This is a genomic window from Streptomyces sp. NPDC002886, from assembly GCF_042888445.1.
GTDB lineage: Bacteria > Actinomycetota > Actinomycetes > Streptomycetales > Streptomycetaceae > Streptomyces.
Genome location: NZ_JBIAPV010000013.1, coordinates 229780 through 277416 on the forward strand (window position 1 = coordinate 229780; position 47637 = coordinate 277416).

Genomic DNA, 47637 nt, shown 5'->3' on the forward strand with positions numbered 1-47637 from the left:
CACCGCCGCGGGTACACCGACCTGCACGCCGTCGAGAATCCGCTGACCTCCCTCGCCGACGACGCCGAGCGGACCCGCAAGATGGTCCGGCAGATCGACGGGCCGGTGCTCCTCGTCGGCCACTCGTACGGCGGAGCGGTCATCACCGAGGCGGGTGACCTGCCCAACGTCACCGGACTGGTCTACGTCGCCGCGTTCGCCCCCGACGCCGGCGAGAGCCCCGGCGGGATCAGCCAGGAGAAGCCGCCCGCGGCCTTCGAGAACATCCTCCCCGACTCCGACGGCTATCTGTGGGTCAAGCAGGACACCTTCCACGAGAGCTTCGCCCAGGACCTCACCCCCGAGGAAGCCCTGGTCATGGCCGTGACCCAGAAGGCCCCCCTCGCCTCCACCTTCGGCGACGCCGTCACCGCGCCCGCCTGGCGCGCGAAGCCGTCCTGGTACCAGGTCTCCACCGCCGACCGCATGATCCACCCCGACAACGAGCGCCGCATGGCCGCCCGCATGGACCCCCGCAAGACCGTCGAGCTCGACGCGAGCCATGCCTCCCTCGCCTCGCAGCCCGGCCCGGTCTGCGACCTCATCGAGGCGGCCGCCTCCGCCTGAGCGCGCCCCGCAGCCACGGCCTGCGCGCCCGGCCCAGCGCCCGGGCGCGCGGGGCCCACACCACGGCCCCCGGCCCCGGTTCCCCGGCCAGCCACACCAGCCGCTCCAGCACCCGCCACCCCAGCGGCCCCGGGGCCAGCACGCGCTCCCCCTGACCGGAGCCACCAGAGCCACCGGAGCCACCGCCCAGAACGAGCAGCGGCGGCAGCCCGCGCCCACGCACCACCTCCACCTCGTACGGAACCCAGCGCAGCTCCGGGTCCCGCAGGCGGCCCCGCACGCGCTGGGCCACGTACAGCTCCCGGAGCGCGACGAGCACCGGCAGGCACAGCACCACCAGGAGCACCACCTTCAGCGGTGCCGGGCGGGTGACCAGCGCCCCGATCAGCGCGGGCCAGCACAGCACCGGCAGCAATCCGATCAGGGCGGCGTCCTGTCGCCAGTCCGCGAGCGCGTCCCGGACGGCCGCCTCCCCGGGCGGCCCGGGCACCGGCGCCGAGCCCTGCAAGACGGCCGGACCCGGCGAAAGGGCCAGGCCCTGCGAAACGGCCGGACCCGGCGAGACGGCCGGGCCCCGCGAGGCGGCCGGATCTCCGCCGTCCCCGGTCACCACGCCAAGCACCGGCCCACCCCGATCCACCGCGGAACGTCCGCCATCCCTGCCACCGATCCTCCCCCGGGTCAGCGCGAGCGTCAGCGCTGCAGCGGCAGTGTCAGCCCCCAGGCGCCCGGGTGCAAGGTCCACGTACGACGCCGGACCGGGCCGGTGATGCCGACGTCCGACCGGTAGCGGAAGTCCTCCCCGGACACCGTCACGGCCGAAGCCCGCACCCGCACCACCCGTCCGGCTCCGGGCCCCGGGACGAAGCCCGCGCCCGGGCCCGAGCCCGGCCCGGGCCCCGGCGCAGCCGCCACCGCCCTCATCCGGACCAGCACGTCCGCGAGCCCGTCGCCCTCCCGGGCCGACACGGCCACGTCCTCCACCATCCCGTCCACGTCCGCCAGGACCACCCCGTCGGCCTCCACCCGAAGCCGGTGGCCGCCTCGGGTTCCGGTTCCGGACGGACCTCCCGCCGTCGGGCGGCCGAACGTACGGACCAGCGAGCGGTACGCGTTCCACACGGACGGCCCGGCCGGCCGCGGCACGCCCCCGGACCGGGAGCCGGCTCCCGCTCCCGGTCCGGGTCCGGGGGGCGGCGGGATGCCGATCCCGCCCAGCACCACCCCGTCGCTGTCGTCGACCAGCAGGTCCCGCATGCCGACGGCCCCGTCCAGCACCGCCCGCGCGGCGGCCACGGCCGACAGCGGCACGCCGAGCTGCAGCGCCAGGACCAGCGACCCCGCCGGCCCCACCGGAATCAGCGAAACGGCCCCCTCGGACAGCGCCCGCTCACGGTGCAGCAGCCCGACGGCCCGTACGAGTGCGCGGTCGTCGCCCACGATCACCGGCTGCCGATGACCCCGGCGGGCGAGGGCCCGCGCAAACTCCTCCCGTGAGTCCGGGAGGCAAATTTTCGCCGCCGCTCCCGCTGACAACACATCTTTCGCGATTCGCACCGACTCGCCGTCAAGACGGCGGGCGACCGGGTCGACGAGCACGAGCAGGCCGCCTACCGGCGCGCCCGCATGGCTCATGGTGGGCTCTGGAGCCGACACCTCGGTCCTTCCTCGGGTAGCATCTTTGTGCAAGAGGCCCTTGCGCTATTGCGCCAGGGCCTTCGTCTATTCCGGGGTACCGGTCCGACGGCTCAGCCTGCGGTGTACATCGTCGTACGCCCCCTGACCTTGGACATGCCCCATCCGGAAGAGGTGTACGCCTGTGCCCGCTCTTGTGCTGCTCGGAGCTCAGTGGGGTGACGAGGGCAAGGGAAAGGCCACCGACCTGCTCGGTGGATCCGTTGACTATGTAGTGCGTTACCAGGGTGGCAACAACGCCGGCCACACGGTCGTCGTGGGCGATCAGAAGTACGCACTGCACCTTCTCCCTTCCGGCATCCTCTCCCCCGGATGCACCCCGGTCATCGGCAACGGTGTCGTCATCGACCCGGCCGTCCTGCTCTCCGAGCTGCGCGGTCTGAACGAGCGCGGCATCGACACCTCGAAGCTGCTGGTCAGCGGCAACGCGCACGTGATCACGCCGTACAACGTCACCCTCGACAAGGTCGGCGAGCGCTTCCTCGGCAAGCGCAAGATCGGTACGACCGGCCGCGGCATCGGACCGACCTACGCGGACAAGATCAACCGCGTCGGCATCCGGATCCAGGACCTCTACGACGAGTCGATCCTCACCCAGAAGGTCGAAGCGGCGCTGGAGGGCAAGAACCAGCTCCTCACGAAGCTGTACAACCGCCGCGCGATCGAGTCGGCGCAGATCGTCGAAGAGCTGCTCGGCTACGCGGAGCAGATCAAGCAGTACGTCGCCGACACCACCCTGATCATCAACAAGGCGCTCGACCAGGACAAGGTCGTGCTCTTCGAGGGCGGCCAGGGCACCCTGCTCGACGTCGACCACGGCACGTACCCCTTCGTCACCTCCTCGAACCCGACCGCCGGTGGCGCCTGCACCGGTGCGGGCGTCGGCCCGACGAAGATCAGCCGCGTCATCGGCATCCTGAAGGCGTACACGACCCGCGTCGGCGCCGGCCCGTTCCCGACCGAGCTGTTCGACGCGGACGGCGAGGCCCTGCGCCGCATCGGCGGCGAGCGCGGCGTGACCACCGGCCGTGACCGCCGCTGCGGCTGGTTCGACGCCCCGATCGCGCGCTACGCGACCCGCGTCAACGGCCTGACGGACTTCTTCCTCACCAAGCTGGACGTGCTGACCGGCTGGGAAGAGATCCCGGTCTGCGTCGCGTACGAGATCGACGGCAAGCGCGTCGAGGAGCTCCCGTACTCGCAGACGGACTTCCACCACGCGAAGCCGATCTACGAAAACTTCCCCGGCTGGTCCGAGGACATCACCAAGGCCAAGACCTTCGCGGACCTCCCGAAGAACGCCCAGGCGTACGTCAAGGCCCTCGAGGAGATGTCGGGCGCCCCGATCTCCGCGATCGGCGTCGGCCCCGGCCGCACCGAGACGATCGAGATCAACTCGTTCCTCTAGGAACGGCTGAGCACGACGGACACGACGGAAGGGGCGGTGCGCACCGTACGGTGCGCACCGCCCCTTCCGCGTGGGGCCACCGGCTCGGACCCGCCTCGTCCGCGACCCGTACGGTCCCCCCGCCCGCGCGGACCAACAGGCGTGAATCCAGGAGCAGTTGACCGCGCCGTCATCGGGGACCGGATGCGGCGGGCCAGGGAGCCTGCTGCGAGCGGGCACTGGGGATCTGCGAGAAGGGCGGCGAGTCCGTCAAGGTCACCGAGCTGCGGGAGCGCATGGGGGCCCTCCGCGAACCGGCCTGATCCCGGGCGGGCGGTCGGGCGGGCGGGCGCGCCGTCGGGGCTACCACCCCAGCTGCGCGATCTCCTCCGACACCACCGCGCACGCGTCCGCCGCCGGGTCGATGAGGGGGAAGTGGCCGACCCCGTCCAGCAGGGTCAGACCCACCATCTCCCCCGCCAGCGCCGCCGCCGCGACGTACGCCTCCGACACCGCCTCCGGGACCACGATGTCGCTCCGGCCCTGAACCACCGCCGTCGCGATGCCGGTCGGGAGCAGCGCCGCCGGATCGGCGTACGGGCGCCGCGCGGCGAAGGCTCCGGCACCGCCCAGGAGTTGCGCCGAGGCGCCCCCGCACACCCCGAGCTCCTCCGCCACCGCGAAGTCCGCGATCGGAGCCAGCGCCACCACACCGCGCAGCAGCGGCGGCGAGGGCAGCCGCCAGCCGGCCGGGGCGTCGGGCGGGAGCACGTGCCGGGCCGCGGCCCACAGCGCGAGGTGGCCTCCGGCCGAGTGGCCGGTCAGCACCATGCGGCGGGGGTCGGCCTCCGGCAGGGCGCCGGCGGCCAGCTCCGGGAGGGCGTCCAGTGCGGCGGCCACGTCGTCGAAGGTCTCGGGCCAGCGGCCGGCGACCGGGCCCTGGGCGTCCTGGTGGGGCAGGGGCAGCGATGCCCGGGACTGGCCGCGCCGGTACTCGACGTTGGCGACGGCGAAACCCTGCCGGGCCAGGAAGTCCGCGAAGGGGCTGATGTGCTGCCGGTCGTACGGGGCGCGCCACGCCCCTCCGTGCAGGACGACGACCAGCGGCGCGGAGCGCGCGACACCCGGCTGCGCGCGCTCTCCGCGCGGTGCGTGGAAGTCGACGATCTGGTCGGGGTGTTCACCGTAGGCGGCCGTGGCGTCGGGGACCACGGGCGGGTGGGAGAAGGCCGAGGCGGCCTCGGCGGCGTCCCGTTCGGCTGCGTCCCGTTCGGCTGCGGGGTCCGTCATCGGCTCAACCTCCGGTAACGCGTGGGACGAGGGGGACTGGTGTTCCGGTGTCCCGGCAGAGCGGGACCGTATCAGGCCGGAACGGCCCCCTCCGTGGCGGGCCGGGGAGATACCGGCGCGGGCGGGGCCGTAGCCCCGCCCGCGCGGTGATGTGACGTTTCGCTACCGGTTCACCCGAAAATGTGACCCAGTGCGCGCGCCGCACGCTCCGCGTCCGCGAAGCCGACGTACAGCGGAGTGAATCCGAAGCGCAGGACGTCGGGGGCGCGGAAGTCCCCGATCACCCCGCGGGAGATCAGCTCGCGCATGATCCCGTCGGCGTTCTCCGTGCGCAGCGACACCTGGCTGGCGCGCTGGTCGTGCCCGGTCGGGGTGACCAGCTCGACCTTGCCCGCCGGGACGTACGCCGCCACGCAGTCGAGGAAGAAGTCGGTCAGCGCGAGGGACTTCGCGCGGACCTCCTCGACCGCGACCCCGTCCCAGGCGTCCAGGGCGGCCTCCAGCGCGAGCATGGACAGGATGTCCGGGGTCCCGACCCGGGCCCGCGCCACGCCCTGCGCCGCCTCGTAGGAGGGGGTCATCGCGAACGGGTCCGCGTGGCCGTTCCAGCCCGGCAGCGGGGAGTCGAAATCGCCCTGGTGGCGGGCCGCGACGTACAGGTACGCGGGGGCGCCGGGGCCGCCGTTGAGGTACTTGTACGTACAGCCGACCGCGAGGTCCACCCCGTGCGCGTCGAGGCCCACGGGCAGCGCCCCGGCCGTGTGGCACAGGTCCCAGACGACGAGCGCCCCGGCGGCGTGCGCGGCCTCGGTGAGGCCGGGCAGGTCGTGCAGGCGGCCGGTGCGGTAGTCGGCGTGGTTGAGGAGCACCACGGCGGTGTCCGGGCCCATCGCCCCCGCGGCGTCGGCCGGGTCGACCGGGACGACGCGCAGGCCCGTCATCCGGGCCGCCGATTCGGCGATGTAGCCGTCGGTGGGGAAGGTCGCGGCGTCCACGAGCAGCTCGGTCCGGCCGGGCGCGGCCAGCCGGGCGGCGCCGACCAGCGCCTTGAACAGGTTGACGCTGGTGGAGTCGCCGACGACCACCTGGCCGGCCGCGGCGCCGACCAGCGGGGCTATCCGGTCGCCGATGCGCTCGGGGGCGTTCCACCAATTGGCCTCGCCCTCGGTCCAGGATCGGATCAGGCGGGTGCCCCACTGCTCCGTGACGACCTCGGCGAGCCGGGCGGCCACCCCCGAGGGGAGCGCGCCGAGGCTGTTGCCGTCGAGGTAGACCACGCCCTCGGGGAGGGAGAAGCGGTCGCGGAGCTTGCCGAGGGGATCGGCCGCGTCCAGGGCTTCGGCGCGGGCCGCCAGGTCGGGGGTCACGTATACGTCCACGATCGGCTCATACATGGCTGCGCGCCGTCCAGAGCTCCGGGAACACGTTCTTCTGGGCCCGCTTCTCCAGCCAGGTCACGCCGGCCGAACCGCCCGTGCCCGTCTTCGCGCCCATCGCGCGCCGGGTGGCGACCAGGTGGTCGTTGCGCCAGCGCCAGACCAGCTCGGCCACGTCGGTGAGGACCTCGCCGAGGCGGTGCAGGTCCAGGTGGGCGTCCGGGGTCGCGTACAGGGCCGTCCAGACGGCTTCGACCTCGGGCGAGGGCTCGTAGCGCTGCGAGAGGTCGCGGTCGAGGACCGCCTGCGGGACCGGGAGGCCGCGGCGGGCGAGGAGGCTCAGCACCTCGTCGTAGAGGCTGGGCTCCTGGAGTGCCTTCTCCAGCTCCGCGTGGACGCGCGGGGCGCCGCGGTGCGGGACCAGCATGGAGGCGGCCTTGTCGCCGAGCAGGAACTCCATCCGGCGGTACATCGCCGACTGGAAGCCGGAGCCCTCTCCGAGGGCGGCGCGGTACGCGTTGAACTGGCCCGGGGTCAGCTGGGCGAGGGGGCGCCAAGAGGCGTTGAGGGCCTCCAGCTCGCGGAGGGATCGTTTCAGCGCATCCATCGCGACGGGCAGCTGGTCCTCGCGGAGCGCCTGCGCGGCGGTCTCCCACTCGTGGACGATGACCGTGAACCACAGCTCCATGACCTGGGTGGTGACCAGGAAGACCATCTCGCCCGGGTCGTCCGAGCGCAGGTGCTGGAGGTGGGTGAGGACGTCCGCCTGGACGTAGTCCTCGTAGGGAGTCGTGCCGGCGAAGTCGAGGTTCGGGGTGTCCGAACCGCCGTCTCCGGAGGCATCAAGGGCGTGCGACATCGCTGTCTCCTCGATACGTGCTTCCGGGTAGCGGTCCGCTCCTTCCGGTGAGGTGAGTGGAGCTCCGGTCCCCTGTCCGCATCATAAGACCGTCGTGCCGCAGGGCTTCAATAGTCAGTGGCGCACGTCACCCACCGCGACCGGAGATGGGCCGGTCGGTCAGGGGGCGCCGGGGTACTCGTACTCCGCCGACCCGGCGACGACCGAGCGCCGCCACGGCCCCCTCGTCGTCCGGCTCGTCTCCTGATCCACAGCTATTCCCGGCCGATGCTCTTGCCGGCCGACCGGCCGCTCGGGCCCCGGTACCGGCATGACCCACGCCGCGAACGCGACCTGGGTGGCCAGCATGCCCACCAACAGAGCTCCAGTGCCGAACATCGTGAACGGGATGACCGGAATCAGCAGCAGCATGCCCGCGATGAAACGAAACTCCAGGATTTCACGATGCCTGAGCCGTGCGATGAGCAGCAGCAGGAAGAGCGTCGCTCCACCGTTTGTCGCCAGAAATCCCACGCCGTGGTCCGGCCCTTGCTCTCCCCCCACCGGAACGGACCGGCAGAACTTCAGCGGCCCTCACGGACACCTGATCGCGGGTGACAGACTGACGGCATGACGATGCACAAGAACCTGCTCGGCGGCCCCGAGCCGACCCACCTGCCGGAGAACGAAGAGGCGTACCGCCTCCTCAGCGAGGAGTCCCTGCCGCCGGCCGAGGTCGCGGCCCAGTACCCCACGTTCTCGCTCGCCTGGGCGATCCTCGCCGAGGACGCCTACGAAGGCGGGCGCGTGATCGAGTCGTACGCGTACGCGCGTACCGGCTACCACCGCGGGCTCGACGCGCTGCGCCGGGCCGGCTGGAAGGGACACGGCCCCGTCCCGTGGAGCCACCAGGCCAACCGCGGGTTCCTGCGCTGCCTGGCGGCCCTGGGCCGCGCCGCCGGCGAGATCAACGAGAAGGACGAGACCGAGCGCTGCTGGCAGTTCCTCAAGGACAGCAGCGAAGAGGCGTACGCCGAGCTGAAGCGGTAACCACGCCAGAAGGGCCCGGCCCCTCCGTCCGTGGACGGTGGAGCCGGGCCCTCCCGGGAAAGCCGCTGCCGCGTGAGGCGCCGCTTACTTGAGCTTGGTGCCCGTGGAACGCAGGTTCGCGCAGGCCTCGGTGACGCGCGCGGCCATGCCGGCCTCGGCGGCCTTGCCCCACGTGCGGGGGTCGTACTTCGACTTGGTGCCGACCTCGCCGTCGACCTTCAGGACCGCGTCGTAGTTGCGGAACATGTGGTCCACGACCGGACGGGTGAAGGCGTACTGGGTGTCGGTGTCGAGGTTCATCTTCACGACGCCGTTCTCCAGCGCGGTGGCGATCTCCTCGGCCGTGGAGCCCGAGCCGCCGTGGAAGACGAAGTCGAACGGGGAGGACTTGCCGTACTTCTCGCCGACGCCGGCCTGGAGGTCCTTGAGGAGCTCGGGGCGCAGGACGACGTTGCCCGGCTTGTAGACGCCGTGCACGTTGCCGAAGGAGGCGGCCAGCAGGTAGCGGCCCTTCTCGCCCAGGCCCAGGGCCTCGGCGGTGCGCAGCGCGTCGTCGACGGTGGTGTACAGCTCGTCGTTGATCTCGTGGCTGACGCCGTCTTCCTCGCCACCGGTCGGGGTGATCTCGACCTCGAGGATGATCTTCGCGGCGGCGGCCTTGGCGAGCAGCTCCTGGCCGATGGCCAGGTTGTCGGCCAGGGTCTCGGCGGAACCGTCCCACATGTGCGACTGGAAGAGCGGGTTGAGGCCACGGGCCACGCGCTCGGCCGAGATCTCGATCAGCGGGCGGACGTAGGTGTCCAGCTTGTCCTTGGGGCAGTGGTCCGTGTGCAGCGCGACGGTGATGTCGTACTTGGCGGCCACGATGTGCGCGAACTCGGCCAGGGCGGCGGCACCGGTGACCATGTCCTTGTTGTACTGGCCACCCAGGAACTCCGCACCACCGGTGGAGATCTGGATGATGCCGTCGCTCTCGGCCTCCGCGAAGCCGCGCAGTGCAGCGTGCAGGGTCTGGGTCGAGGTCACGTTGATCGCCGGGTAGGCAAACTTGCCTGCCTTCGCCCGGTCGAGCATCTCGTTGTAGACCTCGGGGGTTGCGATGGGCATCTGTCCGCTCCTTGGATGTGCGGGGAGTGTGCTTATTGCGGGCCCTGACCTGGGGGCGACGTTGCCGTCTCCCCCATCTTTCCAGACTCGCGCCCCCACTCCACCTCCGTGACGGCGCCGCGCGGCCCGATCCGGGTGGAGTGTTTCACGTGAAACACTCCACCCGACCGAAAAACCGCAGGTCAGGGCCTAGTTCCGGACTTCCGGGGACCTAAGTCACCAGTTGTGCGGAAGCACGACCCGGTGTCCGAGGGTTAGGACAAACCGAGGTCGTCCAGCTGGTAGCCCGTGAGGTACGGCAGTCCGGCGGCCGCGATGGCGTCGGCCGCGCCGCGGTCGACGATCGTCGCGACGGCGACGACCTCGCCCCCGGCCTCGCGGACCGCCTCGACGGCGGTCAGCGGGGAACCGCCGGTGGTCGAGGTGTCCTCGACCACCAGGCAGCGCTTGCCCTTCACGTCGGTGCCCTCGATGCGGCGCTGCATGCCGTGCGCCTTCTGCGCCTTGCGGACGACGAAGGCGTCCAGGCGCGCGCCGCGCGCGGCGGAGGCGTGCAGCATCGAGGTGGCGACCGGGTCGGCACCCAGCGTCAGGCCGCCGACGCAGTCGAACTCCAGGTCGGCGGTGAGGTCGAGCATGACCTGGCCGACCAGCGGGGCGGCCTCGCCGTCCAGGGTGATCCGGCGGAGGTCGATGTAATAGTCGGCCTCCCGGCCGGAGGAGAGGATCACCTTGCCGTGCACGACGGCCTTGTCCTTGATCTGCTGCAGAAGCGCATCGCGTACGTCACTCATGGCACCGAGCTTAATTGGGCACTACCCGAGCCGCCGCCACGTCCACGTGGTGGAGATCTCCAGCGGGTCCACGGGGGTGACCAGCTGGGGGAGGCTGTTCAGGCCGTTGGGCGGGCCCGACTGCGGTTCCACGCAGACCGCCTCGGACTCCTCGTCGTACACGACCACCCATTCGGAGCGGCTGGTGACCTTCAGCTCCAGGGCGTCGGGCCAGGTCAGGGTGACGTCGACCCCGTACGGCATGCCGAAGCAGTCGTCCCAGGGGCCCGGCTTCGGGTCGATGCGGTTGCCGGTGGGCAGGTGGTCGGCGCCGCGCTCCTCCTGCCAGGCGGCCTCGAAGTCGATGCGCACGTCCTCGCCGCCGTTGCCGAGGTTGCGGTGGAACCAGGGGTGCCAGCCGGCCTGCGCCGGGAAGGAGTCCTGGTAGGTCTCGATGCCCAGGGTCAGGGTCAGCGCGTTCTCGCCGAGCTCGAAGATCTGGGTGACCAGGCCCTCGTAGGGCCACGGGTCGGCGAGCGGGTACGTGAACGCGGCCTCGGTGTCGGTGGTCCGGGCGCGGCGCCAGGCGGCGTCCCGGCCGAAGCCGTGGATGGCGTGCGGCGGGTGGTTGAGCGGCAGCTGGTGCAGGGTCGCGCCGTCCTGGAACTGCCCGTCCCTGGTCCGGCCGCACCACGGGACCATGGGGAAGGACCCGTAGTGGTCCCCCTGCCGCAGCAGTTCCGTCCCGTCGATGCGCAGACTGCTGATCCGGCAGCCGTTCTCCTGGTCGATGGTCACCTCGGCGCCGCCGGCGCGCAGTTGCGTACTCATGCCATGACCTTAGTCAGCCCGGCGGGTGATCAGGTCCGCACGCGGGAGCGGGCGCGTTCCCCGGGTCCGGCGGGCGCGTTCCCCGGGTCAGCGGCGGCGGCGCAGGGCGCGGCCCAGGAGGACCGCCGAGGCCACGGCCACGGCGGCGGCCGGGGCGATCCAGCGGAGGTTGGCGTTCGCGGAGGCGGACGTCGGGGCCGGGACCGGGGCGTAGCGGCCGCGCGGGGGCGCGTGGTCGACCTCCTCGGCGCTGCGGCCGATCATCGTGCGACGGGCGTGCGCGGCCTCGGCCGGCGGACGCGGGGGTCCGCCCAGGTCCCCGAGGTCGGCCATGCCTTCGAAGGTGCCCTCCAGGAACGGGTCCAGGGACGGGGGCGGGACCTCGGTGTCGAACACGGACGCGGTGACCTCGGTGAACCCCGGGCCGGGGTCCTGGTCCGCGCCTTGGTCCGCGCCGTGGTCCGCGTCCTGGTCGACGCCCAAGTCCACGTCGCCGCTCAAGTCCACGTCGCCGCTCAAGCCCGCGTCGGCGTCCACAGCCTCGTCGTCCGGCCCGATCGCCCCGTCGACCGCGACGGCCGCGAGGTGCCCGGCGGCCCGGTCCAGGAGGCGGTGTGCGGCCGTGGCGGCAGCGTCGGGGTCGAAGGCGGCGGCGCGCCCGTCGGCGGCGGACTCGGCGGTGAACTCCAGCCGGGTGCCGCCGTCCGCCTCGGCGAGGCGCAGCGCGAGGGTGAGCTTCACGACCCCGCTCCCCCGCACCTCGGTTCCTTCGCCCGCGAGGGTGAAGCGGTCCGGGTCCTGCTCGGTGACGGAGAGAGCGCCGCGGTAGGTGACGGTGTGCCCGCCGACCCGCACCTTCAGCCGGCCGGACAGCGGCCCGGCCTCGGTGTCGGCGTCCTGCTGGAGCCCCGGCACGCACCGTGCCAGCCGGGCGGGGTCGCGCAGCACGGCGCGAACGTCGGCGGAGGGGACCGGTACGAACACCTGATGCTCCATGCGGACGAGCCTACCGACGCGGCCGCCCCGCCACGAGTACCCCGGCTACGCGTACCCCGCCTACGAGTACCTCGGGTGCGGCAGCGTCGACGGCGGGAGGCCCCCCACCCGGGTGCGCTCCGTGTCCCGGGCCGCGTCGGCCAGCGACTGCGTGGACAGGGAGCGCAGGGCGGGCGTCTCCCGGTCCACCCGCAGCCGGGGCACGCCGTCGGGGGCCGCCAGGACGAAGCCCCAGTCCTGCGGGAGCTTCGCCGCGGGGGCGGAGGCGCCGAGCGCCCGGTCGGGGCCGGCGGCGAAGCCCGAGAGGCGGCCGCCCGCGCTGTAGGGGGCGGTGCGCAGGCCGGCCGCGCGCAGGGTGGCCTCGACGGTCCAGTAGGTACGGGGCCTGGTGCCGGGCGGCCCCGCGTGGACGGCGAGCCGCCCGCCGGGGCGCAGGGCCCGCGCGGCCAGCCCGTAGAACTCCTGCGAGTACAGCTTCGTGCTGGGCGTGATCCCGGGGTCGGGCAGGTCGGAGACGATGACGTCGAAGCGGGCCCGGGCGGCGGGTGCGCGCAGCCAGCGGAAGGCGTCCGCGGTGACGACGCCGAGCCGCGGGTCCTCGTACGCCCGCCCGTTCAGCGCGGAGAGCATCGGGTCGGTCCGGGCGAGCCGCACGACTCCGGGGTCGAGCTCGACGACGGTGACGGAGGCGACGTCGCGGTAGCGCAGCACCTCGCGGGCGGCGAGTCCGTCGCCGCCGCCGAGGACCAGGACCCGGCTGTGGGGGCCGGTCATCGCGGGGTGCACGAGGGCCTCGTGGTAGCGGTACTCGTCGTAGCCGCTGACCCGCAGGCGGCCGTCGAGGAAGAGGTCGAGGGAGCGCGGTGAGCCGTTCGGGGGACCGGTGAGGACGAGTTCCTGCACGCCGGTCTGCACGGCGACGCGCACCTCGCCGCCGTAGACGGCGCGGCGGGCGACGCGTTCGAAGTCGTCGGCGAGGACGGTGGCGCAGCCCAGGGCGGCGAGGACGGTGATGTTGACGGCGACGAGCAGCCAGCGGGCGCGGCGGCTCAGGTCCCGGCGGAACAGCCACAGGACGAGGCCGCCGCCGGCGACGACGTTGACGGTCCCGGTGAGCATGGCGCCGGTGAGCTGCCCGAGGACGGGCAGCAGCAGGAAGGGGAAGGCGAGGCCGCCGACGAGGGCGCCGACGTAGTCGGCGGCGAACAGGTCGGCGACGGCGCCGCCCGCGTCCTGTCTGCGGATGCGCTGGATGAGGACCATCAGGAGCGGGATCTCGGCGCCGATGAGGACGCCGATGGCGAAGGAGAAGGCGACCAGCGCGGGCCGGGACTCCCCCAGCCAGGCGAAGCTGGCGTAGAGCGCCATGGCCGAGAGCCCGCCGAGCAGGGCGAGGCCCGCTTCGACGAGGGCGAAGCCGAAGGCGGGGCGGCCGCGCAGGGCCTTGGCCAGCAGGGAGCCGACGCCCATGGCGAAGACCATGACGGACAGCACGACCGACGCCTGGGTGACGGAGTCGCCGATCAGGTACGAGCCGAGGGCGAGCAGCTCCAGTTCGTATACGAGCCCGCAGGCGGCGCAGACGAACACGGTGGCGAGGACGAGCAGTCGGCCGGTCCTGGGCCGTACGGGCAGGGCGGCCGGGACGCGGGCCACACCGCGCGGCTCCGGAGCCGGATGGCGGCGCCACCGGGTGCGAAGCACCCCGCGCGGGGCGGAACGGTCGATCATGAAGCGAACCGTACGTCACGGTCTGCTCGCATCCGGTCACCCACATGGGTGTAAGTGGCGCACTGGTTCGGGCAGTTGGCGTAACCGCCCGGCAACTCCGCGACCCCGCGACCCCGGCGCCGCCGGATCGGCGCCGGCGCCCCGCAACGGGCGGCCGGGCGCCCCTAGATCAGCACCGGCGCCTGCGCGCCCACCCGCACGGCGCCCGGCGCGCCCGCGTCGGCTCCGGCGCCCGCCGCGGACGTCCGTACGCCGACCCGGGTACGGGTGGCCACCAACTGCCCTTCCTGCGGGTACGCGTGCCAGGTCCGCCACCGGACCTGACCCTCGTAGCGCTGCGCGAGCATGGCGGTGAAGGCGTGCGGGCTGCCGGGGAAGGTGCCGGCGAGCCCGTTCGGGTGATCCGCGACCAGCGCGAGCAGTTCCTGGGCCCGCCCGGCGAAGGAGCCGCGCGAGAGGTTCTCGACCCGCGCGGCGAACTCGTACTCCCAGTCGCCGACGCGCTTGGCCACGCCGAGCGGTAGCGGGGTGCTACTGCCGGGCATACAGGCGACGGTCTCGGAGCAGAGCACGTCGCCCTCCTCCAGGAGTACCTGGTGGGAGGCGCCGAGCAGGCGCAACTCCACTTTCGCGCCGTCCAGTTCGAGGTTCAGTACGGCCAGGGCGGGCAGCCGCTCCCGACCCAGGGCCCAGGCGAGATCGGCGGCACGCGTGTCGGTATAGGTGGTCTGGAGGGTCGTGAGCATGAGTCGGCTCCGCAAACGCGCGAGGGAGATGGGCCGGGGCCCGCCAGCGGTAGTCAACGGGTGGGGGGACACCGGCACGGGTCCACAGGAAGTCCAGGGAGGTCCGAGGACTGGTCTACTCAACCGAGGGAATCATGAAAGGCACGGCACTCACAGCGTTTTTACCCAAGTTGCAGGGGTTTACATCCCCTCGGGGGCTACACAGTTCACGTGTTCAACCACATGCCGCCCGTACGCCGTAATGCGCGGCCGTGACGTCCGAACAAGAAGACGCCCGACGGAAGTTGTGCCCGGCGGGCGCCTCACGTATGCGGGACGCGGCACGAAGGGTGGTCCGACGTCGGAAGCCATGGATCCCATGGATCCATGCTGCCCCGTGTCAGCTGGAACCGCATCCTCCGCCGCCACCGCAGGACGAGGACGAGGAACCGCAGCTGGACGAGGAGGAGCCACAGCTGGACGACGAGGAGCCGCACGAGGAGGAGTGGCCCGAGGAGCCGCTCCCGGCCCACCAGCCCGCACCGCCACCGGCGGCGCTGCCGCCCCCACGGCCCCCGCGGCCCCCGCGGCCACCTCCGGCCTTGACCGCCACCACGACGATCACCACGACCACCGCCACGAAGATCACTATTCCGAGGATCATCCCCCGACCCCTCTCTGCTGCCCCGGTTCCCCGGGGTGCGGGATCCCCTTCGTCCCGCGTGCTGGGGGGATGCCCGCGCCCTACGCGGCCCAAAGCACACTTGAGCAAGTCCAGAGCTTCCCCGCAGGATTGCGGCGATGAGTCAGGATGGCCCCCGGAGAATCGACGGGCACCCGAGTGAGAACGGTGGAGACATGAGCGCCAGACCACTGCTGAACCGAAGGCTGGACGGACTCGGGACGACGATCTTCGCGGAGATGTCGGCACTGGCGGCGGCGACGGGCGCGATCAACCTGGGCCAGGGCTTCCCGGACACGGACGGTCCGGAGTCGGTCCGTGAGGCTGCCGTACGCGCGCTGCGCGACGGCCGCGGCAACCAGTACCCGCCGGGCCCCGGCATCCCGGAGCTGCGCCAGGCGATCGCCGACCACCAGCGCCGCTTCTACGACCTGAGCCTCGACCCGGACACGGAGGTCTTGGTCACCGCGGGGGCCACGGAGGCGATCGCCGCGACCATGCTCGCGTTGCTGGAGCCGGGCGACGAGGTGATCGCCTTCGAACCGTTCTACGACTCCTACGCCGCCTGCATCGCCATGGCCGGCGCGCAGCGCGTACCGCTCACCCTGCACGCCCCGTCCTTCCGCCCGGACCTGGACGAGCTGCGCTCGAAGATCACCCCGCGGACCCGCCTGCTGCTCCTGAACACGCCTCACAACCCCACCGGGATGGTCCTCACCACCGAGGAGCAGAGCGCCATCGCCGCGCTCGCCGTCGAACACGACCTGCTCGTCGTCACCGACGAGGTGTACGAGCACCTGACCTTCGACGGTGCCACCCACGTCCCGATGGCGACGTTCCCCGGCATGCGCGAGCGCACCGTCTCCATCTCCTCCGCCGGCAAGACCTTCTCCTTCACCGGATGGAAGGTCGGCTGGGTCATGGCGGACGGCCCGCTCGTGGCAGCGGTCCGGACCGCCAAGCAGTACCTGACGTACGTCAGCGCCGGTCCGTTCCAGTACGCGATCGCCGAGGCCCTGCGCCTGCCGGACGCGTACTTCGACGGCTTCCGCACCGACATGCAACGCAAGCGCGACCTGCTCGGCGACGGCTTGCGCGCGGCCGGATTCGAGGTCTACCAGCCCCAGGGCACGTACTTCATCACGACCGACATCACCCCCTTCGGCGAGAAGGACGCCTACGCCTTCTGCCGCGCCCTCCCCGACCGCTGCGGCGTCGTGGCCATCCCCAACTCCGTCTTCTACGACGACCCCGACGCCGGTCGCAGCCAGGTCCGCTTCGCCTTCTGCAAGCAGGACGACGTCCTGCGCGAGGCCGCTTCCCGTCTTCAGCGGTGGTGACGCCCCTCAGACTCCGAGGTCGTCGATGAAGGCGATCCTCGGCACCGCTCCGGGATAAATGCGCGCCCTCTCGGCCGCCATCCATCGGATCAATGATTCAACGCGTTCAAGCGCCTCGGCGGGATCCGTCGACCCGGACATCAAGCCCAGCGCCTCCCGCATGTCGGCGGCCTTCTCGGGATATTGCTGCCCGAAGAGCTCGCAGCAGTCGTGCGGGTCGCGCGTATATATCTGAAGCCGTTCGGCAAACAGTTCCAGACCGGCACGCAGGACTCGCTTCACAAGGCGCAACACCAGGGTTTGAGGTAAATCCCCAGAGGCTCCACCCATGGCGTCCCGGACCGTCGCGAGATCGAGTTCGAGATTGAAAAGATGACTGAACGCGTCCGGACCGATCCGATACGGGGCGATCTGCGGGGCGAGATCCTCCCCATATATCAGAGCCGATTGCGTCTTGATATAGAAACCGCTCTTGCGGTCCGTGAGCACGGCTTTCACCGAGGTGGTGGCGAGATCGATGTCGACGGAGGCCGAGTGCCGGCTGAGGGTACGCTCCACCACCTCGGCCATCCAGGCCCTCTCGAACGCGCTGTCCTCGTGTGTCACAGCTATCAGGTCGAGGTCGGAGTGCCCGAATACGGCCGTCCCGGTCGCCACCGATCCCCGCACATAGACACTGGCGAGATCCCGATAACGGGTCCGGTATTCATGGACGAGACTGTCAATGAGCGGGCGCCACGGCCTTTCGACCTTCTCTGCGTCCGCGAGGTTGACCAGATGGCCGTCGGCATCAAGAGGAATAAACACTGGCCAATCCTTACCCGACTAGCAGCAGGCTGTCCGCTGTAGCGACTGCCTCAAGGAATCGATTGTTTTCGGCTGGGCTGCCCACCGTCACGCGGGCGGCTTCGGGGAAATCTCGTATGAGAACTCCCCGGTCCGCGCAATGTGCCGCGAAGCCGGCCGGATCCGGCATGGGGAGCCAGAAGAAATTGGCCTGTGATTCCGGCGTGCGGGGTGCGAACGCCTTCAGCGCCGGGAACATGCGGGCGCGTTCCGACGTGATGCGGTCAACGCGACGGCGCACCTCCTGTTCCTGCCGGAGCGCGACGAGCGCGGCGGCCTCGGCGATGGTGCTCGTGGCGAACGGCGCCAGGAGCTTGCGCATGGCACCCGCCACTTCCGGTGTGGCCGCAAGCCATCCCACGCGCAGTCCCGCGAGGCCCCAGGCCTTCGACATGGTGCGCAGCACCACCACGTTGCGCCGGTCCCCGTACTCGACGAGGCCGTCGGGAACATCGAGGTCCGTGACGAACTCGCCGTAGGCCTCGTCCAGCACGATCAGGACCGAATCCGGGACGGAGTCGATGAACTTCGTGAGCTCCGCACGGGTGACGGCGGTACTGGTCGGGTTGTTGGGATTGCAGATGAGGACCACACGGGTGTCGGGGGTCACTGCTTCTGCCATCGCCCGCAGATCCTGGCCGAACCCCTCGGTGCAGGGCACCCTCACGGGGCGCAGACTGCCGCCTACCGCCGCGACCGGATACGCCTCGTAGGAACGCCAGGAGAAGACGACCTCCTGGCCCGGTGCGCACACGGTCTTGAGGAGCAGTTCGAGAAGGTAGACCGAGCCGAACCCGGTGACGATGTGGTCCGGCGACAGTCCGTGGCGGTCGGCCAGCGCCTTGCGCAGGGCCAAAGCCGCCATGTCGGGATAGCGGTGGGCGTCACCGGCGGCGGAGCTGATCGCATCGACGACGCCGGGCAGCGGCCCGAAGGGCAACTCGTTGAGTGCGAGTCTCACGGAGCCATTCGTCTGCGGAGCCCCGTTGCCGTCAAGCGGAATGGGACTGGGCAGGTAGGACGGCAGGCCGTCCAGTTCCGGCCGGATGAGCCTGGTCTTCAACGGTTCTCCTAACATCGTGAGCTGTTCAGACGGAGGTGGCCGCAGGGACCACCGGCATACGGGATGAGTCCGTGGTCCACGCACCGTCGACGTGTTCGATGTAGTCGTAGAGGGGCTGGAACTGGACGCGCGCGCTGTCCTCGGAGGCCACGTACCGCTGCGTCTTGAGGGCGACATCGTGCGGAATCGGATCGATCGGCCCGAGGCCCGCCGACAGCACCTGCGCCTTGCACGCCCTTTCCAGGGTGATGTAGCGCCAGGCCGCGGCCTCCACCGAGGAGCCGACGGTGAGCAGGCCGTGGTACTTCATGATCAAGGTGTTCAGATCACCCAGGGATTCGGCGGTCGCACGGGCGTCTTCGAACGTGTGGGGAAGGCCGCCGAATTCGTGGTCCACCGCCTGATCCTGGTAGAAGGCGCAGGTGTCCTGGCTGATGACGGGAAGGATCCGGCCCGTGCCGGCCCAGATCCGCCCGTAAGGGGAATGGAAGTGTGCCGAGGCCACCACGTCCGGCCGGGCGGCATGCAGGCTGGAGTGCAGCACCAGGGCGCCGATGTTGACCGGGTGCCGGCCGGCGAGCACGTTCCCGCTGTAGTCCAGCAGGACGAGGTCGTCGACGTCGATCATCGACAGGTGCACTCCGACGGGGTTGACCCAGAAGGCGTTCGTCACTTCGGGGTCCCGGCACGCGAAGTGCCCCGCGAATCCCTCGCCTTCGTCGTACCCCCACCGCGAGAAGAGGCGGAGGGCGGCGATCAGTTGAGTCAGCCGATGCTGCCGCTCCTGGTGGACGGGCCGCGCAGGTTCGACATCGTCAGTGTCGTTGACCAGAACGATCGAGCCTTTGATGACGTGATCCCCTCATTGGTGGGTGCACCGTTGACGTCGCACCGCGGAAGTTCTCTTGTGTGATGGACCGCCACGGCCGGGCTTCCCTCGCCGTGTTCACAGGGCGGGAACCGGCGGCGGCGCGGGCGGACCCCGGGCGTCCGATGCCGGTGGCGGTCGCGTGGTCCGGGCCCGGGTCCGGGCCCTGGTCCGGGCCCGAGGACGGGCGCACTGGCGCGCCGGCGCCCGGGTGCTCCGGCGCGGCAGGGCGGGCACGAAGCGTGCCGGTGACCCTGCGGAGCAGCGCGGCCGTCAGGGGGCACCACGCCGGTGCGAGGCGAGCGGATCGGCTGCGTGGTGCGTGCCGCCCCCGCCCGCGATACGGCTCCGTCCGGCGGGCGGAGGGGCGGACGCTGTTCGGTCCGCTGGAACCCGTATCCACGGACGGCCCGCGGAGCCGCGCCCGGAAATCCCCCCGGGCCGGGGAAGGGCACTCGGCCGTTGAATCCCGGACGGCTTGCCGGATGCCCGTGCGAGCAGATGCTCAGGCGGCCTGAATGTTCGCGAAGTTCTCGGGGAATGCGTCGATGATGGCCTGCCTCATCGCCAGCTGCACGGTCTCGAAGTCACCGTCGCCCGGGACCGAAACGAATTCGGTGAATTCAGGGAGATCGATGTACGCGGACCGGAAGGAATCGAGGAACTCGGGGCTCTCCTCATCGATTCCCCGTATGTCGATCCGGCGTACGGCCTCGGCCGGGGAGATGTCCAGGAAGATCGTGAGATCCGGCTTGGGGGCATTCCCGAGGAGCCTGCGCAGGAAATCGACGCTACCGACCCCCTCGGCCTTGGCCAGGGCGTACTGGCAGTAGACGAAGCGGTCCAGGATCACGATGTCGGGTGACGTCATGAGGACCGGCTCGAAGGCAGCCACCCGGGCCAGCTGGGAGCAGGCGGAGATGAGGCGCATGGTCTCTCCGCCCACGAGCTCCAAGTGGTCTACCAGGCCGTCTTGTTCAGCCATGGCGTTGAGAGCCTTGCGGACGGGTGCCATGGTGACGCTCTGATGGGCCTGGCCCGGTACGCCCTGCGCGCGGAGCCATTCACCGAGAGCGCGCACCTGGGAGGACTTGCCGGCTCCGTCCAGACCCACCACGGCCACAAGTCGCCCGACCCTGGACTCTGATCCCGCGTGATTCTGCTGTGCGCGCACTTCGACCACCCTCGTGAACTGTTCCAATTACGGGGGAGGGAACGAGCGGCGCAACGAAAAAGATCCGTGTCCGGTGAATCCAACGCTTGAACTCGGCCCCCCCGCCGACTCCCAAGTAACCTATGGGTGTAGCCGCCAAGTTGTAAACCGGAGGCCTGTGATGTCTCGGGGATTGAGATGAGTTGAACTGCGGGATTTGATTTCACGGTGACAGATGAGGGTTTGACGCACAGGGGCCCGGGGCCCGGTGCGTGGCCATTTGTCCGATTCCCCTTGTATTTCCTGCCCCTGATTCGTCGCTCATGTCGGATTCCTGTTCCGATTTCAACCTTCAGCGACCGTGACGCTGAATTCCTTGAATCCGTAGGAATTCGGTCATTTGCGGATCGTCCGGCTGACTTCCCCTCAGGTTCCCGCCGTCCGAACGGAGCCCGCGGTCACCCCGCGACGGACCGGGCCTGCCGGCTCGGCTGGCCCAGCTGGCCGAGCAACGCCCTGCCGTCGTCGTCGAGTTCGTAGAAGACCCGGCCGCCCACTCGCTGCTTCCATGCGATGCCCGAGTCGGTGAGCACGGTGAGGTGCTGGGACACGGTGCTCTTGGCCAGGCCCAGGGTCCCGGCCAGCGAGGTCGTCGTCTGGGGTGATTCCAGCGCTCGGACGACCTGCGCCCTGCCCCTGCCCAGGAGAAGTGCCAGCCGGTCGTCCGTCTCCTGGTTCTGAACGGACTCGGCGAGGACGTGGAAATGACCGATGGCTCGCGCCTGGTAGGCCATCGCCATCGCACCCTCCCGCCTTCCACAGAGACGGAGTCCGCCGGCGAAGACGGTCGGTACGAGGAGCAACTGCGAGTGCGTCACGGTGAGATCGAGGTCATGGTGATACGGCGCGGTCAGCGTCGGGTGCGACCACATCACCCGGCCGTCCAGCTCGTGCAGCATGGCCTCGGGCCCCTGGACCACGAGAGTGCGTCCCCGGAAGAGGGTCTCCTCCTCCAGGCAGGACCGGATCGAACCCCAGTGGGGGGCGATCGCCCAGTCCCAGTAGCGCTCGAGCAGCTCGATGACCTGATCCGTCCGGCGGGACCGGGGATGCGTGGACCGCAGGTGTTCCAACTCGTCCGTGATGCTGCTGCGCGACGCACTGGGAACGGGGACGAAGTCCGGGTCGAGGAGGGGGAAATCGCGCTGCCGCATGGCATCCACCAAGTCCCGGGTCAGTTCGGCCGGCATGCCGGGCCGGACCGAGCGTGCCCAGTTCGCGTACGGGGACGGCACGTCTCCGCGGTAGCGGGCAAGGATGGCCAGGCTGCCGATCGCCTCCCACAGGGGGCTGATCGTCAGACGGATCCTGTGCAGGGTGGCGTCATCGATCTGTAGACGGATCAAGGCATCGCAGCCCGGCCGTGAGTCACCGCTACCACGTGACGATGCCCCTGCCCGTCAGGTCGTCGAGGAACTCCCAGACGTCCGCGGTCACTTCTTCCGGCTCGACGTCGTACTCGGTGACGACGAGCTGGATCACGCCCGCGACGCTGCGCAGGCCGTCCAGGGCGGCGAAGATGGTGTTGGCGGGGCCTGTGAGCTGGAGCGCGTCGCCCTCGCCCCCGATCCAGTAGTCACCGCGGACCAGACGTATGCGGGTACCGAGCGTCCTGCGGGGAACGGCATGGAGATCGCGTGTGGTCTGCTCGCTCATGAGGTCTCCACGCGCATGGCGATGTCCTGGCAGATGGTCAGGACCCTCGTGATCCACGGCCGGGGATCGGCCGGGTCGAATTCCTGCATGGTCTCGATCTTCCAGTAGTCCTCGAAGGAAATCGCCGACGGTGCCGCTGCTTTGAAACGATTGGGACGCCACTTGGGCTGGTGGCTTCCGTATTCTCCTTCGCCGTCGAGGAGCGCGTCGATGGAATATCCGAATGCGATGCGTGCGGACATCGTGGCGCTGTACAGGTCACCCTCGTCCATCTGCCCCAGAGCGTCTTCGACGGCATCGTCCGCGAGGACCAGGGAACGGACGACGGTGAAGGATCGGAAGGCGGTCGCCGCGAGCTTCTTCCTGGCCCCCTCGAGCCAGTCCTCCCCGCGCAGCGGCAGGCAGTTGACCAGCCGCGCCAGCGACTGCTCCTCCTTCTTGACCAGGGTGTTCTCGGCGATGGTGCCTGCTTCGTAGGCTTCCCAGGAGACCTTGGAAAGTATTTGGTCGATCTGGCCGTCCAGCCAATACGTCACCTCCCAGCGCTTCCCGGACTCGAAGAACACCTCGCTCCGGATGAACGGAGGGTCAAGCGGCAGGGGAATCGAATTGGGCGTATTCGGCAATTCATCGGCATTGAGGACGACATAGATGTCGAAGTCACTGCGCGCGTTGTCCCACCCGCGGGCGGTGGAGCCGACGACATACGCCGCCAGGGTCCCTTCGGGCAGCAGGTTCCTCGATTCGAGGGTCGCCAGCCAGTCGCCCGTCGCTACTTTCTGCATTCCATGGCCTTTCACAGGATCACGTACCAATTCCCGATGCCGGACGATCGTCAGCCCCGAGGCTCATCGCTCAGCTCACGTCGACGACCTACCGAGGACAGCAGGAGGGTCAAGGGTGCGACGAGGGTACCCGCGCAGGTGATCCACAACGCGGTCCTCAGCCCCGTGGCCGACGCGAGCACGCCGCTCAGCGCGGCGCCCACCGGCAGTGCGCCCCACGAGATGAAGCGGACCGTGGCCATCACCCGGGACAGGAGCTCCGGAGGGGAGTCCGTCTGCCGGTGGGTCCTGGCCATGATGCTGCCGATGACGGCGCCGAAGGAGAAGCCGGCCATGCCGAGGCCGTAGAAGGAGATGTTCGTCATCGACGTCGTCAGGGGAATGGCCAACGCCAGTGTTCCTCCGAAGGCGCTGGCGAGGATCATGGCCCGGGCGGTGCCCACGCGTCGGGACACCTTCGTCGCGACGGCCGAGCCCAGCAGCGCACCCACCCCGTCCATGGCGATCACCAGGCCGACGACGGTGGCCGATGCCTTCACCTCCCGCACCAGGTACAGGGGCGTCAGGGCGACCAGGGCCGCGTTCACGAGGTTCATCAGCGTCGCGTAGATCATGGCCGGACGCATCACGGGGTGACGCACGACGAAGTTCCAGCCCTCACGAATCAGCTGGAGGGGCTTGGCCTGCGGCTTTGCGGATGGCCTGCGCTCAGGGAGGGTCCGCAGGGTGATGGCCGACACCAGGAAGCTGACGGCGTCGATGGCCAGGACGCCGACCGGCCCGGTGAGCTGGATGAGCAGGCCGCTCAGGGAAGGTCCCCCGGTCTGGGTGACCGCGAGGGTGCCCGACATCAGGCTGTTCCGGGAGCTCAGCTCGTCCTTCTCGATGATGGCCGGCAGGAACGTCGTGTTCCCGATGGCGAAGAGCACCGTCGCCAAACCGCTGATGAAGGCGGCCAGCAGCACGTGGGGGTAGGTGAGCTGCCCCAGCCACCAGGCCACGGGTACGGAGCCGATCGCCACCAGTCGCACGAGGTCCAGGGTCACCTGCAGGCTCCGCAGGGGAACGCGCTGGACGATGACTCCGGCGGGCAGCGAAAGGATCAGCCAGGACACCTGGCTCGTGGCGGCGAGCAGCGTCGTCTCCAGCACCGTCGCGTCGAGGGCCATCACCGCCACGAGGGGCAGGGCCACCGCGGTCATGGCCGAGCCCACCTCGCTGACCGTCGTCGCCAGCCAGTACTTCCAGAACAGTTGGGCCGCATCGGACTTGGGTGGAACCGCTGTTGCCGTGCTCACGCCGTGACCTCCCTCGGTACGTATCCGGCCTTCTCGGACTCGTGGACGATGCCGACCAGCCCCGCTTCTTCGAATGAGCTCAGCGTCCGGACGTCGTCCAGCGCACCCACCTCGGCGAAATAGCGGGTGAGCTGGGACGCCGCCCCGGAGATGTCCCGGCGCACCTCGTGGGCCGGCCAGGATTCGGAGATGACCTGATCGATCTCCTCGCGCTTCAGGCCGATGCCGGCGAGGTGAGACGCCGCCCGGCCGTAGTCCGGTTCGAGGAACGCGTGGATCGCTCCGGGAACGAGGGGGCCCACGGCGCGTCGTTCCGAAGGCGTCAGCGCGGGCCAGAGGTACCTCAGTACGGAGCGGAAGTACACGTGGTGGCGACCCTCGTCCTCGGCGTGGTCACGGACGAGCTCCCGCACGGGGGACGGCAGCCGGTCGTCCCTCGGAATGTCCGAGAGGATGCCCGAGATCAGCGTCTCGCTGACGATCGCGAAGAGAAGCGCCTCGACCCCTCTGAGGGCATGGGGCAGCCGCTCGCGCAGCTCGTCGAGTCTCGTGACGAACGAAGGTCCCTCGGAACCCTCCACGCCCAGGCGCGGACAGCCCGTCGAGCTGGTGATCTGCCGGACGAAGTCGTCCGAGAACTGGGCGTGCCAGGCCTCGTCCGTGACTATCTTGTGAGCATCCGCTCTCATGTGCTCGGGCAAACCCAAACCTGAACGGCCACGACTGATCTTGGTCGCCACGGGGATGACGGCAAGGTTCTCGAGCTCGGTCGTGAAGTCGAGGTAGTCGTAGAGCCGTTGCAGCAGCAGCCCCCTGACCACGGCTTCCCCGCGGGAGGCGACCATCGGGTGCTTGACCACGGGGTAGAGCTCCGGCGGAAAGAAGAGGCTTCCGGTCCCTTCCCCCTCGAACTCCCGCCGGGGCCTCCTGCGCACGCTCGCCAGGGCGTCCCAGCGCTCGAAGCGGCTGGTGTACTCCCCGGCACGGGGTCTGGCCCCTACGGGCCCGGCCACGAGCTGCTCCTTGAACGCGCGCAGGTACACGGGGCCGCCCTCAGCCGACGGTGGAGAGGAAGCGCTGCTCGAAGAGGGCGTCCAGCTCCGCACTGACGTCGTCGAAGGTCACGCCCGCCTGACCGAGGACCGCGGCAAGCGTGGAACTGCCGTCCATGAGGCGCAGGGCGGCGAGGATCGGGGTCCCGTCCTCCAGGACGAACTCGATCTGTCCCTGAGCCGTCAGGTACCAGTTTCCCCGTTCGTCCGACAGCAGGAGGGCGTCCTCGGCCAGGGCGGGGATCTGGTCCAGGCCGTATTCACGGACGGGGGCGAACAGGTCCGCTGTCGTGGCGATCGGGTCCTGACCGCTCGGGAGAGCGGTCCGCGGAGCGCCGGCGGACAGCTTCTCGAGGATCGGCGGGTTCTCCACCATCTCGGAGAGCAGGCCCATGTTCACCACGCGCATGAGGAGTTCCACGGACGCCGAGTCCGTGTCGCCGCTGCCGAAGTGGGCGAGCTGCTGCCTGACCGCGTCCGCGTCGAGGTAGGCGTCCGCCCCCGGAGCCGACAGCGCCCGCTCGACCAGCTCGTGGTCATTGCTCCGCATCAGGTTCACGAGCATGCGGTAGGCGTAGTGGGTTCCGGGGCCGTAGAAGAACGGGCCCTTGGTCCGTTCGGCGATCCGCTGTGGAAGCAGGGACTTCACCGAGTCGCGCAGGATGCGCTTGTCCCACAGCAGCCGCGGGCGCAGGCGGTCCGGGATGCTCGCGCTCAGCTCGACCAGCCGGTGGTCGAGGAACGGAACGCGGGCCTCGATGCCGCTGCCGGCCGCGGTCCTGTCCTCGTGCCACACGTTGTACTGCTGGACCTTGCGGTATTCGGACTCGATGTAGGCGCGGTAGACGTCCGTGGTCCCCCGGTCCCGCATGCCGTCCAGGGCTCCGTCCGAGATCAGCGACGTGCCGCCGGACCACCAGGCCCGCAGTTCCGGCCGCTGATCGAGCCGGGTCTCGCGGTCCATGCCCTTCAGGTTGTCCAGGAACCTGCCCCAGTCGCCGCCGACGTCGTCCGAGTATCCGCCGTTGAACTCGTCACTGGCGGAGCCCAGGAGCATGCCGCGCAGTTCCGGGCGCTCGGTGCGGGCGAACCGGTGCAGCTCATGTTTGTAGTAGATCTCGGGGCCGGTCATGGGCGTCTCGGTCAGCCAGAGCAGCCGCGTCCATTCCTCGGGAGTGGGCACGTGGTCGGGCGCGAAGACGACCTGGTGGTTGTGGACGCCGAGTTCGCGGGCGAGCCAGTGGGCGTGTTCCGCGTCTCCGTTGAGGCGCGTTCCTCCGGACAGAGCCGTGAACGTGTGCACCTCGTCGACCTCGGAGAGGGCCATCGCGAGGACGCTCGCCGAGTCGATGCCGCCGGAGAGGAAGAGCCCGAGTTCGGTGTCCGCCGTGGCACATTCCCGGACGGACTCCCGCAGCAGTTCGCCGTACTGCTCGACGAGGGAATCCGCTCCGGCCGCATCGTCCCGCTCGGCGGGAAGTTCCCAGTAGCGGTGCTGCGTGGTCCGGCCGTCCTGGAGGTCGATGCGGAGGATCGTTGCCGCCGGCACGCTCTCCACGCCCTCGAACCACGTGGACATCTGCGGCGCGGTGAAACGCGGTGCGGCGGCCATCGTCGGACTCGTGAGCGCTTCCTCCCAGAGGAAGCGGCGGGGAGTCGCCGGATCGGCGAACAACCCCTTGATCTCCGAGGACAGGACGATCCGCTCGCGGTTGCGGTGGTAGTAGAGGGGCTTGATGCCGAACCGGTCACGGGCAAGGATCAGCTGACCCTTGGCGCGGTCCCACAGGATGACGGCGAACATGCCGCGTACGTCACGGAGGAAGTCCAGACCGTGCCGGCGGTAGAGGTGGAGAAGGACCTCGCAGTCCGAGCCGGTCTTGAGCTTGACGCCGGAGGGAAGCGCTGCGGCGAGTTCCTTGTGGTTGTAGACCTCGCCATTGGCGATCAGCACAAGGTTTCCGTCGTCACTGACCAACGGCTGACTGCCGTCCGCGGGATTCACGAGCGAAAGCCGGGTAAAGGCAAGACCCACCGGTCCGTTGCGGAGCAACTCCCGGTCGTCCGGTCCCCGGTGATGCATTATGTCGGCGAGCTCGTTCAGCAGGGAATCAGTTCCCTGGCCAAGGTTCTGCCCATCAAGCCGGGCAATGCCCGCGAGACCACACATGTCCATTCCCTTTACGTTCGCGCGCACCCGGCGTGAGGTAACACAGGTAAGGCGTGCATGCCCTTGAAAGGGGCATGCACACCTACAACTACCTGACTAATCTCAGGTGTTGGTGCGCAGGATGGTGCCCTGCGAGACCGTCTTGGCGGCCGGCTTGGAGTACTTCAGCATGAGAAATCACCTCTCTATCAAATAATTCCGAATCAACCGGGCTTGTCGGCCCGGCCTTTCCGGTGAGAGGAGCTAAACACGACTGCCGCCCGCAAGGCCAGGGATTCGCTCCTGACCGAACACGTCGGCCTCAGTGGCCGGAAGAGGGGGTGGGAGTTCCGGCAACGGCGCCGGGTGTCGTACGGTCAGCGTCGTTCGGGAGAACTGGGATTGCCCCGAACGGAACACAAGGCCCGAGCACCGTGGCCGTTCATCGTTGGCGTGAACCGAGGAGGCAGTGCAAGTGGGCGAGCAGGCACCCCGAATGAGGCCGGCACTCGAGTCGATACGCGGCTATCGGCCGGGGCGCTCCGTCGCGGCCTCCGGTGCGCAGGGCGGCTCCGTGTACAAGCTCTCCTCCAATGAGAACCCCTTCCCTCCGCTTCCCGGCGTACTGGAAAGGGCCCTCGCCGGTGCGGGCGGCATCAACCGCTATCCCGATCTGGCCTGCGGGGAGCTCGTCCACGAACTCGCGGAATACCTCGGTGTGCCTACGTCGCACATCGCGACGGGGACCGGTTCCGTGGGGGTCACCCAGCAGCTGCTGCAAGCGACCGCCGAACCGGGAGACGAAGTCCTGTTCGCCTGGCGGTCGTTCGAGGCCTATCCGGTGCTGACCCGGATCGTGGGAGCCGACTCGGTGCGGGTCCCGCTCACCACCGGGGCGGTGCACGACCTGGATGCGATGGCCTCCGCGATCACCGAGCGCACCAGACTGGTCTTCGTCTGCAATCCCAACAACCCCACCGGAACCATCGTGCGCCGGGCGGAGCTCGAGCGCTTCCTCGACCGGGTTCCCCCGGACGTGCTCGTGGTCCTCGACGAGGCATACATCGAGTTCGTGCGGGACGGCGACTTCCCCGACGGAATCGAGGTGTACCGCAGCCGGCCCAACGTCTGTGTCCTGCGCACCTTCTCCAAGGCGTTCGGACTGGCCGGACTGCGCGTGGGATTCGCGGTGGCACACGAACCCGTCGCGGCGGCGCTGCGCAAGACGGCCGTGCCCTTCGGGGTGAGCCGGTTCGCCCAGGACGCGGCCGTCGCCGCGCTGCAGGCGGACGGACCGATGCGCGAACGCGTGGCCGCGCTCGTGGCCGAGCGGGACCGGGTATCGGCGGCGCTGACCGAGCAGGGATGGGCCGTGCCGCCGTCGCACGCCAACTTCGTGTGGCTCGCCACCCGCGAACGCACGGCCGCCTTCGCGCAGGCCTGCGAGGACGAGGGAGTTCTGGTGCGTGCGTTCGACGGCGAGGGCGTCCGGATCAGCATCGGCGAGCGGACCGCGAACGACCGCTTCCTCTTCGCCGCCGAGCGTTTTCACAAGGAAACGGTCCGCTGACGCGCGGGGCGTTCCGCCGCGACGGGCCGCCGTCCAATCAGCCCGTGTCCGCCGCGAGCCTGCGGCGAACCGGGTTGCGCAGGGCCCACTGTCCGACGGCCGCCAGAGCGCACAGGGCCGCGCACGTGTACCAGAGCACGGAAGCCCCGGCCTCCAGCAGATGGGTACCGCCGAGCGGCGCGGTGAACGAACCGAGCCCCCAGGCCAGTCCGTACAGCCCGTTGTACCGGCCGCGCAGGTGCACCGGTGCCAGATCGGCGACCAGGGCGGATCCGATCGAGGTCAGCAGGACCTCGCCGACGGTCCAGACGGCAACCGCTCCCGCATAACCGGGAGTTGTCGACACCCAGGCCGTGGCGGCGTTGCCGGCGCCCATCAGCACCATGCCGAGGACGAGCCCGTGCGTGCGGTCGAAGCTCCCCAGCCGGTGCCCGATGAGCGGTTGGAGCACCACGATGGTCAGTCCGTTGAGGGCCATGACCAGGCCGTACGAGGACGTGGCCAGCCCTTGTCGTTCCATCGCCAGGGGCAGCGTGGTCAGGGCCTGCATGAAGACGAAGGCACACAGGAGGGTCAGGGAGACGAAGATGAGCATCACGCGGTCCCGCAGGACGTCGGCCACCCGGCCCCGGTCGATGCCTTCCCGGCGAGTGGGCCCTTCGGGTACGCCACGCCAGACGAGGACACCGAAGACGGCGCAGCTCAGCGCATCGATCCAGAACAGCGTGAGGAACCCGTCCCTGGCCAGTGCCCCGCCGAGCGCCATCGACAGGGCGAATCCCAGGTTGACCGCCCAGAGCAGCATCCCGAACGCCCTGGGGCGTCCCTCCGGCGGGATCAGGTCGGCCACGATCGCCTGGGACGCGGGCCGGAACAGGTCCAGTGCGATGCCGAGGAGGAACACCACCACGATGACGACGGGGGTGCTCCCGGCATAGCCGAGGGCCAGCATGAGCCCGCCCGTGGCCAGCATGCCGCCGGTCAGTGCGACGCGCCGGCCCCAGCGGTCCGCGATCACTCCGCCGATCGGCTGGGAGAGAACCCCTCCCACTCCCAGCACCGCGAGCACGGCGCCGATCTCCGTGGCGGACAGCCCCCGCTCACGACTCAGATAAAAGGAGAGAAAAGGGATAACCATCGTGCCGAGGCGGTTGATCAGGGTTCCCGACCAGAGAATCCAGAAAGGTCCGGGAAGACCGCCGAATCTGGTCTGGGCTTTTGATGACCGCCCGTCCGTAACGGGTTCTTGCTTGGTCCACATGGCCGGGAATCCTTGCACGATAACGACTCGACTGTCGAGTCGGACGCCCGAGGATTCGGTGCCAGATAGTGAGATGGAAGGTTGACGGGACTCGCGAGAACGACGAAGGATACACATGATCAAGACTGACAACGGGGGAGACGTTGGGAACTAATTCTCACGCGGCGGGGAAGCCGCATGTCGTCCTTGTGGACACATATGAGACGGCCTCGCACGGCGTACCGCAGACCGCTCGCCACATAGCACCCGCATTCATCCGGGCCGGATTTCCGTGCGTCCGGATCCAGAGCTCACCCGAGCCGCCCGCCGTATACCGTTCTTCGAGCCCCGCGCTGGACAACTACGCGGCGAACATCGTGCACGACGGCGATCTGGACCGGACCCTGAAGGAGCTCGCCCCGTACCGGCCGGTCGCCGTGATGGCCGGCGGTGAATACGGAGTGGCCTTCGCCGACATCCTGGGCGAGGCGCTCGGACTGCCGTCGAACGGCACCCGGCGCAGCGAGACCCGCAGGGACAAGGCCTCGATGGCCGAGGCGGCGCATGCCGCGGGCCTGCTCACCGCACGGCAGCTGCGTGCCGAGACCGAGGCCGAACTGGTGCGGTGGCACCGGGAGACCGGCGGCCGCATCGTCGTCAAGCCGCTGCGCAGCGCGGGCGGGGACGGCGTCGCCTTCTGCGACACCCCGCAGGAGTCGGCCGCGGCCTTCCGGCGGATCATCGGCTCCGACGACATCTTTTCGGCCACCAATACGGCGGTCCTCGCCCAAGAATACCTGGTGGGTGCGGAGTACATCGTCAACACGGCCAGCCTCGACGGGCACCACCACGCGGCCGAGATCTGGCGCAGCTCCCGGTACTCCGTCAACGGGATCACCGACCTGTCGGGGGCCTGCTACATCGTGCCGCGCCGGGGCGAGGTCCAGGAGGCACTGGTCCAGTACGCCTTCGCCGTACTGGACGCCCTCGGCATCCGGCAGGGGCCGGCGCACGTCGAACTCAAGATGACCCCGAAGGGCCCCTGTCTCATCGAGGCGGGTGCCCGGCTGTCCGGCGGTGACCTGCCGCATTACGCACAGCTGGCCACCGGCGAGTCCCAGCTCGACTGGGCCGTCGACTCGTACGTCCGGCCCCGGCGGTTTCTCGCCCGCAGGGGCGAGCCCTACGAAATCGACCGGCACTTCGCCTGGGTGGCACTCATCTCACCCACCACCGGGAAACTGGCGAGATATTCCGGCCTCGACCGGATCTCCTCGCTGGAGAGTTTCCGGGAAATGTGGGAGCTCGTCCGGCCGGGCGACCAGATCGTGCCGACCGTGAACGACATGACCTATCCCGTAATCATTAACCTTATGCATGAAGTGGAAGAGATCGTCCACCGCGACATGGGGACGATCCGATATATCGACGGGGCGAGTTTCTATGAAATCGATCAGTAAGTATCCCCTTTCCCACTCCTATACGAGGGGGAAGTGACCGTGGTTGCGCAGATAGCTGATTACCGGCAGATCGCCGCCTTTTCCACGGACATCACCCCCGCCACGCGCTACCTCTCGGTCGCCACGCTCGCGGACGACCCCGCCGGCCTGACCTGCAGTGTCACCGTGGGCATGCGATGGGCCGCGACCCACGGTCGGGCGGGCCGGCTGCTCGGCTACCCGTCGTTCGAACTGGCCGCCGCGACGGTGAAGGAGGGCCGGCACGACGCCCTGCTCGTCGCCGGCGCGTACCCGGAGATCCGGTCGTTCTTCTTCGACCCGCAGCTCCGCGCGGTCGAGGCCTTCATCGGCACCCTGCCCGACATGGTCCTCGCGGCTCCCGAGGACCATGCGGCCCTCCCCCGCTTCGACATCGTCCACTACCACCCGGCGACCAGGGTCCTGTTCGAGGCCGGTGTCGAGAACCGCACGCTGGACGCGGTGCAGGCCACGTCCAACAGCGCGGCGTGCCGCAGTGCCTTGGACGATCCACGGGCGGCGGCCGCCATCACCAACCAGACCTGCGCCGACCACTACGGCCTCAAAACCATCGAGGTACTCTCGGCCGGTACGCCGATGAGCTTCGTCGTGTTCGAGCGGAGGAACCCGTAGAGATGTCCATCCTCCTGCGCACGGCCATCGCCGTCGACAAGTCCCTGGACGCGGGGGCGGTCGCCAATGCCTCGGCGATCGTCATGGGCCAACTGGCCCGGCTCGACGACCGGATCTACGCGGACGACGTGCTCGACGCCGAGAAGGCGCTGCACGCCGGCATCCGTTTCAACACGCTGGTGCTCTCAGGCCGCAGCAGTCATCTGACGGCCCTCGCCCAGGCCGCCCGGGCCGAGCGACTGCCCACCGTGCTGTTCACCACCCAAGGCCGGTCGCTCAGCAATTCCTTCGAGTCCTACCGGGACCTGATCGCCCAGGCGGAGCCCGGCTCACTGGACGTCTGCGCGGTCGGCGTACTGGGGGAACACGAGCTGGTCCGGACCCTGACCAAGCGCTTCAGCGTCTACCGCGGATGACCATCCCCACGGTCCACCGGGCTTCGCCCTCGTAGGGTGTCTCCATCGTGGCGGCTCCGACCGGGGGCGAGCCCCCAGAAGGTCGGGACGCATGGCGACTCAGGCGACTCACACGCTGTCGAGCGGCGCACCGCCCCGGCGGCGCGCCGGCCGGGCAGGCCGGGTGCCGGGGGTCTTCCTCGCACTCGGCGTGTACGCGGCCGTGCGCGCCGTCGGGGTGCTGGCGGTGGCCGTGGCGGCCTGGTGGAGCGGGCGCGGCCCCCTGCGGGTGCTCGGGGAGTCCTGGGACTCCGTCTGGTACCTGCGGATCGCCGAGCACGGCTACGGCCGGACCCAGATCTACCCCGGCATCGGGTCCGTGCAGAGCGACTCCGCGTTCTTCCCGCTCTACCCCGTCCTGATCCGCTGCGCCTCCCTCGTGCTGCCCGGCTCCCTGACCGTCGCCGCGCTGGCCGTCGCCTGGATCGCCGCGGGCACGGCCGCCGCGGGGGTGTACCGGGTCGGGGAGCACCTGCTGGGGGCCCGCGCCGGGGTGCTGCTCGTCGCGCTGTGGGCCGCGCTGCCGCACGCCCTCATGCTGACCCTCGCCTACACCGAGCCCCTGCTGACCGCCTTCGCCGCCTGGGCCCTGTACGCGCTGCTGCGCGGCCGCTGGGGGTGGGCGGCGGGGCTCGCCGTCCTCGCGGGGCTGACCCGGCCCACCGGGATCGCGGTGGCCGCGGCCGTGACGGCGGCCGCCGCCTACGAGATCTGCCGGCGGCGGGGCCGCGCTCCCGCGCGGGTGTGGGCCGCCGGGCTGGTCGCGCCCGTGGGCTGGGCCTCGTACGTCCTGCTCGTCGGCGTGCACCGCGACGATCCGCTCGGCGGCTACTTCGCCGTCCAGAGCGGCTGGGGCTCGCGCTTCGACTTCGGCGCCGGGGCGCTGCGCTCCGCCCGGCACGCGCTGGGCTCGCCCGGGAGCGTGGAGCTCGCCACGGTCGTGACGGTGGTCCTGCTGGTGGCGGCGCTGGTGCTGGCCGGGCTGCTGGCGGCCGACCGCCGGATCCCGCTGCCGCTGCTCGTGTACACCGGCGTACTGCTGGTGATGACCTACGGCGGCGCCGGCTTCTTCGAATCGAAGCCGCGCTTCCTGCTGCCCGCGTTCGCGCTGCTGCTGCCGGCGGCGGCCCTCATGGCGAAAGCCCGGCCGCGCACCGCGGTCGTGGTGACCGGGGTGCTGGCCGGGCTCTCGTACGCGTACGGGCCGTACCTGCTGCTCGTGTCCGGGGTGGCGCCGTAGGGACCGCGAAGACCTAGTTGGTCTCGCTGTCGCCGCCCTCTTCGCCGTCCTTCTGGTCGGCCGCCGAGTCGACTTCCTTCTCCAGGCCGAACTGCTCGACGAGCCACTTGTCGAACTCGATCGACGCGCGGACCCAGCTGACCGTGGAGGACACGAAGTGCTCCAGGTTCACGCCGGTGCCGATCAGCATCTGCGCCTCACCGATCAGGCGGACGGAGCCGTCGTCGTGCGTGTGGCTGTAGACCTTGGGCCACAGCGTGCGGCGGTTCCAGTCGTCGATCGACTCGAGGAGCTGGGGCTTCTCGTCGATCTTGTGCGGGCGGTCGTAGAACGTCCGCACGGAGAAGACCTGCTGCTCGTCCTCGCCGCGGAACATGAAGTACGTGCGGAAGTCCTCCCACGGCGCCGCGAGGTCACCCTCGTCGTCGACGACGTACTTGAGCTCCATCTGCTCCAGGAGCTGCTTGACCAGGTCCTGGTCGGGGACGACGGGGCCCGCCGGTCCAGTGGCCTGCGGATCGGGCTGCTGCCCTCCGAAGTTCGGAATCGAGGCCGGGTCGATGCTCACCGTGTGACTTCCCTTCGTGCGGATGCCGCCATCCTCCCCCATCGCGCCCACCCCGTGTCCACCCCCGCAGCCACGATCCGCTCCGGGCGGACAGGAGTAGGGCCCCGGTAAGCCGGGCCCCGGCGATTCCGAGGCCCGGCTGAGGCGGTATTGCGCCGGATTGCAGCGCCTTGTTACCGCCGGGTCGCTACAGCGCCTTGCCGACCAGAAGGTCGTCGCCCGCCACCGAGACGCGGACCGTGTCGCCGTCGCGGACCTCGCCCGCGAGGATCTCCTTGGCCAGGCGGTCGCCGATGGCCGTCTGGATCAGGCGGCGCAGGGGGCGGGCGCCGTACGCCGGGTCGTTGCCCTTCTCCGCCAGCCAGGCCAGGGCTTCCGGCGTGACGTCCAGGATCAGGCGGCGTTCCGCCAGGCGCTGGGCCAGGCGGCCGATCTGGAGCTCGGCGATGTGGGCCAGCTCGGCCCCGCTCAGGGCGGAGAAGACCACCAGGTCGTCCAGGCGGTTGAGGAACTCCGGCTTGAAGGAGGCCCGCACCACGTCCATGACCCGGGCCTTCTTCTCGTCCACACCTGTGGACGGATCCATGAGGAACTGGCTCCCCAGGTTCGAGGTCAGGATCAGGATCGTGTTGCGGAAGTCCACCGTGCGGCCCTGGCCGTCCGTGAGGCGGCCGTCGTCGAGGACCTGGAGCAGCACGTCGAAGACCTCGGGGTGGGCCTTCTCGACCTCGTCCAGGAGGACGACGCTGTACGGGCGGCGCCGGACGGCCTCCGTCAGCTGGCCGCCCTCCTCGTAGCCCACGTAGCCGGGCGGGGCGCCGACGAGGCGGGCCACGCTGTGCTTCTCGCCGTACTCCGACATGTCGATGCGGATCATGGCCCGCTCGTCGTCGAAGAGGAAGTCGGCGAGGGCCTTGGCCAGCTCCGTCTTGCCCACGCCCGTGGGCCCGAGGAAGAGGAACGAGCCGGTCGGCCGGTCCGGGTCCGCGATGCCCGCGCGGGTGCGGCGCACGGCGTCGGAGACGGCGCGCACGGCCTCGCCCTGGCCGATCAGGCGCCGGCCCAGCTCCTCCTCCATGCGGAGCAGCTTCTGGGTCTCGCCCTCCAGGAGGCGGCCGGCCGGGATGCCCGTCCAGGCGCCGACCACGTCGGCGATGTCGTCGGGGCCGACCTCGTCCTTGACCATGGTGTCCCGCGAGACCTCGGCCTCGGCTTCGGTGGCCTCCGCGAGCTCGTGCTCCAGGGCCGGGATCTCCCCGTAGAGGAGCTTGGAGGCGGTGTCGAAGTCCCCGTCGCGCTGGGCGCGCTCGGCCTGGCCGCGCAGGTCGTCCAGGCGCTCCTTGAGCTCGCCGACCCGGTTGAGGGACTGCTTCTCCTTCTCCCAGCGGGCGGTGAGGCCCCGCAGGTCCTCCTCCTTGTCCGCGAGGTCCTTGCGGATCTTGTCCAGGCGCTCGCGCGAGGCGGCGTCGGACTCGTTGTTCAGGGCCAGCTCCTCCATGCGCAGGCGGTCGACCGAGCGCTGGAGCTCGTCGATCTCCAGCGGCGAGGAGTCGATCTCCATGCGGAGCCGGGACATGGACTCGTCGACGAGGTCGATGGCCTTGTCCGGCAGGAAGCGGGAGGTGATGTAGCGGTCGGAGAGGGTGGCGGCGGCGACGAGCGCGCTGTCGTTGATGACGACCTTGTGGTGGGCCTCGTAGCGGCCCTTGAGCCCGCGCAGGATCGCGATGGTGTCCTCGACGCTCGGCTCCGCCACCAGCACCTGCTGGAAGCGCCGCTCCAGCGCCGGGTCCTTCTCGATCCGCTCGCGGTACTCGTCGAGGGTCGTCGCGCCGACCATGCGCAGCTCGCCGCGGGCCAGCATGGGCTTGAGCATGTTGCCCGCGTCCATGGAGGAGTCCCCGCCGGCGCCCGCGCCGACGACGGTGTGCAGCTCGTCGATGAAGGTGATGATCTGGCCGTCGCTGGCCTTGATCTCCGAGAGGACCGTCTTGAGCCGCTCCTCGAACTCGCCGCGGTACTTGGCACCGGCCACCATCGCGCCGAGGTCCAGGGAGACCAGCCGCTTGTTCTTCAGGGACTCGGGGACGTCGCCCTTGACGATGCGCTGGGCCAGGCCCTCGACGACGGCCGTCTTGCCGACGCCGGGCTCGCCGATGAGCACCGGGTTGTTCTTGGTCCGGCGCGAGAGCACCTGGACGACGCGGCGGATCTCGTGGTCGCGGCCGATGACGGGGTCGAGCTTGCCCTCGCGGGCGGCCGCCGTGAAATCGGTGCCGAACTTCTCCAGGGCCTTGTACTGGCCCTCGGGGTCGGGGGTGGTCACCCGCCGCCCTCCTCTTGCGTTCTCGAAGGCCTCGCGCAGCTTCTTCGCGGTCGCGCCCTGGGCTGAAAGGAGCTCGCCGGCCGCACCGCCCTTGGCGGCGAGGGCGATGAGCAGGTGTTCGGTGGAGAGGTACTCGTCTCCGAGCTTCCCGGCCTGCGCGTCGGCCTCGGCCAGTACGGCGAGCAGCTCGCGGGTGGGCTGCGGGGGCGCGACCGTGGAGCCCGTGACGCTGGGCAGGGCGGCGAGCAGCCGGTCCGCTCCGGCGCGTACGGCGGCCTGGTCGGCGTCGGTCGCGGCGAGCAGGTCGGTGATGTTCTCGTTGTCCTCGCCGGCGAGCAGCGCCAGCAGCAGGTGTGCGGGCGTCAGGTCGGCGTGCCCGTCCTTGACGGCCCTGGTCGTGGCCGCGTTCAGCGCGTCCCGGCTCCGGTTGGTCAGTTCGGCATCCACGTGCGCCTTCTCCCTTCCTCTCCTGTGTGTGCTTTACATGAGTAACCTGCACAAAGTTGAGTCTATTCCACTCAAGGTGGAGGGACGTACCCTTCGCGCATGTCGACTCCCAGCCCGGCCGGCACGGCCCGCCCGCCCCAAGACGTACTCAACCCGACGCCGGAGTACCTCGCCTTCTGGCGGGAGCGGCACATCTGCACGCTGACCACCCACCGGCCCGACGGCAGCCCGCACGTGGTCCCGGTGGGCGTGACGTACGACCCGGAGGCCGGGCTGGCACGGGTGATCAGCAACAAGCACAGCAAGAAGGTCCGCAACGTGCTGGCGTCGCAGGGCGGCCCGCAGGGCGGGGCCCGGGTGGCGGTGTGCCAGCTGGAGGGGCGGCGCTGGGCGACCCTGGAGGGCCGCGCGGTGGTCCGTGACGACGAGGCCTCGGTCGCGGAGGCGGTACGCCGCTACGCGGAGCGGTACGGGCGGACGCCCTCGCCGAACCCGGACCGGGTGGTCGTGGAGATCAGCCTGGAGCGGGCGATGGGGCGCGCGTAGTCGCGCAGGCCCCGCCGGACCGGGTCCCGTACGGCCGGGTCCCGTTGGACCACGTCCCGTTCGGCCGGGTCCCCTTCAACTACGTCCGGTTCAAGCACTGGACACGAACATCACAGCGGCGCCATCGTGGTCAGGTCCACGATGGCGCCGCTGTGTGGGGGGTAGCACCTGAGCGATTTGCGACGACAGGGGAATCGCTTCAGGCACTGCGGGGGGTGGCGGCGGAGTCGGGTTCGAAAAGTTGGTGGTCACGCTGGTCCAGATTGACGAAGACCATGCCGTACCGGATCTCGCAGCGGACGGGCTGCGGCGCGCCCCGGGGACGACGCAGACAGCGGTAGGCGCGGACGTCCTCGTCCTCTTCCCGCACCACGATGATGGGCTGGCCGAAGAGGGTGACCTTCAGCGAGTCACCGGCGTAAGGAATGGCACTGGTGAGATCGATGAACTGCCAGCCGGAGCGGTAGGCCGATGCCATCTCACGGCGGAATCCGTGGTCGTCGGGGGTCATCAGGAAACCTGCGCAGGGATGGTGTCCCAGCCGAAGTCGTTCCCGACCTTCTTCTCGACGGACGTGCTCGCACTGGTGTCAGCGCTTCCCGTGCCCCCGTTGACAGCGGCGACTGCCCCAAAAATCGCGGCGACGGAGAAAACAACGGCAAGCGCCGAGCGAAGCATTCTCTTATACATGGTCGGCTTCGTCCTCACTTGATGGAATCTTCTCCCCCGCACTGACAGACGATGGCTCATTCAGGCACGTCAGTGCCACAGGGACGATGCATCATGTTCTTACATGTTCAGGACCCTGGGGGGTGGAGATTTGCCGCAGAGCACAACAAACCCGACACATCACCACCCCGTCACGGAGATGTGCGCCGAGGGAACGCGGCTCTACGCAGCGGCCCTGAGCACCGGCCGCGTCGCCCGCGGTGAAGTGAAGAACGCCCCCTGCCTGCTCGAATTCGCTCTGCTGCGCCCCGACCCGGACGACGCGAACCAACTGCGCGCGGTTCCCCCGTCCGTGGCGCTCGCCCAGCGGCTCCACCCGATCGAACGCGAGATCCAGGACCGGCGGCGAACCGCCGTGGATCTCACCGACGCTTTCGAGCCGTTCCTCGCCCTCAGCGCCCGGAGCCCCGCCAACACCCACGCGATCACGGTGCTGGAGGGATTCGACCAGATCAACGCCGCCATCGACCTGGCCACCTCCGAGTGTCACACCGAGGCCCTGACCGTCCAGCCGGGTGGCGCCCGGCCGACGTTCAGCCTCAGCCAGTCCCTGGAGCGCGCCTCGCCGATGATCGACCGCGGGGTGAAGATCCGTACGCTCTACCAGCACACCGTGCGGCACAGCCAGGGCACGCTCGCCTATGTGGACAGGATCTCCACGGGCAAGGTCGAGATCCGCACACTGGAGGAGCTCATCGAGCGTCTCATGATCTTCGACCGTACCGTGGCCTTCATCCCCGCGAGCCATGATCGGCGCGTCGCCCTGGAACTGCGGCACCCGGGGCTGATCGAGTACCTCATCAAGGTCTTCGAGCAGCTGTGGCGCAGGGCCGTGCCGCTGAACGACAAGGTCACGTACACGCACAGCCCGGACGGGATCTCCGGCGTGCAGCGCTCCATCGCCCACCTCCTCATCGAGGGGCACGTCGACGAGGCCATCGCCCGGCGCCTGGGCATGAACGTACGCACCTGCCGCGCGCACATCGCCAAACTGGCCACCGCCCTGGGCAGCGGCAGCAGGGCCCAGCTGGGCTACCTCATCGCCGAGTCCGGCATCCTGCACGACTCGGGCCCCGCGGACGCCGAGGGGCTGCCGTAGCCCCGCTGACGGCTGGGGACGGACCGGGACGGGTTGCGGGCGGCCACGGCCGGTAGACACGCACAGAGGCCCCGCCCAGACCCTTCGTGAAGGGTTCGGGCGGGGCCTCCGCGTGCGTGCGCTCGCTCAGCCCAGCGGCCGCTTCGGCGCCGGCCGCCAGACGACCAGGGCGCTGCCCGGCTGCGGAGCCTGGTACGGGACCAGGTCGCGCCGGTACGAGGCGTGCACCTGGGCCTCGCGCTGCTGGAGAACGGCGGCGGCGCCGTCGACGGCCGTCGAGAGCTCGGCCACGCGCTGCTGGAGCGCGGCGACCTGGTTCTCCAGTTCGATGATCCGCTTGATGCCGGCCAGGTTGATGCCCTCTTCCTGGGACAGCGCCTGCACCGTGCGGAGCAGTTCGATGTCACGGGCCGAGTAGCGCCGGCCGCGCCCGGCCGTGCGGCCCGGGGAGACCAGGCCGAGGCGGTCGTACTGGCGCAGCGTCTGCGGATGCAGGCCCGAGAGCTGGGCGGCCACCGAGATCACGTAGACCGGGGTCTCATCGGTGAGCTGGTACTGGCTCCTACGGCGGCCGTCCATGTCATGCTCCCTTCGCGGACTCGAACAGCGCGGAGCGCGGGTCCTCGGACTCCGTCGCCTCGCGGTACAGCTCCATGGCCTCGCGGGCCTTGTCGTTCAGCTCGGTCGGGACCGCGACCTCCACCGTCACGAGCAGGTCGCCGCGGGTGCCGTCCTTGCGGACCGCTCCCTTGCCGCGGGCCCGCATCGTGCGGCCGCCGGGGGTGCCCGGGGGCAGCTTCAGCGTCACCGAGGGGCCGTTCAAGGTCGGGACCTTGATGTCGGCTCCCAGCGCCGCCTCCGCGAAGGTCACCGGAACGGTCACCGTGAGGTTGTCGTCCTTGCGGCCGAAGACCGGGTGCGCGTCCACGTGCACGACCACGTACAGGTCACCGGCCGGGCCGCCGCGCTCGCCCGGAGCTCCCTTGCCCCGCAGCCGGATCCGCTGGGAGTCGGAGACCCCCGCCGGGATCCGGACCTGCATGGTCCGGGAGCTGCGGGCCCGCCCGCTGCCCTTGCAGATGTCGCACGGGGTCTCGGCGATGAGGCCGCGGCCCTTGCAGTCCGCGCAGGGGTCGGTCAGCGAGAAGCCGCCGCCGCTGCCGCGGGACACCTGGCCGGTGCCGACGCAGGTCGGGCACACGCGGGGCGTGCCGTTCTTGTCGCCGGTGCCCGAACAGGCCTTGCACGGGGACTGCGAGGACATCCGGAGCGGGACCGTGGCCCCGTCCACCGCCTCCGTGAAGGAGAGGGTGACCTCCGATTCGATGTCCTGGCCGCGGCGCGGCTGGGTACGGGTTCCCGCACCCGGGCCGGCGCCGCCGCGGTTGAACAGGCCGCCGAAGACGTCGCCCAGGCCGCCGCCGGCGAAGCCGCCGCCCGCGCCGCCCTGCTGCTGGCCTCCGAAGAGGTCGCCGAGGTCGAAGTTGAACGAGCCGCCGCCCCCGCCGGGACCGGGGCGGAAGCCGCCGTTCCCGAACAGGGCGCGGGCCTCGTCGTACTCCTTGCGCTTCTTGGCGTCACCGAGGATGTCGTTCGCCTCGGAGATCTCCTTGAAGCGCTCCTCGGCCGAGGAGTCGCCCTTGTTGGCGTCCGGGTGGAACTCGCGGGCGAGCTTCCGGTACGCCTTCTTGATCTCGGCCTCGGTGGCGTCCTTCGGGACACCGAGGACCTTGTAGTAGTCCTTCTCGACGAAGTCCTTCGTGCTCATCCCCGGTGTCCCTCCTCTCGCGCTTCTTGTCCTGCGTGTCGTGCAAAGGGCGCCGCAGCGTCAGCCCTTGTCGGGGGCATCCGCGTCCTTGTCCGACGCGGACTCGCCTTCCGCCGCCTCGGACTTCGGCGCCGCGCCCGGCTGGGGCTCGGCCACCGCGACCCGCGCGGGACGGATCGTACGCTCGCCGATCCGGTACCCCGGCTGCAGGATCGCCACGCAGGTGTCCTCGGTGACGTCCGGTGCGTACGAGTGCATCAGGGCCTCGTGGATCGTCGGGTCGAAGGGCTCGCCCTCCTTGCCGAACTGCTGCAGGCCCATCTTGGCCGCGGCGGTCTCCAGCGATTCGGCCACCGACTTGAAGCCGCCGACCAGCTCGCCATGTTCCCGCGCCCGGCCGATGTCGTCCAGGGTCGGGAGGAGTTCCGTCAGGAGGGACGCGACCGCGATCTCCTTGACGGCGATCCGGTCCCGCTCCACCCGGCGGCGGTAGTTCTGGTACTCCGCCTGGAGGCGCTGGAGGTCCGCGGTGCGCTCGCCGAGCGCGGTGCGGGCCTGGTCCAGCTGGGCCAGCAGAGCCGTTTCCTGAACGCCCCGTGCTGCTGCGGAGTCCCCGGCCGGGGCCGCGGCCTCCTCCTTGGAGGAAGCTGCGGCCTTCGGCTCGGCGGCGTCGTCGTCAGGCGTGCCGTCGGCGGGGACTTCGGGCTTCTCGTCGAAGCCCGGGGTCTCCTCCGACATCAGGCAGCGCCGCCCTTCGGCTTCTCGTCGTCCACGATCTCGGCGTCGACGACGTCGTCGTTGGTGTCGGCCTGGCCGGCGTCACCGGTCGGCGCGCCACCGGCGGCCTGGGCACCGGCGTCGGCGTAGATCGCCTGGCCGAGCTTCTGGCTGACGGCACCGAGCTTCTCGGTCGCGGTGCGGATCTCGGCGGCGTCCTCGCCCTTGAGCTTTTCCTTCAGCTCGGCGATGGAGGCCTCGACCTCGTCCTTGACGTCGGCCGGGACCTTGTCCTCGTTGTCCTTGACGAACTTCTCCGTCTGGTAGACGAGCTGCTCGCCCTGGTTGCGGGACTCGGCCGCCTCCTTGCGACGGGAGTCCTCGTCCGCGTACTGCTCCGCCTCCTGGCGCATGCGGTCGACCTCGTCCTTGGCGAGGGAAGAGCCGCCGGTGACGGTCATCTTCTGCTCCTTGCCAGTGCCCAGGTCCTTGGCAGTGACGTGCATGATGCCGTTCGCGTCGATGTCGAAGGAGACCTCGATCTGCGGGACGCCACGCGGGGCCGGCGGCAGGCCGGTCAGCTCGAACATGCCGAGCTTCTTGTTGTACGCCGCGATCTCGCGCTCGCCCTGGTAGACCTGGATCTGCACGGACGGCTGGTTGTCCTCGGCCGTCGTGAAGATCTCGGACCGCTTGGTCGGGATCGTGGTGTTGCGCTCGATGAGCTTGGTCATGATGCCGCCCTTGGTTTCGATACCGAGGGACAGCGGGGTCACGTCGAGGAGCAGGACGTCCTTGACCTCACCCTTGAGAACGCCCGCCTGGAGGGTCGCGCCGAGGGCGACGACCTCGTCCGGGTTGACGCCCTTGTTGGCGTCCTGACCGCCGGTGAGCTCCTTGACGAGCTCGGCGACGGCCGGCATGCGGGTGGAGCCGCCGACCAGGACCACGTGGTCGATCTCGGACAGGTTGATGCCCGCGTCCTTGATGACGTTGTGGAACGGAGCCTTGCAGCGGTCGAGCAGGTCAGCGGTGAGCTGCTGGAACTGCGAGCGCGTGAGCTTCTCGTCCAGGTGCAGCGGGCCCTCGGCGGAAGCCGTGATGTAGGGCAGGTTGATCGAGGTCTCCGTGGAGGAGGACAGCTCGATCTTCGCCTTCTCGGCGGCCTCGCGCAGACGCTGGAGCGCCATCTTGTCCTTGGACAGGTCGACGCCGTGGCCGTTCTGGAACTGCTTCACCAGGTAGTCGACGACGCGCTGGTCCCAGTCGTCGCCACCGAGGTGGTTGTCACCGTTGGTGGCCTTCACCTCGACGACACCGTCGCCGATCTCGAGGAGCGACACGTCGAAGGTGCCGCCACCGAGGTCGAAGACGAGAATGGTCTGGTCGTCCTTGTCGAGGCCGTAGGCCAGGGCGGCGGCGGTCGGCTCGTTGACAATACGCAGGACGTTCAGGCCCGCGATCTCGCCGGCCTCCTTCGTCGCCTGGCGCTCGGAGTCGTTGAAGTAGGCCGGGACGGTGATGACCGCGTCCGTGACCTTCTCGCCCAGGTACGCCTCGGCGTCGCGCTTCAGCTTCTGCAGGATGAAGGCGCTCATCTGCTGCGGGTTGAAGTCCTTGCCATCCAGGTTGATCTTCCAGTCAGTGCCCATGTGGCGCTTGACGGAGCGGATGGTCCGGTCCACGTTCGTGACCGCCTGGCGCTTGGCCACCTCGCCGACGAGGACCTCGCCGTTCTTGGCGAAGGCGACGACGGACGGCGTGGTCCTGGCGCCTTCGGCGTTGGTGATGACGGTGGGCTCTCCGCCTTCCAGAACGCTGACGACGGAGTTAGTGGTGCCCAGGTCGATGCCGACCGCACGTGCCATTTTGATTCCTCCAGCTGACTTGAGTGGAACAGACTCAAGAGTGCATCACCGCTCCGACGGTGTCAACAGAGGTGAGTCGAGGGGGCTCAACCTTTAGGCTGCGCTTACGCTCAGGGGCGCCATTCGGGGCACCACGGCCGCGCGGCACCCGCGCACCGCCGGAGCCGTACGGCACCGTGCTGGCATGCACAAGCTGCTCGCGCTCCCCGCCCGGCCGGGACCATGGCCGCGGCCTGGAACTTGGCCTTGGCCGACCAGGCCGTCGGCCAAGCGGGTGCTCGACCTCACCGGAGCGGCGCTCCTGCTCGGGGTGTTCCTCGTACCGCTGCTGCTGACCGCCGGGCTGCTGTACGCGACCCAGGGCGCGGGCGTCCTCGTACGGGAGCCGGCGGCCGGTCTGGCCGGGCGGCCGTACCGGGCCTGGCGGCTGCGCGTCGGCAAGGGGCGGGTCGGGGCGGCGCTGGAGCGGTGCGCCCTGGACGGACTGCCGCAGCTGCTCAACGTGGTGCGGGGCGAGATGTCGCTGGTCGGGCCGCGCCCCGGGAACAGTGCGTCGGACCGGCCCGAGCGGCTCCTCGTACGCCCCGGGATGACCGGGCTGTGGCAGGTGAGCGCGCGTTCGGACCTGCCGTGGGAGGAGATGGACCTGCTGGACCGGCACTATGTGGAGAACCACTGGCTGGGGATGGACCTGGCGATCCTCGCGCAGACCCCGCGGGCGGCCTGGCGGCACGGGCGGCCCTGAGACGGAGCCCGGGCGCGGACACGGCGGGGCCCCTGCGGCGGCGCGGCCCGTCACGGCGGGGGCGAGCGACGCAGATCACCGCGCGCTCGGCTACATTGCGGCGTCGGGACTGGGTAACCTCAAGCCTTGACTGGATAAGTTACCGCTTAGTAAGTCCCGCCCGAGGAGCCCTCCCATGCAACTCGCCGCGATCATCGTGTCGCTGGTCCTGACCGTGGTCGGCGTCGCGCTGCTCGCCCGAGCCGTGGCGCAGATCTACCGTTTCGTGAAGCTCGGTCAGCCCGTACCGGCAGGCAGCCGTACGGACGACCCGAAGTCCCGAACGATCACCCTGGTCCGGGAGTTCCTCGGGCACAGCCGGATGAACCGCTGGGGCCTCGTCGGCTTCGCGCACTGGTTCGTCGCGATCGGCTTCCTGACGCTGCCGCCGACGCTGGTGCAGGCGTACGGCCAGCTCTTCCAGGCCGACTGGGTGCTGCCGATCATCGGCGGCTTCCTGCCGTTCGAGTTCTACACCGAGTTCATCGGCCTGCTGACCGTGCTCGGCATCCTCGTCCTGATGGGGATCCGCCTCGCGTCGCTGCCCTCGCGGGCCGGCCGCAAGTCGCGCTTCGCGGGCTCGAAGGCCTGGCAGGCGTACTTCGTCGAGTACATCATCCTGACCATCGGCCTCGCGATCCTGTGCCTGCGCGGCCTCGAAGGCGCGATCCACCACGTGGACTCGTACGAGCCGGCGTACTTCGTCTCGTACCCGCTGGTGCTGGCCTTCAAGGGCATGTCGCTCGGCGCGCTCCAGAACGCCATCTACTTCACCGCGATGATCAAGATCGGCACCTCGCTGATCTGGATGATCGTCGTCTCGCTGAACACCAACATGGGTGTGGCCTGGCACCGCTTCCTCGGCTTCCCGAACATCTGGTTCAAGCGCAACGCCGACGGCGCGGTCGCGCTCGGCGCCCTGCAGCCCATGACCAGCGGCGGCAAGGTCATCGACTTCGAAGACCCGGGCGAGGACGACGTCTTCGGCGTCTCGCAGGTCGAGCAGTTCTCGTGGAAGGGCATCCTCGACTTCTCCACGTGCACGGAGTGCGGCCGCTGCCAGTCGCAGTGCCCGGCCTGGAACACGGGCAAGCCCCTCTCCCCCAAGCTCCTGATCATGTCGCTGCGCGACCACGCGCACGCCAAGGCCCCGTACCTGCTGGCCGGCGGCGGCAAGGACATGGAGGGCAACGAGAAGGCGACGCCCGAGCAGCTCGCCAACGTCCCGGCGGCGGCTCTGGCCGAGGCCGAGCGCCCGCTGATCGGCACGGCCGAGGAGAACGGGGTCATCGACCCCGACGTCCTGTGGTCCTGCACGAGCTGCGGCGCGTGCGTCGAGCAGTGCCCGGTGGACATCGAGCACATCGACCACATCGTCGACATGCGGCGCTACCAGGTGATGATCGAGAGCGCCTTCCCGAGCGAAGCCGGGACGATGCTCAAGAACCTGGAGAAGAAGGGCAACCCCTGGGGCCTCGCGAAGAAGCAGCGCGTCGAGTGGACCAAGGAGGTGGACTTCGAGGTCCCGATCATCGGCAAGGACGCGGAGGACCTCTCCGAGTTCGACTACCTCTACTGGGTCGGCTGCGCCGGCGCCCTGGAGGACCGGGCGAAGAAGACCACGAAGGCCTTCGCGGAGCTGCTGAACATCGCGGGCGTCAAGTTCGCGATCATGGGCGGCGACGAGAAGTGCACGGGTGACTCCCCGCGCCGCCTGGGCAACGAGCCTCTCTTCCAGCAGCTCGCGCAGGAGAACGTCGCGATGCTGAACATGGCGTTCGGCGAGGACGACGAGGACCCGGAGACGAAGAAGCCGAAGTCGGCGAAGCGGATCGTCTCCACCTGCCCGCACTGCTTCAACACCATCGCGAACGAGTACCCGCAGCTGGGCGGCGAGTACGAGGTCATCCACCACACGCAGCTGCTCCAGCACCTGATCGACGAGGGCCGCCTCACGCCGGTGACCCCGGTCGACGGGCTGATCACGTACCACGACCCGTGCTACCTGGGCCGGCACAACAAGGTCTACACGCCGCCGCGCGAGATCATGTCGGCCGTGCCGGGCCTGCGCCAGCAGGAGATGCACCGCCACAAGGAGCGGGGCTTCTGCTGTGGCGCCGGTGGCGCGCGGATGTGGATGGAAGAGCGGATCGGCAAGCGCATCAACAACGAGCGCGTCGACGAGGCCCTGTCCCTGAACCCGGACATCGTCTCCACCGCCTGCCCGTTCTGCCTCGTCATGCTCACGGACTCGGTGAACGGCAAGAAGAACGAAGGCCAGGCGAAGGAACACGTCACGGTCGTCGACGTGGCGCAGCTGCTGCTGGAATCGGTGAAGACGCCGGATCCGGTGGAGCCGGAGCCGGAGCCCGAGCCGGAGCCGGAGCCGGTGGTGGAGGCCGTCGCGGAGCCCAAGGCCGAAGCTGTGGCTGAGCCCAAGACGGAGGCCGTCGCGGAGCCCAAGGCCGTGGTCGAGCCGAAGGCCGTCGCGGAGCCGAAGGCGGAGGCTACGGCTGAGCCCAAGGCTGAGGCCGTCGCGGAGCCCGAGGCGGAGGCCCCGGCCAAGGCCGAAGCTCCCGCGCCGAAGGCGGAGGCGCCGGCGGAGACCCCCGTGGAGCCGACGAGCGACGCCGAGGCGAAGTAGCTCGTAGCCCGTGCAGCACGGAACACCGGAGCGGCCCCCCCCCCCCCGGGGGGGGGCCCCCCCGGGGTGGGGGGGGGTGGGGCGGTGGGTCGGTCCCGTGCCGGGGCAGGACAGGTTTGTACACCCCCGGCCGCGCCCCAAAGCCAAACCCAGGCCCCCCGCGCCCCC

At 70.0% G+C, this 47637-nt stretch carries 44 protein-coding genes (1 of these 44 only partly in view); 13 read left to right on the top strand and 31 right to left on the bottom strand.

What is annotated here, in order from left to right; translation table 11 throughout:
- A protein-coding gene (locus ACFYYB_RS37605; protein WP_389442244.1) for an alpha/beta hydrolase crosses the window boundary here: on the top strand, positions 1–606 show its 3' portion. 93 nt of this gene lie to the left of the window's left edge; only the last 606 of its 699 coding nucleotides appear in the window; its start codon lies off the left edge, out of view; the stop codon is at positions 604–606.
- On the opposite strand, the gene ACFYYB_RS37610 is transcribed toward ACFYYB_RS37605, so the two are convergent.
- Positions 581–1228: a hypothetical protein gene (locus tag ACFYYB_RS37610; RefSeq protein ID WP_389442247.1), complete on the bottom strand. Its 648-nt coding sequence runs from the start codon at positions 1226–1228 to the stop codon at positions 581–583. The genes ACFYYB_RS37605 and ACFYYB_RS37610 overlap by 26 nt on opposite strands.
- Positions 1229–1299: 71 nt before the next feature.
- A complete protein-coding gene (locus ACFYYB_RS37615; RefSeq protein ID WP_389442373.1) occupies positions 1300–2241 on the bottom strand; it encodes a diacylglycerol kinase in 942 nt (313 codons plus the stop codon).
- Between the two features lie 184 nt (positions 2242–2425).
- Here ACFYYB_RS37615 and ACFYYB_RS37620 point away from each other — a divergent pair, with 184 nt between their 5' ends.
- Positions 2426–3709: an adenylosuccinate synthase gene (locus tag ACFYYB_RS37620; RefSeq protein ID WP_327305424.1), complete on the top strand. Its 1284-nt coding sequence runs from the start codon at positions 2426–2428 to the stop codon at positions 3707–3709.
- A 342-nt stretch (positions 3710–4051) separates the two neighbouring features.
- On the opposite strand, the gene ACFYYB_RS37625 is transcribed toward ACFYYB_RS37620, so the two are convergent.
- The 4 genes from ACFYYB_RS37625 to ACFYYB_RS37640 form a co-directional block, all read right to left on the bottom strand.
- Positions 4052–4978, bottom strand: a complete 927-nt coding sequence (locus ACFYYB_RS37625) for an alpha/beta hydrolase family protein (RefSeq protein ID WP_389442249.1) — start codon at positions 4976–4978, stop codon at positions 4052–4054.
- Between the two features lie 170 nt (positions 4979–5148).
- Positions 5149–6372, bottom strand: a complete 1224-nt coding sequence (gene kynU / locus ACFYYB_RS37630) for a kynureninase (protein WP_389442250.1) — start codon at positions 6370–6372, stop codon at positions 5149–5151.
- The gene (locus tag ACFYYB_RS37635) at positions 6365–7213 is read right to left on the bottom strand and encodes a tryptophan 2,3-dioxygenase family protein (protein WP_389442252.1); all 849 of its coding nucleotides are present in this window, start codon (positions 7211–7213) and stop codon (positions 6365–6367) included. The genes kynU and ACFYYB_RS37635 overlap by 8 nt, the downstream gene beginning before the upstream one ends.
- A 159-nt stretch (positions 7214–7372) precedes the next feature.
- Positions 7373–7726 carry a hypothetical protein gene (locus tag ACFYYB_RS37640; RefSeq protein ID WP_389442255.1) on the bottom strand — a complete coding sequence of 118 codons (354 nt, stop codon included), beginning with the start codon at positions 7724–7726 and terminating at the stop codon, positions 7373–7375.
- Positions 7727–7822: 96 nt separating this feature from the next.
- Between ACFYYB_RS37640 and ACFYYB_RS37645 the strand changes: the two genes are divergently transcribed.
- Positions 7823–8242 (top strand): DUF3151 domain-containing protein, encoded by a 420-nt coding sequence (locus ACFYYB_RS37645; RefSeq protein WP_389442257.1) that lies wholly within the window; start codon positions 7823–7825, stop codon positions 8240–8242.
- Positions 8243–8326: 84 nt separating this feature from the next.
- On the opposite strand, the gene fbaA is transcribed toward ACFYYB_RS37645, so the two are convergent.
- From fbaA to ACFYYB_RS37680, 7 genes are all read right to left on the bottom strand, one after another.
- A complete protein-coding gene (fbaA, locus tag ACFYYB_RS37650; RefSeq protein ID WP_112446238.1) occupies positions 8327–9349 on the bottom strand; it encodes a class II fructose-bisphosphate aldolase in 1023 nt (340 codons plus the stop codon).
- A gap of 254 nt (positions 9350–9603) precedes the next feature.
- On the bottom strand, positions 9604–10143 hold the full coding sequence (gene pyrE / locus ACFYYB_RS37655; RefSeq protein ID WP_250748753.1) for an orotate phosphoribosyltransferase: 540 nt from the start codon (positions 10141–10143) through the stop codon (positions 9604–9606).
- Positions 10144–10164: 21 nt separating this feature from the next.
- Complete coding sequence (locus ACFYYB_RS37660) at positions 10165–10953, bottom strand: aldose 1-epimerase (protein ID WP_389442261.1); 789 nt, start codon at positions 10951–10953, stop codon at positions 10165–10167.
- An 87-nt stretch (positions 10954–11040) separates the two neighbouring features.
- Positions 11041–11949: an SRPBCC family protein gene (locus ACFYYB_RS37665; protein ID WP_389442264.1), complete on the bottom strand. Its 909-nt coding sequence runs from the start codon at positions 11947–11949 to the stop codon at positions 11041–11043.
- A 60-nt stretch (positions 11950–12009) separates the two neighbouring features.
- Positions 12010–13680 (bottom strand): polyamine aminopropyltransferase, encoded by a 1671-nt coding sequence (locus tag ACFYYB_RS37670; RefSeq protein WP_389442266.1) that lies wholly within the window; start codon positions 13678–13680, stop codon positions 12010–12012.
- Positions 13681–13844: 164 nt separating this feature from the next.
- On the bottom strand, positions 13845–14426 hold the full coding sequence (locus ACFYYB_RS37675) for a DUF2617 family protein (RefSeq protein WP_389442269.1): 582 nt from the start codon (positions 14424–14426) through the stop codon (positions 13845–13847).
- Between the two features lie 379 nt (positions 14427–14805).
- Positions 14806–15069: a hypothetical protein gene (locus ACFYYB_RS37680; protein ID WP_389442272.1), complete on the bottom strand. Its 264-nt coding sequence runs from the start codon at positions 15067–15069 to the stop codon at positions 14806–14808.
- A gap of 194 nt (positions 15070–15263) precedes the next feature.
- Here ACFYYB_RS37680 and ACFYYB_RS37685 point away from each other — a divergent pair, with 194 nt between their 5' ends.
- Positions 15264–16427, top strand: a complete 1164-nt coding sequence (locus ACFYYB_RS37685) for a pyridoxal phosphate-dependent aminotransferase (RefSeq protein WP_389442275.1) — start codon at positions 15264–15266, stop codon at positions 16425–16427.
- A gap of 6 nt (positions 16428–16433) precedes the next feature.
- Here ACFYYB_RS37685 and ACFYYB_RS37690 read toward each other — a convergent pair whose 3' ends face one another.
- The 10 genes from ACFYYB_RS37690 to asnB form a co-directional block, all read right to left on the bottom strand.
- Positions 16434–17234, bottom strand: a complete 801-nt coding sequence (locus ACFYYB_RS37690; RefSeq protein ID WP_389442278.1) for a nucleotidyltransferase domain-containing protein — start codon at positions 17232–17234, stop codon at positions 16434–16436.
- 10 nt (positions 17235–17244) lie between these two features.
- Positions 17245–18336, bottom strand: coding sequence for a histidinol-phosphate transaminase (locus ACFYYB_RS37695; protein ID WP_389442280.1), 1092 nt, complete (start codon positions 18334–18336; stop codon positions 17245–17247).
- 25 nt (positions 18337–18361) lie between these two features.
- On the bottom strand, positions 18362–19186 hold the full coding sequence (locus ACFYYB_RS37700) for a class II aldolase/adducin family protein (protein ID WP_389442375.1): 825 nt from the start codon (positions 19184–19186) through the stop codon (positions 18362–18364).
- Positions 19187–19709: 523 nt separating this feature from the next.
- Positions 19710–20321, bottom strand: coding sequence for a dTMP kinase (locus tag ACFYYB_RS37705; protein ID WP_389442283.1), 612 nt, complete (start codon positions 20319–20321; stop codon positions 19710–19712).
- A gap of 494 nt (positions 20322–20815) precedes the next feature.
- Complete coding sequence (locus ACFYYB_RS37710; RefSeq protein ID WP_389442285.1) at positions 20816–21763, bottom strand: ArsR/SmtB family transcription factor; 948 nt, start codon at positions 21761–21763, stop codon at positions 20816–20818.
- Positions 21764–21791: 28 nt separating this feature from the next.
- Positions 21792–22073 (bottom strand): PqqD family protein, encoded by a 282-nt coding sequence (locus tag ACFYYB_RS37715; RefSeq protein WP_389442288.1) that lies wholly within the window; start codon positions 22071–22073, stop codon positions 21792–21794.
- On the bottom strand, positions 22070–22858 hold the full coding sequence (locus ACFYYB_RS37720) for a hypothetical protein (protein ID WP_389442290.1): 789 nt from the start codon (positions 22856–22858) through the stop codon (positions 22070–22072). The genes ACFYYB_RS37715 and ACFYYB_RS37720 overlap by 4 nt, the downstream gene beginning before the upstream one ends.
- Positions 22859–22908: 50 nt before the next feature.
- Positions 22909–24156 (bottom strand): MFS transporter, encoded by a 1248-nt coding sequence (locus tag ACFYYB_RS37725; RefSeq protein ID WP_389442292.1) that lies wholly within the window; start codon positions 24154–24156, stop codon positions 22909–22911.
- A complete protein-coding gene (locus tag ACFYYB_RS37730) occupies positions 24153–25199 on the bottom strand; it encodes a diiron oxygenase (protein WP_389442294.1) in 1047 nt (348 codons plus the stop codon). The genes ACFYYB_RS37725 and ACFYYB_RS37730 overlap by 4 nt, the downstream gene beginning before the upstream one ends.
- A 10-nt stretch (positions 25200–25209) precedes the next feature.
- Positions 25210–27384: an asparagine synthase (glutamine-hydrolyzing) gene (gene asnB, locus ACFYYB_RS37735; protein ID WP_389442296.1), complete on the bottom strand. Its 2175-nt coding sequence runs from the start codon at positions 27382–27384 to the stop codon at positions 25210–25212.
- A gap of 469 nt (positions 27385–27853) precedes the next feature.
- Here asnB and hisC point away from each other — a divergent pair, with 469 nt between their 5' ends.
- On the top strand, positions 27854–28927 hold the full coding sequence (hisC, locus tag ACFYYB_RS37740) for a histidinol-phosphate transaminase (protein WP_389442298.1): 1074 nt from the start codon (positions 27854–27856) through the stop codon (positions 28925–28927).
- A gap of 37 nt (positions 28928–28964) precedes the next feature.
- Here the strand turns inward: hisC and ACFYYB_RS37745 are convergent, their stop codons facing one another.
- A complete protein-coding gene (locus tag ACFYYB_RS37745) occupies positions 28965–30188 on the bottom strand; it encodes an MDR family MFS transporter (RefSeq protein ID WP_389442301.1) in 1224 nt (407 codons plus the stop codon).
- A gap of 188 nt (positions 30189–30376) precedes the next feature.
- Here ACFYYB_RS37745 and ACFYYB_RS37750 point away from each other — a divergent pair, with 188 nt between their 5' ends.
- From ACFYYB_RS37750 to ACFYYB_RS37765, 4 genes are all read left to right on the top strand, one after another.
- Entirely contained in the window at positions 30377–31627 is a 1251-nt protein-coding gene (locus ACFYYB_RS37750; RefSeq protein ID WP_389442304.1) for an ATP-grasp domain-containing protein, read from the top strand.
- 33 nt (positions 31628–31660) lie between these two features.
- Positions 31661–32278 carry a hypothetical protein gene (locus ACFYYB_RS37755; RefSeq protein ID WP_389442307.1) on the top strand — a complete coding sequence of 206 codons (618 nt, stop codon included), beginning with the start codon at positions 31661–31663 and terminating at the stop codon, positions 32276–32278.
- Positions 32279–32280: 2 nt separating this feature from the next.
- Positions 32281–32694 (top strand): DUF2000 family protein, encoded by a 414-nt coding sequence (locus ACFYYB_RS37760; RefSeq protein ID WP_389442310.1) that lies wholly within the window; start codon positions 32281–32283, stop codon positions 32692–32694.
- A gap of 91 nt (positions 32695–32785) precedes the next feature.
- Entirely contained in the window at positions 32786–33973 is a 1188-nt protein-coding gene (locus tag ACFYYB_RS37765; protein WP_389442312.1) for a mannosyltransferase family protein, read from the top strand.
- Between the two features lie 13 nt (positions 33974–33986).
- Here ACFYYB_RS37765 and ACFYYB_RS37770 read toward each other — a convergent pair whose 3' ends face one another.
- Both ACFYYB_RS37770 and clpB read right to left on the bottom strand, forming a co-directional pair.
- Positions 33987–34541: a YbjN domain-containing protein gene (locus tag ACFYYB_RS37770; protein ID WP_389442314.1), complete on the bottom strand. Its 555-nt coding sequence runs from the start codon at positions 34539–34541 to the stop codon at positions 33987–33989.
- A gap of 187 nt (positions 34542–34728) precedes the next feature.
- Positions 34729–37314: an ATP-dependent chaperone ClpB gene (gene clpB, locus ACFYYB_RS37775; RefSeq protein ID WP_389442316.1), complete on the bottom strand. Its 2586-nt coding sequence runs from the start codon at positions 37312–37314 to the stop codon at positions 34729–34731.
- Positions 37315–37413: 99 nt separating this feature from the next.
- Between clpB and ACFYYB_RS37780 the strand changes: the two genes are divergently transcribed.
- On the top strand, positions 37414–37860 hold the full coding sequence (locus ACFYYB_RS37780; protein ID WP_327305463.1) for a TIGR03618 family F420-dependent PPOX class oxidoreductase: 447 nt from the start codon (positions 37414–37416) through the stop codon (positions 37858–37860).
- Between the two features lie 199 nt (positions 37861–38059).
- On the opposite strand, the gene ACFYYB_RS37785 is transcribed toward ACFYYB_RS37780, so the two are convergent.
- Positions 38060–38371, bottom strand: coding sequence for a (2Fe-2S)-binding protein (locus ACFYYB_RS37785; RefSeq protein WP_388504736.1), 312 nt, complete (start codon positions 38369–38371; stop codon positions 38060–38062).
- Positions 38372–38653: 282 nt separating this feature from the next.
- Between ACFYYB_RS37785 and ACFYYB_RS37790 the strand changes: the two genes are divergently transcribed.
- Positions 38654–39688, top strand: coding sequence for a helix-turn-helix transcriptional regulator (locus ACFYYB_RS37790; RefSeq protein ID WP_389442320.1), 1035 nt, complete (start codon positions 38654–38656; stop codon positions 39686–39688).
- Between the two features lie 126 nt (positions 39689–39814).
- Here the strand turns inward: ACFYYB_RS37790 and ACFYYB_RS37795 are convergent, their stop codons facing one another.
- Genes ACFYYB_RS37795 through dnaK form a run of 4 tightly spaced genes read right to left on the bottom strand, consistent with a single transcriptional unit; the run spans position 39815 to position 44041 of the window.
- Positions 39815–40267 (bottom strand): heat shock protein transcriptional repressor HspR, encoded by a 453-nt coding sequence (locus ACFYYB_RS37795; protein WP_266879781.1) that lies wholly within the window; start codon positions 40265–40267, stop codon positions 39815–39817.
- A 1-nt stretch (position 40268) separates the two neighbouring features.
- Positions 40269–41456 carry a molecular chaperone DnaJ gene (gene dnaJ, locus ACFYYB_RS37800; RefSeq protein WP_389442323.1) on the bottom strand — a complete coding sequence of 396 codons (1188 nt, stop codon included), beginning with the start codon at positions 41454–41456 and terminating at the stop codon, positions 40269–40271.
- A 60-nt stretch (positions 41457–41516) separates the two neighbouring features.
- The gene (gene grpE / locus ACFYYB_RS37805; protein WP_389442326.1) at positions 41517–42194 is read right to left on the bottom strand and encodes a nucleotide exchange factor GrpE; all 678 of its coding nucleotides are present in this window, start codon (positions 42192–42194) and stop codon (positions 41517–41519) included.
- The gene (dnaK, locus tag ACFYYB_RS37810) at positions 42194–44041 is read right to left on the bottom strand and encodes a molecular chaperone DnaK (protein ID WP_389442328.1); all 1848 of its coding nucleotides are present in this window, start codon (positions 44039–44041) and stop codon (positions 42194–42196) included. Before dnaK ends, grpE begins: the two co-directional genes overlap by 1 nt.
- 274 nt (positions 44042–44315) lie before the next feature.
- On the opposite strand from dnaK, the gene ACFYYB_RS37815 reads away from it, so the two are divergent.
- Together ACFYYB_RS37815 and ACFYYB_RS37820 are read left to right on the top strand one after the other, a co-directional pair.
- Positions 44316–44786 (top strand): sugar transferase, encoded by a 471-nt coding sequence (locus tag ACFYYB_RS37815; RefSeq protein ID WP_389442330.1) that lies wholly within the window; start codon positions 44316–44318, stop codon positions 44784–44786.
- 175 nt (positions 44787–44961) lie between these two features.
- Positions 44962–47469 (top strand): 4Fe-4S dicluster domain-containing protein, encoded by a 2508-nt coding sequence (locus tag ACFYYB_RS37820; RefSeq protein WP_389442333.1) that lies wholly within the window; start codon positions 44962–44964, stop codon positions 47467–47469.
- The last annotated feature ends 168 nt before the right edge of the window (positions 47470–47637 follow it).

Coding starts and splice junctions, on each gene's coding strand:
- hisC (WP_389442298.1), top strand. CDS start 27,854: ATGAGGCCGGCACTCGAGTCGATACGCGGCTATCGGCCGGGGCGCTCC.
- grpE (WP_389442326.1), bottom strand. CDS start 42,194: ATGTCGGAGGAGACCCCGGGCTTCGACGAGAAGCCCGAAGTCCCCGCC.
- pyrE (WP_250748753.1), bottom strand. CDS start 10,143: ATGAGTGACGTACGCGATGCGCTTCTGCAGCAGATCAAGGACAAGGCC.
- ACFYYB_RS37615 (WP_389442373.1), bottom strand. CDS start 2,241: ATGAGCCATGCGGGCGCGCCGGTAGGCGGCCTGCTCGTGCTCGTCGAC.
- ACFYYB_RS37760 (WP_389442310.1), top strand. CDS start 32,281: ATGTCCATCCTCCTGCGCACGGCCATCGCCGTCGACAAGTCCCTGGAC.
- ACFYYB_RS37645 (WP_389442257.1), top strand. CDS start 7,823: ATGACGATGCACAAGAACCTGCTCGGCGGCCCCGAGCCGACCCACCTG.
- ACFYYB_RS37660 (WP_389442261.1), bottom strand. CDS start 10,953: ATGAGTACGCAACTGCGCGCCGGCGGCGCCGAGGTGACCATCGACCAG.
- ACFYYB_RS37665 (WP_389442264.1), bottom strand. CDS start 11,949: ATGGAGCATCAGGTGTTCGTACCGGTCCCCTCCGCCGACGTTCGCGCC.
- ACFYYB_RS37820 (WP_389442333.1), top strand. CDS start 44,962: ATGCAACTCGCCGCGATCATCGTGTCGCTGGTCCTGACCGTGGTCGGC.
- kynU (WP_389442250.1), bottom strand. CDS start 6,372: ATGTATGAGCCGATCGTGGACGTATACGTGACCCCCGACCTGGCGGCC.
- ACFYYB_RS37685 (WP_389442275.1), top strand. CDS start 15,264: ATGAGCGCCAGACCACTGCTGAACCGAAGGCTGGACGGACTCGGGACG.
- ACFYYB_RS37785 (WP_388504736.1), bottom strand. CDS start 38,371: ATGACCCCCGACGACCACGGATTCCGCCGTGAGATGGCATCGGCCTAC.
- ACFYYB_RS37745 (WP_389442301.1), bottom strand. CDS start 30,188: ATGTGGACCAAGCAAGAACCCGTTACGGACGGGCGGTCATCAAAAGCC.
- asnB (WP_389442296.1), bottom strand. CDS start 27,384: ATGGACATGTGTGGTCTCGCGGGCATTGCCCGGCTTGATGGGCAGAAC.
- ACFYYB_RS37790 (WP_389442320.1), top strand. CDS start 38,654: ATGTTCAGGACCCTGGGGGGTGGAGATTTGCCGCAGAGCACAACAAAC.
- dnaK (WP_389442328.1), bottom strand. CDS start 44,041: ATGGCACGTGCGGTCGGCATCGACCTGGGCACCACTAACTCCGTCGTC.
- ACFYYB_RS37720 (WP_389442290.1), bottom strand. CDS start 22,858: ATGCAGAAAGTAGCGACGGGCGACTGGCTGGCGACCCTCGAATCGAGG.
- ACFYYB_RS37715 (WP_389442288.1), bottom strand. CDS start 22,073: ATGAGCGAGCAGACCACACGCGATCTCCATGCCGTTCCCCGCAGGACG.
- ACFYYB_RS37795 (WP_266879781.1), bottom strand. CDS start 40,267: ATGGACGGCCGCCGTAGGAGCCAGTACCAGCTCACCGATGAGACCCCG.
- ACFYYB_RS37780 (WP_327305463.1), top strand. CDS start 37,414: ATGTCGACTCCCAGCCCGGCCGGCACGGCCCGCCCGCCCCAAGACGTA.
- dnaJ (WP_389442323.1), bottom strand. CDS start 41,456: ATGAGCACGAAGGACTTCGTCGAGAAGGACTACTACAAGGTCCTCGGT.
- ACFYYB_RS37670 (WP_389442266.1), bottom strand. CDS start 13,680: ATGATCGACCGTTCCGCCCCGCGCGGGGTGCTTCGCACCCGGTGGCGC.
- ACFYYB_RS37675 (WP_389442269.1), bottom strand. CDS start 14,426: ATGCTCACGACCCTCCAGACCACCTATACCGACACGCGTGCCGCCGAT.
- ACFYYB_RS37635 (WP_389442252.1), bottom strand. CDS start 7,213: ATGTCGCACGCCCTTGATGCCTCCGGAGACGGCGGTTCGGACACCCCG.
- fbaA (WP_112446238.1), bottom strand. CDS start 9,349: ATGCCCATCGCAACCCCCGAGGTCTACAACGAGATGCTCGACCGGGCG.
- ACFYYB_RS37765 (WP_389442312.1), top strand. CDS start 32,786: ATGGCGACTCAGGCGACTCACACGCTGTCGAGCGGCGCACCGCCCCGG.
- ACFYYB_RS37625 (WP_389442249.1), bottom strand. CDS start 4,978: ATGACGGACCCCGCAGCCGAACGGGACGCAGCCGAACGGGACGCCGCC.
- ACFYYB_RS37680 (WP_389442272.1), bottom strand. CDS start 15,069: ATGATCCTCGGAATAGTGATCTTCGTGGCGGTGGTCGTGGTGATCGTC.